Genomic DNA, 57,671 nt, shown 5'->3' on the forward strand with positions numbered 1-57,671 from the left:
GTCGAAGGTCAGAAACTGAAGATCGGGAAACGGCGTGCGTTTGACCAGGGTATTGCATCGACAGGCAGGGCTGGAACGGGCCGTCGTCGAGGGCGTGCGCCTCGATGACGACACCGACGGTGAGGTCTTGGTGATCTCTGCCCGGCCGCGCAAGGGCGCGGCGCGTCGCTGCGGGCGCTGCCGGGCTCGCGCGCCGTGGTACGACCGCGGCTGGGGCAGGCGGCGGTGGCGGCACCTGGACTTCGGCACGCTGCGGGTGGTCATCGAGGCCGCCGTGCCTCGGGTCGACTGTGCCGAGCACGGGCCGACGGTGATCGCGGTGCCGTGGGCGCGTCACGGTGCCCGGTTCACCACGGCGTTCGAGGACACCGCGGCGTGGCTGGCCGCGCGCACGTCCGCGTCGGCGGTGACCGGGCTGCTGCGCATCGCCTGGCGCAGCGTGGTCGCTATCGTCGGCCGGGTCGTCGACGCTGCCGCCGCCGGCGCCGATCGACTGGCCGGACTCAAACGGATCGGTATCGACGAGGTCGCCTACCGCAAGGGCCAGCGCTACCTGACCCTGGTCGTCGATCACGACACCGGCCGCCTGGTGTGGGCCGCCGACGGGCGGGACAAGGCCACCGTCGCCGCGTTCTTCGACGAGCTGGGCGCGCAGCGGGCCGCGGCGCTGACCCACGTGTCGGCCGACGCCGCCGCCTGGATCGGTGACGTGGTGGCCGAGCGGGCGCCGCAGGCGGTCCGCTGCCTTGACCCCTATCACCTGGTCGCCTGGGTCACCGACGCCCTCGACGAGGTACGCCGGGCGGTGTGGAACACCGCCCGTGGCGGCAAAGGCGGCCGCACCGAGGCGTCCAAGACCCTCAAAGACGCCCGGTGGGCGCTGTGGAAGAACCCGCCGAACCTGACCGACAAGCAGAAGGCGACCCTGGCCACGATCCAGGCCACCAACCGGCCGCTGTACCGGGCGTACCTGCTCAAGGAACAGTTCCGGGAGATCATCGCGGTCAAGGGCGCCGACGGCAGGCTCCTGCTGCAGGCGTGGCTACGCTGGGCGAGCCGGTCGAAGCTGGCCCCGTTCGTCAAGCTGGCCAAGACGATTCGCCGTCACCTGCCCGCGATCCACAACATGCTCGACAGCGGACTGTCCAACGCCCGCATCGAGGCCAACAACGTCCACCTGCGCGTGCTGACCCGCCAGGCCTACGGCTACCACAGCGCCAAAGCGTTGATCACCATGGCCAACCTCCGCCGCGGCGGCCTCTGCCCACCACTACCCGGACGATTGTCCTGACCCAACACAACTGATCAGTGGGCACGCTTGTGACCAGCGAGATGTCAACTTCACTGGACCCGCCGGGAGCTACGGAGACCCACTCGAACTGATACGTACGGAAGAAGCCGAGGACCGTAGGACCCGGCTCCGGCGGTTGCAGCCTTGGGCAACTCCGACACGCAGAGCAGCTTCAGTGGGTCGGCTGGCCTGACTGCCGGGCCAGCAGGTCAACTTGACTGGAACATGTCACCTTCGCCGGGTCAGGACAACGATCATGAACCCGACCCACGAGAACGGCAGTAGACCCGTTTTTGAACGGGTTTTCTGTACGGGTCTGACCGCCCGCAGTGCCCGTGTTTGATCTTGTGCGGGAATCTATCGCTTCTTGGACAAGATCGGATATGGGATCTCAACTTTGCTTGCGGCCGACGCAATCTATTGCGATCATCGCAATTGGTTGCGCAGAATGTAGGACATGACTCGACGAGACATCTTCACCGACGTGGCCGCGATCCTGTACCCGATCCCGCAGCCCGACCCCGGCGAGGAACATGACGACGGCTTCCTCGCCGCACGGGACGAAGCCGCTGAAGACCAAGAACGTGCCACCGAGGACCTGCGGGCCGCGTGGGACGGAGGCGACCAGGATCCGCTCATCGGCGCGCTGGCCGGTGCCCGTCGCGCGAAGGAGGAAGCCGAGCAGCGGATCCGTGAGCTGATCGCCTACGGGCGCGAGTTCGTCCAACCCCGCCCCTACACGCTGGGCGACCTCGCCGCAGCCGCAGGCATGTCCATCTCCGGCACCCGCACCGCCTACAGCCACCGCGACGTCGCCCAAGTCGCCGATGCCACCGGCGCCAAGCCCCGAGAGTGGCGAGCCCCCGATCCCGAGGACGGGCGGGCAACGGCATGAGCACGCCGGCCTGCCTCTGCCCGATCCGCTGGCGGCACCTCTACGCCATGATCGACGGCATCCGCTACGAGGTGGGACCAAGTCCCGTCGACACCGCGACCAGTCTGCTGTTCCGGGCCTGGTGCGCCGGCTGCGGTACCGAGTACACCCATCCGTTTCGCCTCAGCGCCACGCGTCACCGGGCGGCCTGACCATGTGACGTGGGCCAGCTACACAAGCGCGGACCTAAGCGTTGTTTTTGGTCCGGAGACTACGGGCAGCCCGTCGGCGAACGAGACGCCGGCGGCCGACGCGGCCGCCGCCAGGACGGTCGTGGCGAGCGACGCGACGACGGCCGCGGCGACGCCGCGCTTCGCGAGCGGCTGCCGCTCGGCGCCGGGCGCGCCGGCGCTGCGGGCCTCCCGGGTGGTGTCCTGGACGGTCGGGTTCGAGACGGTGGCGGCCTGGACGGTGGCAGACATGGTGGGCTCCTCTGCTCGGCGGGGCGCCCGGTGCGCCCCGCTCCTGTCCCCACCACGAACGGCGGCCCCGGATCCGACAGAACACACGTCGGGAAAATAGATCCTGCGGCGGTGTCGTATCGACGCGGCGCCGTTCGTGGTGGGGTGGAAGACGGTCGTCGGACCGCCCGGAACGAGGAGACCCGTGATGACGCACTACCTGCTGGCCGTGCACGGCCCCGCCGAGATGGGCGAGTTCGGCAACTACGGCTCCAAGGAGGCCATGGAGGAGGCGTTCGCCGCCACCGACGCCTTCAACGACCGGCTGCGCGCCGCCGGCCACTGGGTCTTCGCCGGCGGCCTGGCGCCGGCCTCGACGGCGACCGTCGTCGACGGCCAGGGCGAGACCCCGGTGCTGACCGACGGCCCCTACCTGGAGACCAAGGAGGTGCTCGGCGGCTTCTGGGTCATCGACGCCCCCGATCTCGACGTGGCGCTCCAGCTCGCGGCCGAGGGGTCAAAGGCGTGCCGGGGCCGGGTCGAGGTCCGCCCGTTCGACGGCCTCGGCTGAGCCGGCCCGCCGCGAGGCATCGATGAAGGACGCGACGGCGGCCGTCGAGCGGGTCTTCCGCGAGGAGTACGGCCGCCTGATCGCCGCGCTGACCCGCCGCTTCGGCGACCTCGACATCGCCGAGGAGGCGGCAGCCGAGGCGCTCGTGACCGCGCTGGAGAAGTGGCCACAGTCCGGTGTGCCGGCCAACCCCGGCGGCTGGCTCACCACGACGGCGGGCAACCGCGCGATCGACCGGATCCGCCGGGAAAAGCAGCGCGACGCCAAACATCAGGCGGCCCTCATGAACGCCGACCACACACCCCACGAGCCGACCGGACCGGTCGAGGACGATCGGCTACGACTGCTGTTCACCTGCTGCCACCCCGCCCTCGCGCCGGAGGCGCGGGTCGCCCTAACGCTGCGGCTGCTCGGCGGGCTCACCATGCCCGAGATCGCCCAGGCGTTCCTGGTACCCGAAACCACGATGGCGCAGCGGATCACCCGGGCCAAGAAGAAGATCGCCGCGGCCAACGTGCCCTACCGGGTACCCACGGCCGCGGATCTGCCCGAGCGGCTCGGCGGGGTCCTCACCGTGCTGTTCCTCGTCTTCAACGAGGGCTACCTCGCCACCGGCGACGGCGACCCGGTCCGGGCCGAACTCACCGCAGAGGCGATCCGACTGACCCGGATCCTACGCCGGTTGCTGTCCGGCGAACCGGAGGTGACCGGCCTGCTCGCGCTGCTGCTCCTCACCGAGGCCCGGCGCGAGGCCCGGGTACGGCACGGCCAGCTGGTCCCGCTCGACGAGCAGGACCGCGCCGGCTGGAACCGCGCCCTGATCGACGAGGGTCACGACCTGGTACGCGAGTGCCTGGCGATCAACCAGCCCGGCCGCTACCAGATACTCGCCGCGATCAACGCCGTGCACACCGACGCGCGGACGGCCGCGGACACGGACTGGTCGCAGGTCGTGGCCCTGTACGACCAGCTGACCCGGCTCGACCCGTCGCCGATCGTCGCCCTCAACCGTGCCGTCGCGGTCGCGGAACTGGACGGCCCCGAGGTCGCCCTCGCCCTGGTCGACCGGCTGCCGCTGACCGGCTACCACGCATGGCACGCCACCCGCGCGGAGCTGCTCCGCCGGCTCGGCCGCAGCGGCGAGGCGAAACATGCCTACGACGCGGCGATCACCGCCACGCAGAACACCGCCGAGCGCGCCTACCTGACCAGGAAACGCGGCGAGCTGGTCTGAACACCGACGACCACCGATCAGCGGCCGTTCGACGATCGCGTGCCAGTGAGCTGGTCGGCAGGTTCACCACGGCCTGGACGGCGTGACGCGCCTAAACGCTCAGTGATCCGGCCGAACCCTCGACCACGACCGCACCAGCCAGCTCGAACGACTCGCCTACACCCTGCCCGCGTAACCAGGCCGGCTACAGGACCCAAGTCACCACCAACGCCGGACCTCAACGAGGCCGGATCTACTCGCCGACGCCGTCGATGACGGTGGCTCTCCCCCCGGTGGTGCCGGCACGGTCGTGCCGGCATGCGATGAACCGGTGGCCTGCCCCAGCCCCGGGTCCGTAACACGAACGGCTCTGGCTCACATCCGGTGGTAGCTGGGAGTAGGCGGCAAGCTCCCTGCTCGGCGGCGCCGGCTGGCTCCTCACCGGCGTTCGACGAGCCGCGGGCCCTGGCCGGCGGCCTTGGTCACGCGGTCGCCTTCGGTGACGGCGTTCCATAGGTCCCGGCCGACCCGGACTGTGATGGTGCTGCCGTCGGCCAGTCTGATCTTCAGGCGCCGGTACAGGGATGAGCCGTCCAGTAGGCCTCGTGACTTCTTGAGCACGATGCCGTCCCAGGCGTCTGTCGTCATCGCGCCTCCTCGGCCTGGAGGCGGGCTGGCTGGGCGGGGCCGTCAGATCCGTCGCGCGAAGTTCGCAGGATCGCGTCGCCCAGAACCGCGGTCCAGAGCATGAAGACGGCTCCGATGCTGGCGGTGCTCCCCCAGCCGTTGGCGGCGTAGAAGTTCGCGGGGTTCATGCCGTTGAACAGCGAAGGAACGAAGGCCACGTTCACTACCGCCAGCACGAGCGAGCCGATACGGACCCACCTCGGCAGCGCACCGGTTCGGCGGGCGCCGACGGCCAGGGCGGTCAGGAAGGTGGCGATGAGCAGACGGGCGATCGGGCCGTGCAGCAGGGCCATGCCGTGGGCCAACGGTCCGTCGACCGTCGGGTCCAGGGATCCGTCCGGATGCTCCAGCGCGACGCCGGTCTCCAGCGAGGCGGCGACCAGCGTCATCGCGGCGTACACGACACCGGAGACCGCGGCGATGTCGCCGGCCAGGCGGGCGGATGGTCCGAGCATCCGCCGCGTGCCGGTGACGAAGAGCAGGAACAGGGTGAAGATCACCACGGTGAGCAGGTTCCGGGTCAGGACGTTGCCGGCCGGGGGCGGTCCCGAATAGATGAAGTACAAGGGAATCATCACCAGTGACAGTGCGCTGGCGAGCAGGGCACAGGCGCCGGTCAGGCGCCGGTCCGCTCGAGTGAACATGCCTTCCTCCTTCGTCATGCGTCGATGAGTTGGGCGTTCGTCCGGCCGGGCGGCCGGCGCAGGACGGCGGCGCCGAACAGCGCCGTCAGGCCGGCGACGCCGCCCAGGAACAGTCGGTCGGTGAGGGTCTGCGCGTTGCCGACGAGGCCGAACAGCGTGTGCCCGAGCAGGGCGCCGATGGCCGCCGCGGCGAGGTCGCGGGTTGTCCAGGCGACGGTCCAGGCCGCGTACAGCAGACCCGCGACGATCAGCGCCCCTGCCGCCATGGGCAGCAGGGACCAGGTTCCGTGGGTGAACAGCGGCTGCTCGGCGCCGCCGAATGGCCAGATCAACGCGAGGAAGCCGAAGGCGGCGACGGCCGCGGCGACGGCGATGAGCGGGATCGGGGGCGCGGCCCGGCGGCGGGCCGGGTGCAGCGGTACGCGCAGGGCCAGCAGGGTCACCGCGGCCGCGAGCAGGGCGATGACCACGCCTGCGGTGAGCGGCATCGTGTAACCGGGGTCCTCGGACGGTGGCACGCTCATCCGCAGCAGGAGCGCACCGAGGACAGCGATCACTCCGGCCGCGATCACGCCGCCGCGCCTCAGGTAGGGGGCCGTGCCGTGCCGGGAGAACAGGTACTCCACCACGATCACCGGGACGGCGACGCTGAACACGGCGTGGTAAACGAGGTTCAGTTCGGTGTAGGCGGTGTTCACCCCGAGCAGCCTCGGCGACCAGCCGGCCGCCCCGTACAGGTGCGGGCTGGTCAGGCTCTGCAGCACCAGCCCCTCCTCGACCAGCCCGTAGGCCACGCCGAGCAGCAGCAGGTTCCCGTACCCGCCGCCGGTCCGCCGCAGAATCTCGCGCAGCGCCAGCGTCCCGGCGGCGTAGATCGGCGCGAAGATCAGCCACGCCCAGGCCATCCGCAGGGGAACGGTGCCGAGGCTCACCTCGGCGCAGAGCGGGGCCAGTACGGCGAGCGCGAGCGCGGCTCGCCGATTGTGCGGCCGCTCGTCCGGTACGGCGGGAAAGGCAGCCCGGACGATCGGCCGGTTGACCGCGACGATCAAGGCGGCCAGCACCGCGAGCTGGACGGCCTCGACCGTACGCAGCCAGGCGGGATGCCCGCCGAGGACGAGCTGCCCGGCCGCCGCGACGAAGCCGGCCACCGAGACGATCCGCACCCGGCGGTACGCGGTGGCCGAGCCGTTCCGCAGCCGCCGGATCACCCACCCGTAGCCGATCGCCACGAGCAGGATCAGGATCTGGTTCGCACGGAGCGGGACGGCGTGCCCGGCCAGCCCGGCGACGGTGGCGAGGACGCTGAGGGCGATGCTCACGACGAGCAACACGACGACCAGGCGCACCGCCGTGCGCTGCTCCGGAGAAGTCATGTCCCGACGGTAAGAATCCGCGGGGTCCGAGCACCTCCGGCAAGAGACGGGTTCCGGCTCTCCTCCTTCAGGACGAGGGTCTCGGCCGGACCAGTCCGAGGTCGTACGCCAGCACGACGGCCTGCACCCGGTCGCGCACCTGCAGCTTGCGCAGGATGGCCGAGACGTGCGTCTTGGCCGTGGCCTCGGTGACCGTGAGACGGTCCGCGATCTCGGCGTTGGAGGCGCCCCGCGCCAGCAACGTCAACACCTCCCGCTCCCGGTCGGTGAGCCGGTCCAGGGTGTCCGAGGGCGCGGCCGGAGTGAGATCGGTCGCCCGGAACCGGTCCAGCAGCCGCCGGGTCGCGGTCGGGGCGAGCAGGGCGTCGCCGCCGGCCACCACCCGGATCGCCTCGACCAGGTCGGCCGGCCGCACATCCTTGAGCAGGAAACCACTGGCACCGGCACGCAGCGCGGCGTAGAGCGGCTCCTCCAGGTCGTACGTGGTCAGAATGATCACCTTGAGGGCATCCGTCGCCGCGGTGAGCCGGGCCGTGGCGCAGACCCCGTCAAGCCCCGGCATCCGTACGTCCATCAGCACCACGTCGGGCCGGGTCTGCCCGGCCAGCCGGATCGCCTGCTCGCCGTCGCCGGCTTCGCCGACCACCTCGATGTCGTCGCGGGACTCGAGGATCATCCGGAAACCGGCACGCACGAGCGCCTGGTCGTCGGCGATCAGCACCTTGATGGTCACGACGTCTCCCGTACGGGAAGCCGGGCCTGCACCTCGAAGCCGGCGCAGCCCGGCCGTGGCCCGGCCTGCAGCGTGCCACCCAGCAGCGAGGCCCGTTCCCGCATGCCGACCAGTCCGTGGCCGCTGCCGCAACCCCCGGCCGGCCCCCGGCCGTCGTCGGTGATCCGCACCCGCACCTCCGACTCGTCGACCCGCACCAGCACCTCCGCCGCCGACGCGCCCGCGTGCCGCAAGGTGTTGGTCAGCGCCTCCTGCACGATCCGGTACGCGCCCACCTGTACTCCCAACGGCACCTCGCCGTCACCGTCGCACATCAGGGCCACCCGCAGGCCGGTCGCGCCCATCATCTCGATCAGCCGAGGCAGGTCGGCCAGCGTCGGTTGCGGAGCCCCGCGGTCCGGGCCCTCGTCCGCCTCGTCGTCCGCCCGGACCGTGCGCAGGAAGCCGCGCAGCTCGGTCAGCGCCTGCCGCCCGGCCTCCTCGGTGCGCCGCAGCGCCTCGCGCGCCCGTTGCGGATCCGACTCGAAGACGTCGTCGGCCGCGGCCGCCTGCACCACCATCACCGACACCGTGTGGGCGAGCACGTCGTGCAGGTCCCGGGCGATGCGGGCGCGCTCCTCCAACACCACCTGCCGCCGCTCGGCCACCCGACGCTCGCCGCGGGCCCGCGCCAGCGCGCCCCAACTCCAGGCCAGCAGCACCGCGCCCACCCACAACGCCGCCGTCGTCCAGCCCCCGTGCAGCACCGCCGGACCACCGACGCAGACCACCGCGAACCCGAGAATCCACAAAGTCTCGGCGGCCGGTCGCAGCCACGCGTGGGTGCACAGCACCACGAAGGCGATGTTCGGGCCAAACAACGGGAACATCAGCTGCAACCCCGCACTGGCCAGCAGCACCACCGCGGTGCCCCGGCGGGGATGGCGGTCGAGCCACCACAGGGCCGCCGCCTGCGCCACCGTCAAGACCAGGGCGGCCGTCAGCGTGAGAGGGCTCGCGGGGCATGCCAGCACCGGCACGGTCGCCGCTACGGACGCGAGCACCAGAAGCGTGCGCCACCGCCGGGGCAGCCTCCCGGTCGTCATGGCGCTGCTTCAGATACGTCCACGCGTCGAGCGTAGCTTCGCACAAGCAGTTCACCGTCGCCACCGGGGTGCCCGTCTACTTCTGCGACCCGCACTCGCCCTGGCAGCGCGGATCGAACGAGAACACCAACGGCCTGCCCGGCGCACTCGCCTCCGCCGGGTGCTTTGGTGATACAGCCGTCCACGGCGATGTCGTTCAGTACCAGGCCGACAAGCCGGTCGTAGGCGTCCACCGCGATCTGCTTGAGCTGGGTGAAGACCCCGAGGCGGATCCACTCGTCACGACGGCCCCGGATCGTGGCGGCCGAGCAGGTGGCATCGGCGATCGCCTCGTAGGAGCACCCGAACCGCAGCACCTGAATCAGCTTGTCGAACACGATCCGGTCATCGACCCGCCTGCGGTGACAGCCCAACGGATGCGTCGGGGCGTACGTCGGCCGGTCAGGTAGCAGCGCGGTGAACTGGACCCACAGTGGCTCGATCAGCCATGCTGGGATAGCAGGCACAGGATCTCCCGGTGATCACGAGGCGTAAGCACCTTCATGATCATGGATCCTGTGCCTGCACTCGTTCAGACACGCCTGCCCCACCTCGCCATTCTGCGCGGCCTCTAAGAGACCGTCGGGTAACCGGGTGACTACGTGGCGAGAAGTCGCTCGACGTTGATGCGTTGGGCGGCTTCGCGCTCGGTGGCGTTGGCCCAGCGGATCGTTTGACCGGCCAGGCGTATCGTCATGAGTCGAATCATCGCTACCTTGATCATGGCCTCTGTACGGCAGCCGCCATTGGTGGTCTGACCTCGCGGGACGCGGTGGGGGCGTGCAACGTGGACGCAGCCGCCTGTCGATCATGTGTTTGTGAGGACTACAAGATCGAAGGCGGCTGCGGTTGCCAGGGTAGCGGCTGGGCGCGCGGTGCGGGAACGGGCCGGGCTGTTGCAGCGGCTGCGGTCGTGCTTCGCCCGAACGCAGACGTGGCAGCACGCGGGAAGATACATATCGGCGCTGGTCAGCCAGGTGCCGAAGCGCAACGGGTGGACCATCGCCGAGCAGGTCGGGGACGCCACGCCGGACCGCACGCAGCGGCTGCTGAACCGGGCGGTGTGGGACACGACGGCCGCGATGAGCCAGGTCCGGCGGTTCGCCGCTGCGGGTCTGGACGAGGCGGCGCGCCGTCGGCGGCGGCGTGGCCTGGTCGTCGGCGCGTTGGACGAGACGGGCCAGCCCAAGCAGGGCAAGGCGACGTGCGGGGTGAAGCGGCAGTACATGGGGTGCGCGGGCCGGGTCGCGAACGGGATCAACACGGTGCACCTGTCCTACGTTCGGGAGAAGACGGGGCACGCGTTGATCGGGGCGCGTCAGTGGATCCCGGCCGAGCACATCACCGACCCCCGGGCCTCGGCCGGTATGGGACTGCCGCCGGAGGTGGAGTTCCGCACCAAGGGCCAGCTGGCCATCGATATCTGTGCTGATGCGTTCGCCGACGGCCTGGTATTCGACTTCGCCTGCGGCGACGAGGTGTACGGCAACTGCACACAACTACGGGAGTTCTTCGAGCAGCACGGGCAGGCGTACGTGCTGCGGGTCGCTGCCACCTTCATGATCGACCTGCCCTCCGAAGCGAAACTGACCTGCGCACAGGCCGTCACGCTGCTGGTCAAGGACAAGCGTCGGTGGGAGGTCCGCTCGGCCGGTACCGGGTCGAAGGGACAGCGCTGGTATGCCTGGGCGTGGATCGCCACCGCCTCGCCCCGCCATCATCTGCTCATCCGCCGTCACCTGCGCAGCGGTGAACTGGCCTTCCACTACTGCCATGTGCCCGAGGGGCAGATCCTGACCAAGACGAGGCTGATCCGCGCTGCCGGGCTGCGCTGGCCGGTCGAGGAAGATTTCGAGTTCAGCAAGGACCACTTCGGCCTGGATCAGTGCCAAGCGAGGCTCTACACCGCGATCCAGCGGCACACCGTGCTGGTCATGGCCGCCCTCGCGGTCTGCGCGGTCACCGCCGCCCACCTCGCCGACCGCACCGACACCCAGGCACCGCCGCCAAGCACACCGGACCAGCCGCCGCCACCCGAGCCCGGAATGATCCCGCTGACCGTCCCCGAGGTCAAACGACTACTCGCCAACGCCCTCCAGCATCCGAAACCACCCGGCCACGCCACGCACTGGCTCAACTGGCGACGCCGTCACCAGGCCCGCGCCCGCTGGTTCCACCAACGCACACGGCTGAACCGGGACTACACCCTGGTCAGCTAGCAACTGGCGGCTGCCGTACTCTGAGTTGACGGTCAGCCGTTCGTAGTCCCGGGCCAGGCGTCGGTTACGGACCAGCCAACCCAGCGTCCTCTCTACCACCCACCGGCGCGGTAGGACCTTGAAGCCCTTGACGTCGTCGTTGCGCTTGACGATCTCCACCAGGATGCCGAGCTGCTCTTTCGCCCAGGTCAGCAGAGTGGAGTCGATGCTGTTGGCGTAGCCGCCGTCGGCCCACACGAGGGCGATGGTGGTGAACGCCTCGGCCAGCCGCGCCAGGATCCGCCGGCCACCGGGACGGTCGTTGACCGAGGCGGAGGTGACCATCACGACCAGGATCAGCCCCATCGTGTCCACGACCAGGTGCCGCTTGCGGCCGGTGGTCTTCTTGCCCATGTCGAACCCACGGCATTCGCCGCCCTCACTGGATTTGATGGACTGGGCGTCCAGCACCGCCGCTGTCGGCTCCGGCTCACGACCGGCCGCTACCCGCACCTGCCGGCGAAGCTCGTCGTGGATCGCGTCCCACGTTCCGTTCTTCCGCCACGTCGTGAACCAGCGATGTGCCGCGTCCGGTGGCGCCAGATCCCGCGGCATCATCCGCCACGGACAGCCCGACCGCAGCACATAGAAGATCGAATCCAGGATCAGCCGATCTCCCCACTTGCGCGGCCGGCCGCCTTTACGCAGGTCGCGTACCGGCATCAAGGGCGCGAGGATCGCCCACATCGCATCGGTCAAGCTCGACGGATAGCATGAACGGGCGTCATCCCCGCCACAGTTGCAGTTGCGCACACAACGCGATCATGGCGGGGATGATCTATTTGTCGAGCACCTGGCATCGACGTGTCTCCCCGTAACAGAACGCTCGGAGCTGGTTACCCGACGGTCTCTAAGCCATCAGGTGTTGCGAGGACCCCCAGAAACCGCCCCCTCTGGGGCCGCCGCCCGGACGGCGGGTGCCGGATCCGGAAGCCGTCGAACGCGACTCCGCCCCGGCGGTTGGGTCCGCGCAACGTCCACGCGCAACGGCCCGCAGCTGCTGTGGCTGGGCATTGACCTTCCCCGCCGCTTCTTCTGGTTCGCCGGCTCCGCCGCGGCCTCGACAGCCGGGCTGGTCACGTTCGGGCTGATCTCGTATCACGCCAGCCAGACCGGATTGATCGCCGTCGCGGCGGTGCCGATCCTGTACGCCGGGGCGATGGCCGCCGCCGCGGTCACCGCGTTGGCCAGTGGGCACCTGTATGACCGCTGGGGCGCGGGAGTGCTGTACGCGCTGCCCGCCCTCGCAGCAGCGGTGCCCGCGCTGGCCCTGTCCCACAGCGGCATCAGCATCATCGCCGGGACGGTGCTCTGGGGCGCGGCTGTCGGTGTGCAGGACTCCACCGTCAAGGCCCTGGTTGCCGACCTGGTCCCACCGAACCGACGCGCCACCGCGTACGGCGTGTTCGCCGCCGTGCAAGGCGTGGCCGCACTGGCCGGCGGCGGATTCGCTGGAGCCCTCTACAGCCAATCCCTGCCACTACTCGTCACCGTCCTGGGCGCCGCTCAGATTCTCGCCGTGGTGCTGCTGACCGCGACCCTTGCCCCAAGGCCGGGTAGTTAGGGGCTGCAGATCATCAACACGCGGCTTTGGGCTCTGGCGGGGTGGTGATGCCTTCTGTGGTGGCGAGGGTGTAGAGGTCGTTTAGGGTGGCGAGTCGCTGTGGGCCGGGTTGGATGCTGTGTCCCGCCTGTTGCAGGAGTTGCCGGGTCTCGCGTATCCGCCTGTTGATTGTTTCGGGTCGGACGCTGAACAGGGCGGCGACGGCGACCTGGGACAGGGCGAGTCGGTGGTGCAGGATGGCGGCGATGAGCCGGTCGGCGAGGGTGAGGACGGGGCGGCGGCCGGTGCCGGGCGCGGTCAGTCGGGGACGGTGACCGCGTCGCTTGTTCAGGCGTGTTTCCCGCTGCTGGTCGTGCAGTGTCATCAGGGTGGTGATCAGTGCGTCCCACTCGTCGGGGGGTAGTCCGGTCAGGGCCGGATGCGCTAGCCAGGCCAGGTCGGGGCTGGGCTGGTCGAACGGGTCGGGGGCGTTGTTGACCTGTTCGTATTCCTCGGGGTGCAGGGTGTAGTTCCACTCACCGTGCCAGTCGTGGCGGCTCAGCGGTAGCGCGTCGTGTTGTCGGTCGCTGAGGCGTACGCCGGTGTCGTAGGTGTTGGTGTCGAGGGCGGCGTGTACGCGTAGGCCGGTGCGGGTCGTGGTGGCGGCGATGCTCTGCACGATCACGTCATGGCTGGTCAGCGGCCGGCCCCGCCAGTTCATGGTGATGTGGGAGAACAGCCGGTGTTCGACCTTGTTCCACTTTGAGGTGCCGGGTGGGAAGTGGCACACGGTGATGTCCAGCCCTGTCTGCACGGCGAGGGCGGCCAGTTCCGCTTTCCAGGCGCGGGTGCGGTAGCCGTTGGAGCCACCCGCGTCCGCGGTGATCAGCAGCCGCCTGGCGTGCGGATAGTCGCTGGAGCCGATGCTGTTCCACCAACGGCGGATCGACTCCACGGCGAACGCGGCGGTGTCGTGGTCGGTGCCGACGTTGACCCAGCCGGTGTTGGCGGCCAGGTCGTAGATGCCGTAAGGCACCGCCTTGCCCAGCTCGCTGTCGGGGAAGTCGTGAGTGCGGGTAGCGACCGGTTCACCGGCCGGCCGCCACTGGCGGCCGGCGTTGGCGAACGGGCCGACCAGTTCCTTCTTCTTGGTGTCCACGCTGACGACCGGGTCACCGGTGTCCTGATGGTCTCTGACCTGGTCGTTGATGTAGCGGAACTGCGCGTCGCGGTCCGGATGCTGCTTACCCTCGATGGTCTTGGCGTTGGCCTGCAGGCTGAACCCGTCGGACCGCAGCAGGTCGGCCACGGTGTCGGCGCCCACCGGGTGGCCCTGACGGGTCAACTCCGCGGCGAGGGTGCGGGTCGACTTGGTCGTCCACCGCAGAGGCGACATCGGATCGCCCCGCTCGTCCGGCTCGACCAGAGCCAGCAACGCCGGGCGCAACCCCGGATCCGTCTCGGACAGGCTTCTGCGGCCTCCGCCCAGGCGGCGTGCCCTACCCAAAGGGGGATCGCCCGCGTCCAAGTCGGACACGCCGCGAGAGACCGTGTTCTCGGCGACCCCGGCAGCCCGGGCCACCGCCCGGATCCCGCCGTGCCCCAACGCCCGCGCCTCAGCGCCCATCAGCAGGCGACGCTGCCGCTCATCCAGATGCGGAAAGATCGCTTCGAACTTCGCCGCCAGCATTTGTTCGGTTTCCACCGTCACGGCCATACCACATCCAACACGGCCCGGACAGGAAAACCTCTACTTATTTCTCGGCAGACCCTTAGGCGGCGGGCGTGGCTGTCAAGCCGATGGGCCCGGGGGCGGTAAAAGCAACGGAACTCCGGTAGAACTGGCGGTCGACCAAGATCCACCGTTTCTGCCCGGGAGTTCCGTTGCCGGATCATTCTGCCCTGTCCCGCACTGTGGCCGCCATCACCCGCACTGTCCGGGTCGCGGCGGGAGTGTTCGCCCCGGGCCATCTCGGGGAACTCACCTCGATCGTGCCCTTTGAACTCGTCGATGCGGTGCTGGCCGAGACCGGTACGGTGCAGGCAAGACTACGGAACCTGCCGTCCCGGGTCGGGGTGTACTTCGTGCTGGCGATGTGCCTGTTCCCGGAGGTCGGCTACCGGCGGGTCTGGGCCAAGATGATCGCCGGGCTGGTGGGGCTGGTCGTGGTCGTCCCATCGGGTAAAGGGCTACGTGACCTGCGCCGCCGCGTCGGTCCCGCTCCGGTGAAGGCCCTCTTCGAGGTCCTCGCCGGGCCTCTCGCGCAGCCACACACTCCCGGGGTGCGGTTCGGCCGCTATCGCACGGTGTCCTTCGACGGTTGTACCTCCCAACGCACCGCCGACACCGCCCGCAACCGTGCCTGGCTCGGCAAACGCACCGGAAACGGCTACCCGGCGGTGGAGTTGATGACGCTGGTCGAGACCGGCACCCGCGGCATGCTCGGTGCGGTGTTCGGACCGACCGCCGAGGGCGAGACCAGCTACGCCAGCAAACTGCTGCATCTGCTGGATGCCGGCATGCTCGTGCTGTGGGACAAGGGCTTCGACTCCAACATGTTCCTGACCGCGGTCGCCGGCACCGGCGCCCAATTCCTGGGCCGGCTGCGCGGCAACCGCCGCCTGCCGGTCCTGGCCCGCCTCGACGACGGCTCATACCTGAGCGTCCTCAACCACGTCCCCGTCCGGGTCATCGACGCCACCGTCACCGTCACCTGCGCCGACGCCACCACCTACACCGGCGTCTACCGCCTCGTCACCTCCCTGCGCGACCCCCGCCGGCACCCGGCACACCGCCTGGTCGAGCTCTATCACCAGCGCTGGGAACACGAATCGGCGTACTACGCCCTGCGCCACACCATCCTGCACGGACGAATCCTGCGCTCCGGCGACCCGACCGGCATCCAGCAGGAACTGTGGGCACTGCTGACCGTCTACCAGGCGCTGCGCACCGCGATGGTCCACGCCACCGAAACCCGGCCCGGGACCGACCCCGACCGGGCCAGCTTCACCATCGCCCTGCACACCGCCCGGGAACAACTCACCAACGCCGCCGACGTCCTGCCCGAGAACACCGACCTCACCGGCGCTATCGGCCGCGCCGTCCTCGCTGAACTCCTCCCACCACGCCGAGCACGCACCAGCACCCGCCGCGTCAAATCACCACTGTCCCGCTACGCCAAACACCCACCCGGCAGACCCACCACCAACCAGAAGATCACCAACCTCGCCATCACCATCCACGACGACACCACCGAACCACTCCCACCACCCACACCATCCCCACCCCGCAAACCCCGCAAACCCCGCTTGACAGCAGCCGCAACGCCCTAACTACCCGGCCTTGACCCTTGCCCGCCCATCGCCAGCGACGTAACAACAGCAGGCGTCGAACAACATTCGGTGCAGTGGCACCAGTTGGGCTTGCGGGCTTGCACCGGCTTGTCGGATGGCAGCGGCACGCCCCCCAATCCGTGACGAGATTCGCGATCGGGTCCAGCGACTCCGCGGTCTCGTACTCGAGGGGCTTGGGGATCTGGTACGTGATGTCGATGCCGACCTCGCGCATGGCTTCGACCGCGGCTGGCTTGACCTGGTCGGCGGGGCAGAGCCGCCGAACAGCCCTACCAGGGTCGGCGACGAGGACGTCTGGCCAGTTGGCTCTGCCGCACTGCGGTGATGACGCCGATACTGGCCATGGCGGCGGCGACGAGGACACCGGGGCGTCGGGCTGCGGACAGAACTGTTGCGGTCACATCGCGGATCTCCCGGAGTGCTTCACACTGTCACCGCTCTCTCGCATCATGTATAGATGGCGGGTGCTCCGTGCTGATCAGGCGGCCAACCGAGCGGCGCGGAGCACCCTGACCGACCAGGCAGTCAGCGTTGATCGGCATGGATGACTCTTCCCGGCATCCCTTGCGTCGGGAAAGAGGGTCCAGACAGACTCCCGACAACATCGACCGTTGTCTGGCTCGCCCCTCGTGCCTCAAGGACGATCGCATGAGTACCGGGCACCGCCCCGTGAGCCGCAACAGCCGCCCCTACGCGGTGGACGAGTCCACGATCCGCCGCCGGTGCGCCAACCCCGACGCGGCCGAGTACACCCTCTACGTCCGCAGCCTCATCGACGACTATCTGGGCCTGAACGGCCAGCCCCAGATCCTGCGCAACGCCCGCATGCGCGGCCTGCACTTTCCCGGCCTGAGCCGGCAGAAGCTGTCCGAACAGCTCAGCCGCTACCGCCTCGGACCTACGTGGGAAATGGTCGAGCTGATCATCGCCTGCCTCCCGGACAGCTGCGACACCTCGAGCATCCGTGTCCTGGCCGCCGGCTGGTACCAGTGCGCCCGCGGCCAGCTGCCCGACGGCTACACCGGCCCGGTCAGCAGGCCAGCGGGCAAGCCCGCGCTACGCAACGTGCCCGACAGCGGCCCGACCATCCCCAGCCTGCAACGCAGGATCGCCCGCCTGCAGGACCGCCTCCGGGAAGACACCGACCGGTACCTGGACAACCTGCGCCGGGTGGAGAACGGCCGGCAGAACGAGATGCGCCGCGCCAACCAGCTGGAGCAGCAGTTCCACCAGACACGCGAGGAACTGCTCAAGGTCCGCACGGTCGCCGCGGAGGTCGCCACGATCCGGGAGGAATACGCCCGCCAGTGCGTGACGCTCGAACTCATCGCCGCCCCGGGCCTGCGGGCGAAGCCCGTCATAGACCTTCCGGAGCTGCCGACCGCGCGACGGAGGATCCGCTTCGGGCACCTGGTCGCCACCATCGACCCGCAGGCGCCGCCCGCCCGGCGGGCCCTGGCCCGATACCTGTGCGTCTACGCCGAGTTCGCCGGGGTCTCTCCCACCGAACTCGCCGCCCGCGCCAACATCGACACCACGGTGATGATGGACGCCCTCGCCGGCCGAACCCTTCTGGCCGATCTGCATATCGCCAGCCTGACCCGCGTACTCGACTGCGATCCGGACACCCTGCGCCACCTCACCACCGCCGCCGGCCGCGACACCAGCCTCGACGTTTCTGGGAGATCGCCGCCACCGTCGGCGCCCCACCGCCTCCGGGCGGCTGGATCACCCCCACCGAGGTTGTCGGGGTGAATCCCGACAACCGTGCAACGCATCCCCACGCCACCCCGACAACCGAACCCGCCTCCACGATCACCGACCGGCTCCGACAGCTCGCCGACCTCCACCGGCAGGGGCTGATCACCGACGCCGAGCACGCCCAACAGCGCGCCCGCATCCTCGGCGAGCTGTAGACCGTCCCAGCCGCGCCGGCCAGGCAGGTTGACCTCCATGCCACCCCGGAAACGTGGGTCCAGATCAGCCAGATGTTGCCCACCGCCGCCTGCGACAGGTGGCGGGCGACAGGATCAGCACAGGCTCGTCCGCCCCGATCCGGCCGCCGTCACGAGGCCCGAGGCGTTGTAGGCGCTGGGGCCGGAGTCGTAGTTGCCGTTCGGGGTGTACTGACCAGCTCAGCAGCGTCCGGCGAGCCACCGAACGTGAGCCACAGCCGTGACTCACATGTGACTCACACAACGACAGGCAAGATAGCCAATCAGCTATCTTCCCTCGTCAGATAAAAGCGCGCCCCCGAAGGGACTCGAACCCCTAACCCGATGATCTTCACCCGAACGGAACGCCGGGGCCCTGTTCAGGTCGGCGGGGCGTGGTGTCGGGTTCTCGTTTGATGGGTGGGAAATTCTTCTCCGGGTCTTTCCCCTTGAAATAGAGAGGGCCGTAGTCGGGGATGACGATGCGATAGGGGTTGATGTCACGGTCGAACAGGTTGTCCATAGCGAACAATATTTTGATCGGTTGTCGGCGGATGTTGTTGTTGCTGTCGGGGATCCTGATGGTGTATTGCAGGAACACCGCGTTGGTGCGGTAGGTGTCGGGTTCCAGGGTGCCGGGTTTGAGTGCGGTGTTGGCGAAAGCAATGGAGTTTGCGAAGCCTTCGGCGCTCATGAAAATGTCGCGCTTGCGATGTCGTGGAGGCACAAGTCGCCGACCGCGAGACCGACGGCTATTGGCGAGAGGGCGGGAGGTTTCGACGTTCATCGTATAGGCTGGGTACAGCCGGTAGGTTTGTTTCCAGACTGCTTCTCGTTGCTGATCTTCGAATACGGCGCCGAGGTACGGGCCGAGCATTTCCATGAGGAACCGCCGCACGAAGGCGTCGTCCAGGACCAATCCCAACCTGCCTTCGAGTCTGTCGTGTCCGCGTTCGTGATCCTTCAGGTGGTCTTTGGTCATGGGGAGGACTTTGACTCGCGGGTTTTCCAATGATTCGCCGAGGACCAGTCGGCGCACCTCCGCTGCGACCATCTGATCGAGCAGGGGCCACAGGCGCTCCCACTCCTCGTCCGGTACGCGGGGTAGCCGGGGGTCTTCCGGGTTGTTGGCGATGTTCTTCAAGGTCTGTTTGCCCGAGTCCATGCTGGCGGTGATGCGGTCGGCGTTGGCGCGGACGACGGGGTGCACCTGGCCGTTCTCGTCGGCGAAGGGCGCATAGACCCGTCCGCGCGGGTCGTCATCGTCACGCCAGGGAAAAGCGTCGTCCATTCCCGGGACTGGTTGGACGCTGTCTGTGATCTCTCGCATCAGCACAACGTCTTGTTCGGCTGACACTTCCTCGGGCGTGGCCCAGATAATCTCGGTCCGTACCTTATCGAGGTGACGCCGCTCCAGCGGTGTGCGTGGTTCCGGGTTTTCTGGTTGGTCGGGGTGGGGCCGCGACCTGATGGTGGCCGTCAGTCGGGCAGGCGACGAGGTCCGCGCTGCCGGCGGCCCCTGACCGACCTGCACCTGCCGCGGCTGGGGGTCGACCGGCGCGGACGTCGCAGGGGAAACCCCGGCGCCCTGTCGACCGTCATGGACCGCGGCCGCGTTGTAGTGGTTGACGACGGTCGGATTGTTCGGGTCGGCCGCGACGTGGTACAGGTCGACCGGCCGGCCGGCGGCCGGACCGTACTCGGCGCTCACCATCGGTGGCGCCCCCCACCCGGATTCCCGCCAGATGGTGACCCGGCGGCCGGTCGCGTGGGCCAGCAGAGGGCCGAAAAACTCCCCGACCGGGGCGCCCCACTGCTGTTTCCAGTTGTCCACCGCCGCTCGGACCACCGCCAGCTCGTCGGGGTCGAGCTGACGGTCGGACTCGCTCAACACGACGACCAAGAAGTCACGGGCCGTGCCCGGTTCCAGGACGTCCACCGGGAAGCCCTGGCCGTGCCGGTTGAGGAAGTCCAGTTGCCGCTGCGGCGCGTCCGTCGCCTCGCCGAGGCCCAGCGGCCCGCCGGACAGCATCGCCTCGGCACGCACCGCCTGGTACCGGTGCGCGATCACGGCCGCAGGCAGCATGCTCGCTTCGGTGACGTAAGGGCTGTCAAGATAACGCAACCAATCCAGCACCTGCTGGTGGTCGTGCAGGGCCGCCACCTGCCGCACACGCTCTTCCCGGAAGTTGATCCGCTGCCTGGTCACATCCGCGGGCAACCGCCCGGCGTTACTGTCCAGGTACCCCCGGACGTGGCCCTGCAACAACGCGCTCACCCGCGCCAGCGCAGACTCCCGGGGCACCTCCGACCCGACCAGCCCCACCACACTGGCACGCACCCGACCGGGATCGGACAAAAACCGGGCCAAGTCCACCGACAGACGCGGATGCAACACATCACGCACCCCGATCGGATCCGTCGCGATGAAGGCGTACAGCATGCAGTACCCGTCAGCCGGCACCGGCAACATCAGATCCGGACCGGCCACCGACGCGACGGCCGGCCGCTGCACAGACACCAACGACGACCTGTCCACCACAACATCCCAGAACGCGCCGACTGATCTCTGCGTAACGCCAGCCTCCCCGGCCGCCTCCGGCCCACGCTCCAGCGGCTGCGGCTGCGGCTGCTGCGGCGGCGGCTGCGGCTGCGGCGGCGGCTGCGGCTGCGGCTGCGGCTGCTGCGGCGCGGGGGCGGCCGTCGGAGTCCGCACTGCCGGTTGCCCCCGGTCGACCTGCACGCTCGCCACCCCCGGCCGCTGCTGGCCCTGCGCCGGAATCCCGACCACCGGACGGGCCCACGACCCGGCGACCGGTGGGATCGGATCGTCTGTGTTGGGTCCGGGGACATCTACCGCGTCGTCCCGCGCCGCCCGGTATGCCACGCCCACGGATCCGGTTGACGCGGGTGCCACCGCCGCGGCATTGTCGCTGGACCCACCGGTCAGCAGCGGCGGGTCCCCCGCCGTCCCCCCGCCCGCATTCACGGGCTGGTACTCGTAGGTCCGCAGCCTGTCCAGGTCGCCCTCGGTGGGGGCCGGGTCCAGCCACCGCCAGAACGGGCCACCCTTCCGGTCGTTCAGGCTCTCGACCTCGATCCACGCAGCCGGCTCACCCTCAGGCAACCCGTCCGTGCGACCGAACCAGACCGTCGCCTCCCGGTCCGCAGCGACCACACCGATAATCGGCGCCTTGCCGCCCAACTTGATCGTCAGCCGCCCTCGCCCGTCGAGCGGAACCTTTTTGGTGTACCCGCCGGTCAGCTGCCGCGGGTTCCCTTCCGTCCACCCGTCCGCATGTACGGTCTGGGGCTTGTAGTTCTTCAGCCTCTTCAGGTCGTTCTCGGTGGGGGCCGGGTCCAGCCACCGCCAGAACGGGCTGCCGTCCCGGTCGTTCAGTCTCTCGACCTTGATCCACGCGGCCGGCTCACCCTCAGGCAACCCGTCCGTGCGACCGAACCAGACCGTCGCCATCTGGCCCGCAGCGGCCACACCAGCAACCGGCTTCTTGCCGCTTAGCCTGATCGTCAGCTGCCCTCGCTCGTTGAGCCGAAGCTCTTTGGTGTACCCGCCGGTCAGCTGCGGCGGGTCCCCCGCCGTCCACTCGGCCGCATGCACGGTCTGGGGCTTGTAGGTCTTCAGCCTCTTCAGGTCGTTCTCGGTGGGGGCCGGGTCCAGCCACCGCCAGAACGGGCCGCCGTCCCGGTCGTCCAGGCTCTCGACCTTGATCCACGCGGCCGGCTCACCCGCAGGCGACCCGTCCGTGCGGCGGCGGCCGAACCAGACCGTCGCCATCTGGTCCGCAGCGGCCACACCAGCAACCGGCGTCTTGCCGCTCACCGTGATCGTCAGCCGCCCTCGCCCCTCGACCTGGATTTCTTTGGTGTACCCGCCGGTCAGCTGCCGCGGGCTCCCTTCCGTCCACCCGTCCGCATACACGGTCTGGGGCTTGTAGGTCTTCAGCCTCTTCAGGTCGTCCTCGGTGGGGGCCGGGTCCAGCCACCGCCAGAACGGGCTGCCGTCCCGGTCCTTCAGGCTCTCGACCTTGATCCACGCGGCCGGCTCACCCTCAGGCGACCCGTCCGTGCGGCGGCGGCCGAACCAGACCGTCGCCATCTGGCCCGCAGCGGCCACACCAGCAACCGACTTCTTGCCGCCCACCGTGATCGTCAGCCGCCCATCCCCGTTGAGCCGAACCTCTTTGGTGTACCCGCCGGTCAGCTGCGGCGGGTCCCCCGCCGTCCACCCGGCTGCCACATCAGCTGGAAGTCCCGCCCGAGCGCCTGCATCCTGGACCATCGACTCGGAGCCGAACTCACCGGAGTCGGGCCGCCGTGCGCTGCCGCCGGTCCCCGGCCCGCAGACCGACGCAGGCGCCCCTGACCGGTGCCGGCACCAGCAGGGCCAGCACCCTGATCGTGCCTGACGGTCTCGCTGCCGGACACCGCGAAATTGATCCCGAACGCCTCCAGGACCAGATGCGGCAAAACCTGCGTCAGGCCGGGCACAGACCTCCCCCTGGAATCCAACGCCTGCCGCAACACCTCCAAGGAAGGACTGGACAACTGCAGACGCTGCCGGAGATCCGTACGCTGAACGATCCGGTCAAGCTCGATGGCCAGATAGTGGCGGACATCATCAACCTCCACCGTCGCCAGACCGAGCGTCTCCGCCACCTGGCCCCCCGCCCTGTCCAGCACCCGCTGGAAGAAGCCATCCCACGCCCGGGATGCCACGATCTCGGGCGGGGCCAGGGCCGTCGTCGCCGACGGTGGCACCGGCGTCCGCGGTTCGGCGTCCACCTCCATCACAACAACCCGCCCGGCGCCGGTCGGTGGCTCACCACCGCCGGGATTCAACGGCGCGTCAGAAACCCCCGACTCGTAACCGGGGAATCCTGGTGGCACGGCGTAACCATCGCCGTCCGACAGCTGCCCGCCTGCGTCAGAGCCAGCGTCCGCCGGGGGGTGCCACTCCATCGCCGCCGGCCGGCCCGGCAACGAATCAGAGACCGGGTCCGACGGGGAGGTGGTGTCCGCCTGCATGGCTTGGGACGGGCCGCGGGGTGGGGTGGTGGAGGCGAGCAGGATGGCGCTGGGGTCGATGCTGGTCGTGGTGGTCGGCTGCGGGTGTGCGGTGGTGCGGTCGGGAAGGAGGTTGGTGATGGTGGTGGGTCGTCCGGTGTTGTCGAACGCGGCGAGTCGGGTGCTCGACGCGAACAGGTGCCGCAACCACGGGTCGCGTACCGGATCGGATGGTTCGGGTCGGTCCTCGGCGCCGGGCACCAGGCCGTCGCGCACCTTGATGGTCGGTGGTCCGGATGGTTGTGGTTGGCTGTGGAGGGCGAACACGTGTTGTGGTTCGTTGGGTGGCGCGGCTTTGACCACGACCATCGAGCCCGGTGCCGCCCTGAGCGCGGCGAGTACGTCTTCTGGTGTGACTCCGTCGGGGTGGGTGACGCGTTCGGGTGTGGCGTCGAGGATGTCCAGGAGTTGCGGCCAGCTCGTGGTGGGGGCGAGTCGGCCGTCGGGTCCGAGGATCCGGTCGTCGGATACCGCCCGGTTGCTGGGCCGTCCGTAGGCGGTGGTGTAGGCGTCGAGGGTGGCCTGGACGCACCACCACCACGGGTCGCGGCTGTCGGGGGCCACCGGTGTCTGATCGATCCAGTCGGCGACCCGCCGCGCGGACTCGGCCGCCGCGGCGGCCTGCCCGGTCGCCGCGACCGCCGGCTCCGGTGCCGTGCTGGCCGGCTCGCCGCGTCCGGCCGGGTCACCACCGGCCGAGTCGCCCAACGAGGACACGTCACTGAACGGATCCCTGTCCCCGCTGTCGCGCTTGACCGGGGTCCCATTGATCAACCCGTCTCGCGAAGAGGCGTCACCGAACGAGTTCGTGGCCCAGAAATCGCGCCTGACCGGGTCACCATCGACCGAGTCGGCCGACGAGGACACGTCACTGAACGGATCCCTGTCCCCGCTGTCGGGCTTGGCCGGGTCGCGGCTGATCGGCTCGTCCATTGAGGAGAGGTCACTGACCGTAAAGGTGTCGTCGGGCCTGCCATCGCGGCTGAACATGTCGTCACCGGAGACGGACATGTCACTGACCGTGAAGGTGTCGTCGGGCCTGTTATCGCGGCTGAAGATGCTGTCGTCGCCGGAGGCGGACGTGTCACTGACCGACGTCCTGTCGCTGGTGTGGTCGTGGTTCGGCGTGCCTTCGGTGCGGGGGGCAACACCACCCGGCACCGTACTGGAGGCGCCGGCCGCATCCGGCGTGCCCGGCGCGCTGGGGGTGGCGGGCGTGGCGTTGCCGGTGGCCTGGGCGAGTACCTGGTGGTATCCGTTGACCCAGTCCCGTTGGAAGGCTCCGGCGAGGGTGTCATGGTTGGCCGGGGCGACGCCGTACTTGCGGGCCAGGGCGGTGAACTGATCTTCTGCCTGCCTGGTCGCTGCTGCGGTGTGCTGCTCGGGAGTCACCGGCGCCGGCGGCAGGTCGGTAGGCCGGTGTGCCGGGGTGTCCGTGCCGGATGGGGTGGTGTGCGGTGCGGTGGTGTCGGGGATGGCCGCGGCCGTGACCCGGGCGGGCAGGTCGGTGAACGCCTGCCGGACCACGTCCGCCACGGCGTTGACCTGCGCGGCGTCGGGCCTGACCACCGCAGCCGACGGCACGGCGGGCGGCACGGCCAGTGGTGCGGCGGGTAGTGGGGTGGCGGGTAGGGGGGTGGCGCCGAGGATCGCGTCGAGGCTGCGGTCCACGTGGGCCCGCACCTGCCGCTCGACCGCGGCGCGCACGACCTCCGACGGTGGTGTCGCCGCCCCGGAACCCCCCGGCACGCCAGCAGCCCCCGGCACGCCAGCGCCCCCCGGCGGGATGACGCCGCCTGGCGGGACGACGCCGCCTGGCAGGGGGACGGTCGCCGGTGTGCCCGTGGTGAAGTACTGGTCGAGGTGGTGCCCGACGGCCAGGTGCGCGATCGAGCGCAACGCCTGCCGGTCGAACTCCCCGGGCAGCGCCGCGACGACCTGCTCGGGGCGTACCGCCGCGGGGATCTGCCCGCCCGCCGGGACCTGCCCCGCGAGGGTTTCGGTGACCTGGGCGACCGCCCGGTCCCGGACACCGAACAGGAACTGGTCGGTCAGGGCGGTGGCGGGCAGACCGACCTGAGACAGGAAAACGGGCACGGCCGGGTCGTTCTGCCGGGCGTCGGCCCACTCGGTGAACACCCGCTCGACCGGCACCGGAAGCGCGGCCAGGAACTGCCGCGCCGGCCCCGTCCCGGCCAACAACCCACCGTAGCGGTCCGCCAGATCCTGCTGGAACCGCTGCCACTGCTCCACCACCGGCCCACCCGCTGCCGCGACCCACGCCGGCACCGGCGCAGCCGGCATCGACCACGACGGCACCGACCACGACGGCACCGACAGGTCCAGGTGCGGCGCGGGCAGGTCCAGCTTCGGCGTGGGCAGGTTCGCTGCCGGCAGCAGCGGCGGCGGGGGCGGCGGGGTCTGCCAGCCGGTCACCGCAGGCTTCGGGTCGTCGACCCCAGCCTCGTACCCGGTGGACGTGTCCCCACCCACCGGTGTCGGCCCCACCGGCAGGACCGGCTTACCGTCCGGCGTGAACGCGAGGTGAGGCACCTGCACCCGAGGCTGCATCACGGCGCGACTCACGACCAGCCCGAGCCCGCTCGCGGCCGCCCCGCCCGCCCCCGAAATCGCCCCGGACAGAAGATCCGCACCAAGATTATTGGGGTCCCAGTACCCCTCGACCATCAAGCTGGCACCGATACCGAACAGCCCCTCCCCGAGGGTCTCCGTCACCGGCCGCGACAGCACATCGGTCAGCAGATGCTTGGTGGCATCCGACACGCCCAGCTTGCCGACCGCGCCCGCGACAACACCAGCGGCCCTGCCCAACGCCGGCCCGCCCACCGTGCCGAGGAACGCCACCGCCCCCGCGAACGCCGCCTGCTTACCGACCGTCGACCAGTTCACCCCCGGCTGCAGACCATCGGTCATCATCGACACCTCGGCCAGCAACGCAGAACCCGGCATGAACAACATCTGCATCGCCGTGCCACTCGCCGCCGACCGCACCAACGCCGACCGCAGAATCGCCTGAATGATCGTCCGCGTCTGCGCGACGTGCGCCGCCGCCCCCACCGGATTCCAGAACCACATCGCCGCGGCGACAGCGAACTCGGCAATCATGAAGTTGAACATGGCCAACGCCGTACGCTTGCCGACCTCCGTCTCCACGAAGAACTTCTTCTCCGCATCGACCACGGCGAGCATCAGGTCGGCCGTCTCGGCCATCTTCCTCACAAACGGAGCGGTCTGCGCCACGAACCGGTCGAAGGCCTCACCCTCCCCCGCCTGCCGGACCGCCCTGATCGTCTGCTCCAGCAACGGACCCAGCACCGTACGCACCCGAAGCGCCAGCGTTCCCAGCGTGCCGATGTCATCCCGCAACAACGGCAGCTCCGCCCGGGACACCCTCATCCCGGTGAACGCTTCCAAAGCCCGCAACCAGCTCTCGTCGAGCTCAATGGTCGGACCGGCGGCGGCCAACGCGCAACGCTCCTTCCCCGCCCCGGATCAGCCGCGCCGACCGCCGCTCATATCCGGAACCACATCAGCGCCGGCCCCCTCCGTGGCGACCCCGACGATGACGGAGGCCCTGCTCACCGCCCACAGGACGACCGGCGAGATCGCCCACAAGGACGTCAAAAGCCCCGGCCCAGGCCACCCGGCGGCGGCACACCGAGCGCACGAACGCCCGACACAACGCCCTCAACCCGCTACAACGCTGCCACGAACGCAAAGAAGACGTGGCCAACGCTCACTTCAACCTCGCCGATGCCATCGTCACCATCCGTAGCCTCATCCGCCAGGCATGGTTCTTGTACCGGTGGAACACCCGCCCCACCCGCCGACCATGAAGGCCACCCACCTGCGCGACCGCTCAGCCAGTTGACCGAAAATGCCGAACACGATGCCGCCCCAGCAACTCCACCCGCTGCGCCAGCCTCGTTGAAGGGCACCTCTTCACTCATGACGCCGCCCGCATCTCGGCCCGCAGTCCCTCGTCGCCCGACACGCTCACCCTTACCTCCTCTGCAATCTCACGGCCGGGCCGTAGCAGCGGGTTCACTCGGCGCAACAACGTTCAACGACCCCGGTACCGGCGGCGTCCGTCCGCCCCCATCGTCGCCTGCCAGATCGGCACCGCCCTCGCCGCCCGCACCGAACGGGCCTCGCTCGTCGGCGAGCCGGCCCGGCAGCGCCGCGACCGTCGCGGCCCGACGCTCCAGCTCGGCGTCCGTCACGGTCCGCAGGCCGGCGCGGTACCGGTCCAGCACCGCGGTCACGTCCAGCGGTCGGGGTCGTCATCCCGTCACCCCCAGCACCCGCACCAAGGCCCGTGCCGTGCCACAACTCGTCGCACATGCTGTGAGGGGGCTGTCTCGCCAACGGCCCTGTCTCACATTCGGTGGTGACGGAGGGTGCTGCTATCCGAGGAGGATGCGGTGGCGAAGCAGGGTGAAGCCCGCTCGTCCGTGCATTTGGCGTGCGATCCGCTTGGTCTTGGTGTTGACGCCTTCGGTGGGACCGTTGCTGTAGGGAAGCGTGAGCGCGGCGTTCACGGCGTCGCGGTCCCGTTCCAGACCCCTGGTGAAGGCGTGCAGGTGAGGTAGATCGACCGCGCGGACTTGGCCGATCCAGAGCGAGAGCCGGTCGGCGTTTCCTGGCTGAGGCGTCAGGAGTTCAGCGAAGCCCCCGACAACGGTGGCCAGCCTGGTCATTTCTGGGCAGGCTGCGGTGAGCCGTGCGAGAAGGTCTCGATGCTCGGGCTTGAGGTTGTCGGGCCTGGTGAGGATCATCCGGGCGAGCCGGCGCGGGGAGATGTGGCTGCGGTCGGCGTCCGCGCGGCCTGTTCGGAAAACAAACGGTGACCACGTCGGGTGAGGGCCGCGCGGCATCGACCCGGGACCCTGTCATCGGTCCGGGCTGTGGGCGTTGGTCCTTGAGGTCAGGCGGCGGGTTGCAGGCTGACGGTGTGGCCGAGGATTTCGAGTTGGTGGACCAGGCTTCGGATTTTGCGGTCGGTGTTGACGCGGCGGGTGTGGAAGTCCGGGCCCAGGTCACGGAACCGGATGGTGGGGTCGGCCAGCAGGTGCCAGACGATGACCAGGATGGATCTGGCGACGGCGACCAGGGCTTTGAGTTTTCCTCGGCGTTTGACCAGGCGCCGGTACCGCTCACCGAGGAACGTGTCGGTTTTCGCGGCCGCGGCGGCGGCCTCCCCGAGGATTCCTTTGAGATACGGGTTGCCCTTGCCGGTCTTCCCGCCGCGCTGTCTGGCCCCGGACTGGATCGTGCGCGGGGACAGTTTTGCCCAGGACACCAGGTGCCCCGCGGTGGGGAACTGGGCCATGTCCAGGCCGAGTTCGGCGATGATGACCTGGGCGGTGTGCTTGGCGATGCCGGGTACCTCGTCCAGCCGCGCGATCACCGGCAGGGTGGTGGTGGGCTGCTGCTCGGATCCGCCACCGCCGGTGTCGGTGGGTGCCTGGTCGCTTGCTGCGGCGGTGGGCATCGCCGCGATCAGTTCATCGATGGTGGTGGTCAGCCGCTGGATCTGGGTGTCGAGCCTGTCGACCTGGTCGAGCAGGATCCGGGCCAGGTCGGCGTGGTGGGCGTCGAAGCGGCCGTCCAAGGCCTGGACCAGAGCTGCGTGTTTGACCCGCATCCGGCCCCGGGCCAGCGCGGCCAACTGCTTCGGGTCGTTGTTCCCGGCGATCAACGCCTCGATCATGTCCCGGCCCGGCTTGCCGAAGATGTCGGTGGCCACCGTCGACAGTTTGATCAGCGCGTCCTCCAGGAGTTTTTCCATGCGCTGCTTGTTGCGGGTCCGGTCGCGGGTCAGGTCCAGCCGCAGCCGGGTGTAGTCCCGCAGCCGACGGATGTCCGCCGGGGGCACGAACGAGGGGCGCAGCATGCCCCGCTCGTTGAGCTTCGCCAGCCACACCGCGTCCAGCTTGTCCGTTTCCGGCCGGCCGGAGACCTGCTTGACGTCGCTGGCGTTGACCAGCCACACGCACAGCCCGGCGGCCTCCAACAGGTAGAAGAACGGCCGCCAATAATCCGACGTCGACTCCAGGACGACCCGCTCGATGCACTGCTCGACCAGGTGCGCGGCCAACTCGCAGATCGCGTTGGTAGTGGCCGCCACATCCCACACCAGGGTGACCCGGCTGCCGGCCTTCGACTCATGCGGCACGCGGGTGCACACCTTCCCGGATGCCTTGGCCACATCGATCGCGGCGACCCGTTCCAGTCGCTGCTCATGCTCCTCGTCCTCGATCTGCTCGGGGACTCCCATCACCGGCACACGCGCTCCTTCACTGAACTTGCCGATAGGGTGGGTGGGCTGCCCGGGGGCCTCGGTAGGGGAGCCGAAATTCTGTTCGGCGTGCTCGAAGCAACAGTGTGTGACCCTTCTGGTCAAAGCCCCGGCGCCAGACTGAGACACGGCCTCAACGACCAAGGATGCGTCGGCGTCGACGGGCAACCCGGCCCCATTTTTCACGCCATCGTGGCGTCCCCAGGGGGTCAGGGTGACTGAGATGGTTGCGCAAGATCCGCCCCCGTAGGCTGGTCGCCCGTCCGAGGTACAGCAGCCGTAACGACGGGACGTTCTCATTCGGCAGCCCTGGGAGGTCGGGAAAGACCGAGGGAGCAGCCCACCAGGCGTAGACACCGCTGCCACGGCTGAGCCGCTTGACAGCGACGTTGAGCTCGACAGGCACGCCGGAGAGTAGCCACAGGGCGTCGTCGACGCGGGCTTCGTCGGTCGGGACGTCGTCGGGTCGTCGTTCGGAAATGGTCATCAAGCCCCATCGTAGGTCCCAGGTGGATCGTGGCCGGGACCGGAAGGCCGGATGCCCCCGAAACGGCACCTGTACCAGCCCGGCGGGACGCTGCCTAACGCGCCTCGCGGCAGATCCGCGCAGCCGAGTTGCGACATTCCGATCTTGTGCGGCGGCGGGTGGGAATGGCCGAATGTACGACGGCTCTGGCGCCGGCGTGAACTTGTGGCTGAGGGGCCGGGACGGTCGCTCGGCCAGGCTTTGGGAATGTCATGGAACGGTTTGAGAGACGTCGGCACAATTGACGGCGGCCGGCCCCGGCCCGCCGCGCCTCAGGCGCGGAAGCGCGTCGTCGCGCTCGATGTGCTTCGGGGCTTCGCCCTGTGCGGGATCCTGCTGGCGAACGTGAAGCCGATCGCCCACCGCGGCGGCGAACTCGGCACCGAGCAGGTACCGGAGACGACTGCGGCGTGGGTGCTGCATCTGCTGGTCGACCAGCGATTCTTTCCGATCTTCTCGTTGCTGTTCGGCGTCGGCTTCTCGCTGTTGCTGGAGTCGGCGCAGGCGCGGGCCCGGCAACCGCGAGTGGTGCTGCTGCGCCGGCTGCTGGCACTGCTGGCCGTGGGCCTTGTCCACTTCCTGGTGCTGTGGAAGGGCGACATCCTCGCCGTGTATGCGACGCTCGGCCTGCTGGTCCTGCTGCCCTCCACATGGCTGCCGCGGCGCGTGGTGGCGATCGCCGCCGGGGTGCTCATCGTGCTGTCGGTGGGTCTGCTCGGCGGCTGGTACTCGGTGGTTCCCGGTCTGTTCCTGCTCGGTTCGGCACTGGCCCGGTACGGCGTGCTCAAAAGGATCGACTCGGGCCCACGTACCACTGCGGTGTTGGGGTTGATCTTTGCCCTTGCCGCCGTGCCCACGACGGTGATCCAGTTGCGCGCCGGCTCGCCCGCCGCTGCGTTCAGGATCGCCTATCCGGCGGCCGGTTTGCTGACCGCCGGTGCCTACGTGTGCGGGATGTTGCTGCTGCTCAGGACACGGCTGGCCGGGCCGTTGACCGCCGTATTCCGGCCGCTGGGACGAATGGCGCTGACGAACTATCTGACCGCGACGATGCTGGTGCTGGCGATCTCCGGCGTGGTCGGCGACTCGGACCGCTGGCCGGTCGGCGGGGTGGTCGCGGTCGCCGCGGCGGTCCTCCTGGTGCAGTGGATGTGGTCGGTAGTCTGGCTGCGCCGGTGCCACCAGGGGCCGGTCGAGTGGCTGTGGCGTTGGGTGACGTGGTGGCAGCGGCCGCCGCTGCGGCGCCCGCGATGATTGGGCGCTGCTCCGGACCGAGCATGAGAGGCATCATGATTCTCGCCGGAAGGCGTACCGGCCTGCGTCGGGCCGGCGTGCCGAGCGTGCTGGCCGAGGCCGCGTTCGGAGTGCTGCTCGCCGCCGGTCTCGCCCTTGAGGTGGCGGTGGTGCTGAACCGCCGCCCGGCCTGGCCGGTGGGCGCGGCGCTGGTGCTGATCACGGCAGCGGTGTGCGGGGCGGCGCTGCTGCGACGACGGTTCCCCGCTCGGGCGGCGGCCGCGGCGATCGTCTTGTGCGCGGCCGCCGAGCTGATCGACTGGCAGCCCGACCAGCAGGGCCAACCCGCCCCGGTCGCCTTCCTGGCGCTACTGGTGGTGGTCGCCTCCGCAGTGCGGCTCGTGCCCGGTGCGGCCGGTGCCGTCGCGGTCGCCGCGTCGTGCGGGTCTCCTTCGTCACGCCCCCGGCGGGTGGGACTGAAGCGTCGACCCGGCGAAGGGCGGTGGCACGGTTCGAGCCGGGTCATCGTGTGCGCGCGAGCCGCCCCGCCAGGGCCGGAACCACGATCGCCGCGGCGATGGTGTGCAGCGTGATCAGGGTTGCTGCGGAGCCGGCGTCGAACCCGAAGGTGAGGTCCGGGACGAAGGACAGCGCGGTCAGCGCGATCGCCGTGCGCACGAAGGTGCGCCGCGGCCGGCGTACCTTGCGCGCCATGACGGCGGCGATGCCGACGCCGACGAGCGAGAAGACCAGCGTCAGCTGTGCGAACCCGGCGATCGGAATGCTCGCGCCGGTGCTGTCGGCGAACGAGATCCCGGCGGCCGACGCGACCGCCGCGAGGACGGTCGTGGCGACCGAGGCGACGACGGCCGCGGCGACGCCGTGCTTCCAGACCGGCTGTCGCTCGACGGTCAGGTTCGACGCGCCGGGGGTCTTGCTGGTGGGGACCTGGACGTTGGTGGACATGTCGGGCTCCGTTTCCTCGGCGGGCCGCCCGGTGCGACCCGCTCATACCCTCTCCACGAACGGGCGGGTCCGGATCCGACAGCTCGCGAAGAAAAAGTTCTACGGGTGGGTGCGTGTGCGTGGTGACGCAGCGTCGGGACGGGTCGGGTGCGGGTTCCGGCCCTGACTGATGCTGGCGCGGCCAGTCCCCGTCGGGCACGCCCTGCACAAAGACGCGGCTGAGGACCCGAACGTCCTGTGCTGTGCGCGGGCGTCGACCGCGCGGTTCGCCGTGAAGAAGCCGGTCGCAAGATTTTCTGTGGCAGGTTGTCGTATCGGCGGGATGCCGTTCGTGGTGGGGTGGAAGGCGGTCATCGGGACCGCCCGGAACTGAGGAGAAGTGGGATGACGCACTACCTGCTGGCCGTGCACGGCCCGGCCGAGATGGACGAGTTCGGCAACTACGGCTCAAAGGGAGAGATGGAGGAGGCGTTCGCCGCGACCGGTGCCTTCAATGACAAGCTGCGCGCTGAGGGCTACTGGGTCTTCGCGGGTGGTCTTGCGCCGGCCTCGACGGCGACCGTCGTCGACGGCCGGGCTGAGACGCCGGTTGTGACCGACGGCCCCTACCTTGAGACCAAGGAGGTCCTCGGGGGTTTCTGGGTCATCGACGCGCCCGACCTTGACGTGGCGCTCAAGCTCGCGGCCGAGGGGTCAAAGGCGTGCCGGGGCAAGGTCGAGGTCCGTCCGTTCGACGGTCTCGCCTGAGCAGGTTCAACCGGCGACTGATCGATGAACGACGCAACGGCGGCCGTCGAGCGGGTCTTCCGCGAGGAATACGGCCGCCTGATCGCTTCGCTTGTCCGCCGATTCGGTGACATCGATATCGCAGAGGAGGCGGCAGGCGAGGCGCTCGTGGCCGCGCTGGAGAGGTGGCCGGAGTCCGGCGTACCTCCCAACCCTGGCGGCTGGCTCACCACCGTCGCGGGCAACCGCGCGATCGACCGGATCCGCCGGGAGAACCAGCGGGACGCCAAGCATCAGGCGGCCTTCATGTCCCACGACGACACGCCCCACGAGCCCACCGGACCGGTAGAGGACGACCGACTGCGGCTGCTCTTCACCTGCTGCCACCCGTCGCTCGCACCGGAGGCGCGGATCGCGTTGACCCTCCGGCTCCTGGGTGGGCTGACCGTGCCGGAGATCGCGCAGGCGTTTCTCGTGCCCGAGACCACAATGGCGCAGCGGATCACCCGGGCGAAGAAGAAGATCGCGTCGGCGAAAGTGCCGTACCGGGTGCCCGAGACCGCCGACCTCCCCGAACGGCTCGGCGGAATACTGGCGGTGCTGTTCCTCGTCTTCAACGAGGGCTACCTCTCCTCGTCTTCAACGAGGGCTACCTCGCCACCGGCGATGGCGACCCGGTTCGAGCCGAGCTCACCGGCGAGGCAATCCGGCTGACGCGGATCCTCCGTCAGCTGCTTCCCGAGGAGCCGGAGGTGGCCGGTCTCCTCGGCCTGCTGGTGCTCACCGACGCCCGGCGTGAGGCACGCGTGCGGAATGGGCAACTGGTCCCGCTCGATGAACAGGACCGCGCCGGCTGGAACCGCGCGCTGATCGACGAGGGCCACAACCTGGTCCGCGAGTGCCTCACGATCAACCGACCCGGCCGCTACCAGATACTCGCCGCGATCAACGCCGTTCACACCGACGCCCCCACGGCGTCGGACACGGACTGGTCACAGGTCATCGCGCTATACGACCAGCTGACCCGGCTCGACCCGTCGCCGATCGTCGCACTAAACCGCGCGGTCGCGGTCGCCGAGCTGGACGGCCCGGAACTCGCCCTCGCTCTGGTCGACCGGCTGCCGCTCACGGGCTACCACGCCTGGCACGCCACCCGCGCCGACCTGCTCCGCAGACTTGGCCGCAGCGCCGCGGCGAAGCAGGCGTACGACGCCGCGATCGCCGCCACCCAGAACTCCGCCGAACGCGCCTACCTGAGCAGAAAGCGCGGCCATTTGGTGTGACTGGTCCCACCATTCGGCACGGGGCCGACAACGGCAGGCGCTGTCAAGCTGGTGACACTGCCCGGCGTCGGAGGCCGCACGAATCGTCTCCACGGGGTCTCTCGAGCCCCCCACCTGCCTGACCGCTCATCGGCACGAGCGTGCACGTCTGCACGGTTTGGCACGCCCGCTGATCACCACGGAGTGTGGCGACTTTGAGTCGGCCGCCGCGCGAGACCTGCGGCATGACACCACACCTGATGTCGGTGCCACAGCACGGATGATTGGTCGGCTGGGTCGGTTGGTCGGGTCACTCGCCCGCTGTTCGAACCGCCGGGTGATGACGCCGTCGCGCGGGTGTTGGAGTCGGACAGCGGCGTCACGGTGCCGATCGACATGCGGACCTGTACGCGGTGCACGGCGGTTCTACGCGCTGTTGCTGCCGTACGGGCGATGGTGACCTGCTGGCGCTCCTTGGGCCGGGTCCGTGGCGGAATTGCAGGGCGGGCCGCCGCAGCTCTCCGATGGCGCCACGTACTGCGACTGACCGGCGATCCGGTCGTGGCAACCGGTGGCGCAGGACGACGACAGCTCGGTCGTGCCGGACTTCCATCCTTGGCCACGGGGAACGGCCGGCCAGGGCTTGTTTCCCCTCGTTCCTCGCTCACTGCGGTGCGTCGGTAGCGTCGGCGCGAAAGACTGGGCGTGGAGAACTGCGAGACCATTCTTCGGCTGACACATGCCCGGCGTTTGATGAGTCAAGGAGCGAGTGAAGATGGCCAGAGTTGTCGTGCAGGCTGTGGTTTCGGTGGACGGCTTCATCGCCTATCCCGATGACACGGTCGGGCCACTGTTCGACTGGTACGGCAACGGGGATGTCACGGTCCAAGCCAACGAACAGTGGGCGTTCCACGTCAGCCGCGCCTCCGCCGATTACGTGAAGCCCTTCTGGGACGCCGTCAAGGTCACCGTGATCGGCCGCCACCTGTTCGACACCACCGACGGCTGGGCGGGCGTACCCGCCGCCGGGGACGAACTCGTCGTCGTTACCCACCGGCCGCTGCCCGACGAATGGCTCGCCAGGTTCCCCGACGCGCCTTTCCACACAGCCGACTCGGTCGAGGCCGGCATCGCACTCGCCAAGGAAATCGCCGGTGACGGTCTGATCTGCGTGACCGCAGGCGACGTCGGCGGACAGGCGTTCTCGGCGGGCCTCGTCGACGAGGTAGCGATGGACGTCGTCCCGGTGGTCATGGGCGAAGGGGTACGGTTCTTCGGCAGCCACACCGGCACCGTCCTGCTCGACGACCCGGACATGATGGTCCAGGGCGACCGCGTGCTGCACCTGCACTACACCGTCCGCCGCCGCTCGGCATAGTGGAAGGCGGCGAGCGTCAGGCACAGGAACAGCGACTCGGTCAGCGCCGCCTGGAACAGGAACGCGGCCGGCAGCAACACGAGATACCGGACGAATCGGCGGGCCGCGACGTCGTCGCCGAGCAGCCGCTCCCCGAGCCGATGAGCGTAGTAGAGCATCAGCAGAAGTGCGACGTTGGCCACTACCAGCAGCGCCATTGCGGTGTGCCCGCCCAGCAGTGGCGCCAGTGCCCGGCCCAGGAACGGGTAAAGCAGCGGGAAGCCGAACTCCTGCCACGGCCGGTCCAGCGGCAGCCGGGACAGATGATCGTAGAGGAACGAATCCCAGGCGAACCAGAACGATAGCCAGCGGTGCGGGGAGATCGCCTGCTGTTGGTGGCGCATGACCCACTCGTCGGCAGGCGGTGTCCAGGACATCCGGTCGAAGGCAATCAGCGCGAGCATTCCGGCCAGCGTGAGCACGGCCTTTGCACCGAGGAACACGGTGACGGCGAAGCGCCAGGAAGCAGGAACCCGGTCGACTCCGAGCGTGCCTCGACGCCCGGCCCAGCCGCCCCGCCGTCTGTTCCCCACAGCCTCTCCCGATCGCGCTGAACGAGCCGGGCGTCCCGGCCAGGACGGGCACGTCCCCCTTTGGTCGCCTTTGATACCTGAGCGAGCACGGAGACGGCCGGCGGACCGGGCGGCACCCGCGGTGAAAGCGCCTGCCGGCGCGGCGACGTGAGTGGCAGCCGGCGATGAGATCGGGCTGTTGCTGATCTTCCCCGTGGGTCGAACTGGCGCGTCTTCTGGGCCGCCGCAAGGAGTTGGGGCTGGGCGATCTCGGCGTGGGTCCAGCCGAGGCGCCGCACGGCTCGAGGGAAGAGGTGTTCGGCCGGCCGGGTTGCCCCTAGGGTCTTGTGCCCTTCGGAAACCCGGATTGGACAAAGCTCTCTTGGTCGACGTTACGGCTCGTCGTAGCCGATACCGCCGCATCGCGATGATCGTGGCGCTCGTCGTCGTCATCGCGGCGATGGTTGGCGGCGTGCTTCGGTCGTATGCCCCCGCGGTGGGATCCGTCGACCCGCGGAGCTTCGTCAACCCCGTCTACGCCGGGGACAGCCCGGATCCGCAGGCCATTCGGGTCGGCGCGACCTGGTACCTGGTGCACACCAACAGCGGCGGGCAAAACGTGCCGGTGCTGACCTCGCCGGATCTGGTGGCGTGGACGCCGGCCGGCGACGCGCTGCCAACCCTGCCGGGTTGGGCCAACCCCGGACGGACCTGGGCGCCGGAGATCATCGGCAGCACGTCGGGGGGCTACCTGCTGTTCTACAGCGCCGCCGACCACGGGTCAGGGAAGCAGTGCGTCGGCCGGGCGGCCGCCGACTCACCCGCCGGACCGTACCGGGACGACTCCACCAGTCCCCTGGTCTGCTCGCCGGATCAGGGCGGCGCAATCGACCCCAGTCCGTTCCGGGACAGCGATGGCAGCCTTTGGCTGGTCTGGAAGAACGACGGCAACGCCATCGGCGTGGATACCTGGCTGTGGTCGCAACGCCTCTCCGGCGACGGGTTGCAGCTGGTCGGCGAGCCGACGCGGCTGTTGAAGCAGACCAGCGCGTGGGAGGAAGCAGTGGTCGAGGCCCCGTTCTTCTGGCGCCACGACGGCCGTCTGTTCCTCTTCTACTCGGGCAACGGCTACGCCTCCAAGGCGTACGCCGAGGGGTACGCGACCTGCGACACGCCCGCCGGCGCCTGCGAGAAGGCGCCGGAGAACCCGATCCTGCGCAGCGACTCCGCAGCGTCCGGCCCCGGGCACGCCGGCATGGTCGAGTACGACGGACGCACCTGGCTGCTGTATCACGCCTGGCAACCGGGTGCCGTCGGAGCGAACTCGCCCGGCCGGCAGCTCTGGCTCGACGAGGTCACCTGGGAGGGGGATCGGCCCCACGTCCACGGTCCGACCGGCGCGCCCCAGCCGCGCCCGCTACCACGCGTGGACGCGGGTATAGCCGCCCCGACGGCGGGAACGAACGCCGCGCTGCCAGGGCCGGCAACGGCCCCGGGGGCCACCGGGCGGCGCCGCGTCGGAGGACGCCACCCCACCAGGTGACCGGAAGACCCTGCCCGCTTCATCCCGTTACCCCGGCTTGACGGACAGGGTGTGTCCGACGCGACCCTGCCAACTCGGCGGCTCGCTGCGGTTCGGTGCGCCCCAATCGGGGAAGGCACCGCCGTCGGTGACCAACAGCCTGGAGGCAGTGGGATGACGCACGGCTCGGGCCCCACCCCCGCGACGCGCCCGGGTAGATCAGACGGGGGCGACGCGGGGCGGACCGTGGTGATCGGCGCCGGGCCGGCCGGGCTGACCGCCGCGCTGATGCTGTCGCGCGCAGGGCAGCGGCCGCTGGTGCTGGAGGCCGACGGCGAGGTCGGCGGGATCAGTCGCACGGTGGAACGCGATGGTTGGCGCTTCGACCTGGGCGGACACCGGTTCTTCACCAAGATCGACGAGGTTCGCGACCTGTGGCACGAGATCCTGCCGGCGGAGGACTTCCTGAATCGCCCCCGGATGAGCCGCATCCTGTACCAGGGCCGGCTTTACGACTACCCGCTCAAGCCGACGAACGCGCTGCGCAACCTCGGCCCGCTGGAGGCCGCCCGCTGCGTCGGCTCGTACGTCTGGGCGCGGGTTCGGCCGCCTGAGGATCAGAGCCATTTCGAGGGCTGGGTCACGGCGCGCTTCGGCCGCCGGCTCTACGGCATCTTCTTCAAGACGTACACGGAGAAGGTCTGGGGAGTTCCCGGTACCGAGATTCAGGCGGACTGGGCCGCGCAACGGATCAAGAACCTGTCGCTGGGCAACGCGGTCCGCGAGGCACTGCGCCCCAGCAGACCCCAGCGCGACCAGGAGCAGATCACCACACTGATCAACGAGTTCAAGTACCCGCGCCTGGGCCCGGGGATGATGTGGCAGCGGGCCCGGGAACTGGTGGAGGCCGGCGGGGGCGAGGTGCGGCTGCATCGCCCGGTGACCCGCGTGCACCGCGACGGCGGCCGGGTCACCGGGGTAACCGTCGCCGGAGACGGGCAGTCCGAGCGGATCGACTGCGACTGGTTGATCTCCTCGATGCCATTGACCCAACTGGTGCTGGCGATGGACCCGCCAGAGGAGGTCGCGCGCGCCGCCCGGGCCTTGACCTACCGGGACTTCCTGACCGTCGCCCTGGCGCTGCCGGTTCGCGACGTCTTCCCCGACAACTGGATCTACGTGCACACCCCGGGCGTCCGGGTCGGTCGGGTACAGAACTTCGGCTCCTGGTCGCCGCACCTGGTCAAGGACGGCTACACCTGCCTGGGCCTGGAGTACTTCGTGAACGAGGGCGACGACCTGTGGAACATGCCAGACGACGAACTGATCGCGCTGGCCACCAGGGAGCTGACCGAACTGGGCCTGGTCCACGGTGAGGTGGAGGCGGGCTACGTGGTACGGGTCCCCAAGGCGTACCCGGTCTACGACGCCGGATACGCCGAACACGTCGACGTGTTGCGGGACTGGTTGGCGCAGGTGGCGCCGAACCTCTTTCCGGTGGGACGCAACGGGATGCACAAGTACAACAACCAGGACCACTCGATGCTGACCGCGATGCGGGCGGTGGAGAACATCGGCGGCGCCGCGCACGACCTCTGGTCGGTCAACGTGGAAGAGGACTACCACGAGGGCAAGTCGGAGCTGGGCAGCGGCGGTGGCCGGGCCGCCCCGACCAGACCAAGGGCGGATCAGGGCCACCGATGAGCGCCGCGGGCCAGGGTGCGCCCGCGGTCGGGCCGCCCGGGTTCTCAGGCAGGAAAGCGCTGGCCGCGCTCGTCGCGCTGGTCCTCGCCGCCGGTGTTGTGCTGCGCTTCTGCGCCACCTCGCCGCTGTGGTTGGACGAGGCGCAGAGCGTGGCGATCGCCCGCCTGCCGCTGCCCGAGTTGTTCGCCGCGCTGCGCGGCGACGGCGCTCCGCCGCTGTACTACCTGCTCCTGCACGGCTGGATGGGGATGGTGGGCACCGGGGACTGGGCGGTGCGCAGCCTGTCCGGGTTGTTCGCCACCGCTGCCCTGCCGCTCTGGTACGTCGCGGCCCGACGCTCGAACGCGGGTCTCGTCACACTCGTTCTCGCGGCCGGCAACCCGTGGCTGGTGCGCTACGCGACCGAGGCCCGCCCGTACACCCTGGTGATCCTGCTCGTGCTGCTCGGCGTGCTCGCTCTGGAGGGGGTCCGTCGGCGCCCCGGTCCGGTGCGGGCGCTCGGCCTGGCTATCGTCGCCGGCCTGCTGCTGCTCACCCACTACTGGGCGCTCTTCCTGTACGCCGTGGTCGGGGTCGGCCTGCTGGTGTCGCTGCTGCGAGAGCGCTCCCGCGCAGCTTGGTGGAGCCTCGTCGGACTGGCCGCCGGGGCCGTGCCGTTCCTTCCCTGGCTCCCGACATTCCTGTACCAGAACCGGCACACCGGTACGCCCTGGACGGGACGCAGCGGAATCCAGGTCCTGCTCTCCGTCGTGACCGAGTGGTCGGCCGCCAGCGTGCCACCCGCCACCGCGCTGGCACTGGTCACCTGGCCGCTCATGACGTACGGGGCAGTCGCGGACGGCCGCCGGGCCCGCCTGATCGGCGGCACCGGCGCCGCCACCCTCCTTCTCGCCGTCGCCGTCGCCTGGCTCACCGGATCGGCGGTGGTCACCCGGTACGCCGCAGTCGTGTTACCCCTGGCCGTGCTGGTGCTCGGTGTCGGCGCGGCACTGCTACCGAGACTCTGGACGGCCCTGGTGGTCGCCGGTCTGACGATCTCCTGGCTGGCGGTGGACGCCGTGCTGGTGACTCGCCCCCGCACCGACGCCGCTGTCCTCGCCGATCTTCTCAACCGGCAGGTCACCGACGCCGACACGGTGGTCTTCTGCCCGGACCAGCTCGGGCCCGACGTCATCCGGCGGCTGCGCCATCGGCCGCGACTGCTCAGCTTTCCCGAGCAGAAGTGGCCGGGCCGACTGGACTGGACCGACTACCGGCAGCGGATCGAGGCTCAGGACCCGGCCGGACTGGCCCGGCAGGTGGCAGCCGGGCGCGACAGCGGAGCAGTCTGGCTGATTCCCCGCTACGGCTTCCGCCCCTTCGGGGACCGCTGCCAGCAACTCGGTACCGCATTGGCCAAGGCACTCGGGCCGCCACAGCAGCAACAGATGCAGAGCCACGGCGGATCGGAGACGGTGTGGCGCTGGGCGCCGCTATAGGCCAAGTCCCGGCCAGCGCTGCCCGCCAGCGGTCAGTGCTCGAACGACGGGCACGCTGCGTTTGCGGGCGCGCAGATCAGAGCCGACGGGCTTGCCGGTGCGGCGCGGGTCGCCCCAGATGGCGAGCAGATCGTCGATTAGCTGGAAGGCCATGCCGAGATGGTGGCCGAACCGGGACAGCCCGTCGACCAGCTCCGGGGGGCCGCCGCCCAGCAGCGCGCCCAGTGCACACGAGCCGGCCAGCAGCGTGGCTGTCTTGTTACCGGCCATCGTCAAGCACTCATCGAGACTGCGCCACGGATAACATAGCTGGAGCCAACGGCAACGGCCGTTCCGTCCGGCTTGCCAAGAATGGGGGGGCACGGCCAGGGCATCGAGCTACTCGCGGGCGCGTCGATGCCCGTCAATCAGCCGTAACACAGCGCGAGGCAGGACATGTGCGCCGACCGCCAGCAAGCGCACGTCATCGTCGAGCAAAGTCTGCCGGCCGACGTCCGAGCCCTACACGTCCGGCACCTGAGGCACGGCGGCGCGCTGCCCGGTTCGGCACGTTCGTTGAGCAGGTTGGCCTGCCGATACACCCGCTGCAGCCCGCTGCTTCGTAAGAAGACGCCCAGGTGGCTGATCGCCTCGGCCTGGCGACCAGCCGAAGTAGCAGCATCCTAGCTAGAGCGCTGATCCGAACTCCGCCGGATCCACCGGTCAGAGCGCCACCGCCCGGGTGTAGACGATTTCGCGTTCCGCCGAGGCCACCGGTATCCGACGAAGATGGCCTACATCGATAACCGGCGGCAGGTCGACGTCCTTTCCCACCGCGAAGCAGCCACCCAGGCCGCCTGGCCGCAGGTCCACCACGCTGCGCCGTCCGGCATCCCGGTACGGGCCTGAGCACGCCAGTCACCTGCAACCTTGCGGACCGCCGCCACGAACGAGCCCGACCGCGGCTACCGAAAAGTCCACGGCTCATGGCCTGGCTGCTACGCCACCCCCGCCGACCGCATCGGCCTCGCCGAGATCCGCGTCGTGTCCCGTCAGCTGAACGCACTCCGCCGGCCATGTCAAACTTCGGGGAAATCTTCACCAGCCGCCACAGGCACCGCCTCAACACCTGAATCATCACCGTGGCCGCCGACGATCAACCTGACCTGCACTCATTCGTCGCCGGTCTACCATGACGCCGTCCTCAGCGGGCCTGCCCCCTGCCTCGCAGCTCCGGCAGCGTCGAAAGCCACGTCAACCGAATCAAATGACCAAACCACGGATGCACTGCCCGGCAACCCTCGACCTGCTCCATAAGCGCGTCCTGCTGAGCTGACAGTGCCACTCCGGTTCCCGGAAGGTGGGCCAGATCCAGGGTTCAGTGGCAGTTGACGCCAATTCCGCGTCACATTCCCAATGTAGCCACCCGTCACCAGTGAATAACCGCGCCCGGTCAGCAGTGGGTACGCCTGTGCACCAGCGCATGCGCGCGGCGAAGCCGCGACAACGAAGCGTTTACCTTTCGTACATTTGAAGACCATTCCCCATCGCGAAGAAGGTAGGAGCCCATTCGCCGACAAAAATCCCCCACCGATCCGCACGTTCGATGCCGGCGTGCTCGAATCGCTTGGAAAGCAGCCAGCTTGTGAACGCCAGCGCAACACTCGCCATGCCGGCCATGTAGCAGTGTTCCGCCCTCAGCCCCGCATCGTGCAACTTCTTCAACATCGAACCTAACTCCTCATCTTGCGTTTAGAGGTGACAACCTCATGGGTTTCGCGGGGGTTACCCCGCAAACTGCGATCTACACGCTCATCCCAAACAACGTCGCTCGCGACGCATCCAGCACCGAGCGCCCATGACCGCTGCGGCTGGCAAAGCTTCTCGCGGTGGGGGTGCCGACTTGGCGTGTCTGGAGGCAGTAGGTTCGTCCGGCTCGACGGACGGCATGCCGACGATCAGCGACTTGGACCGGGCTGACCGCCGCCCGCGACGAGACGGCTCGTATCGGGAGGAATCCACTTGTCGTCGCGCTGCTCCGGGCGCTCGCTGCCGCGGGCAGCACGGACGGCACGCCCAGAAGGCTCGACGACGCTGGGCACTCGGCTGCATAGGACGAGCAATCCCCTGCCAGTGCAGTGGTGAACGTACGCTGTCATCGACGCGTAAACTGGTTCTACTCATCAATTCCTCGGTCGGCACCCACAACCCGAAGATGCCGACGAGGCTGGCAAAGTCGTCGCCGAGGTCGATGACGCCGTCGAGGCCCGGCCTTCGGTGCGCAGGGCAACCACAGCGACGCTGCGGGCATCGCCCGGGTCGGTCTTGCGGCCCTGGCCGGTGGCGAACACCCGGGACCGGGCGGACAGCTTCGCGGGAACGTCCACCACGGTTCCGCCGTCAGCGACCAGCCGTTGAGCGATGTGCCGCCCGATGCCGTCGCAGCCCTTGACCGCCCAAAGGCGGTCTCGTTCCAGGGAATGGCGTGGTCGGCTGCCGTCATCCCTGGCCTGGCTCGGGCAAGGCCTGTCCGTCTTGTCCTCTGGCCAGCGGGTGGGGCTGGCCCGTCATGGCGGCGAGCGCGGCGGCGACGGCGTGTAGGTCGGCTTTGATGTAGGTGGTGGTGGCGGGTCCGCGGCGGTCGGTGTGGCCGGCGTAGGCGCGGGCCATGGCGGGGACAGCAGGGCGACCATGTCTCGGGCCTCGTCGATCCCGACGGCCGGGCGCCACCGGTGGCCGGTGGCGCATATACCGCTCCGGGTGGCACCTCTCAGCCCAAACGCCCCGCCAGGCCCCGGTGGTCTACCCCTGACCTGGCCGTTCGGCGAAAGGGCGCGATGGCCTCGGGTCAACCTGGGCCTACTACTCGGCGGGGTTGAGGGAGATGGTAGTCCTCCTCTTCCTGTGCCAGGTGCAGGCGGAGCAGGGCGTCCAGGCCGTACAGGGCGGCGAGCAGGTCGGGTATCTCGTCGTGGCGCAGCCGGCCGTCCGGGTGCTGGACCAGGTGGCCGCCGATCCGGTCCACCAGCCGGCTGATCTCCACGTGCCCCCGGCTCATCGTCGAGGTCGCCTCGTCGCTGCCGAGCGGGCCGGCCAGGGCCGGGTAGAGGTGCCGTTCCTCGGCTGCCTCGTGCGGCAGCACCTCGTCGACCAGCCGCCGGTGCACGTCCCGCAGGGCCGGTACGCACTCCGCCGCGTCGGGGCGGGTGGCCACCAGGTCGGCGCTGTCGCGCAGCCGGTCCAGCACGTCCCGTACCCCGCCGTGCTCACCGGCATAACGGTCGAGCATCGCCCGGGTCTCCGGCGAGACGTCGCGGGGGCGCAGGCCGCCGCGCAGGGCGCGGAGCGCGTTGACGATCACCAGCACGTCGATGCCCTCCTGGAGGAACGCGCCGGCGACCGGGGGCAGCCCGCCCGCGGCGGCCGCCACCATCGCCACGACGGCCAGGCCCATCCCGACGGTGGCGCTCTGCACCGCGATGCGGCGGGCATACCGGGCGATCTCGACGGCGTCGGCGAGCCGGTCCAGCCGGTCCACGGTAAGCACCGCGTCGGCCACGTCGGCCGAGGCGGTCGCCCCGGTGGCGCCCATCGCCATCCCGACGTGCGCCTCGGCCAGCGCCGGCGCGTCGTTGACGCCGTCGCCGACCATCACGGTCACCGCCCGGCCGGACTCCTCCTTCACCCGGTCGACCTTCGCCTGCGGCGAGCACTGGGCGATCACGTCGTCCACCCCGACGATCCGGGCGACCTGCTCGGCCGTGCGCGGCCGGTCACCGGTAACCATCACCAGACGGTTCAGCCCGGCCTGCCGGAGCCGCCGCACGGTACGTCGGGCGTCGGGGCGTACCGGGTCCTCCAGCAGGATCACGCCGAGCGGGCCGTGGTCGTCGCTGACCCAGACGGTGGACCGGCCGGCCAGCTCGGCGCGCTCGCGGGCCCGCTGCGCCCACTCGGGCGGTTCGCCGGCGAGCTGGCCGACGCGGACCAGGCGGCCGTCCACCCGGCCGGTCACCCCGCGGCCCGGCTCCTCCGTGACGTCCGCCGGCTCGGCCAAGGGCAGCCGCTGCTCGTGGGCCTGCCGAACCAGGGCGGCGGCCAAAACGTGTGGGGAGAGCTGTTCGACGGAGGCGGCCAGCCGCAGCACCTCGTCCCGGTCGCCGCCGGGCGCGACCACCGTCTCGGCGGCGCGCGGCCGGCCCGCGGTGAGCGTCCCGGTCTTGTCCATCAGCAGGGTGCGGGCCCGGCCCAGCATTTCCAGCGACCCGCCGTCGCGGACCAGTACGCCGCGGCGGGCCACCCGGGACAGCCCGGAGACGATGGCGATCGGGGTGGCCAGCAGCAGCGGGCAGGGGGTCGCCACCACCAGGACCGCCACCGCGCGGATGAACTGCCCGCTGAGCAGCCAGGCCGCGCCGGCCAGCAGCAGGGTGAACGGCACGAACGCGGCCGCGTAGCGGTCGGCGAGGCGGACCATCGGGGCCTTGTGCGCGGTGGCCTCCTCGGCGAGCCGGACGATCCCGGCGTACGTGCTCTCCGCCGCGTTCTTCCGGGCCCGCAGACCGAAGCCCGCGCCGGCGTTGACCACGCCGCTGGCCACCTGCTCGCCGGCGGCTCGGGTGACCAGCTGCGACTCGCCAGTGACCACCGACTCGTCCAGTGTCGCGGGCTCCTCGACCGTCCCGTCCACCGGCACCACGTCACCGGGCCCGACCACCAACCGGTCCCCCACCGTCACCCGCTCCAGCGGCACCACCTCGATCCCGCCGTCCGGGGTACGCCGCCGGGCCTGCCGAGGCGCGCGTTCTAGCAGTGCCCGCAGGTCCCGGCTGGCCCGCCGCTCGGCGTAGTTCTCCAGCGCCTGCCCGGTGGCGACCATCACGGCGATCACCGCGCCGGCCAGGTACTCGCGGACCAGCAGCGTGCCGACCAGCGCCAGCACGGCGATCACGTCCACCCCGAACTGCCGGCGCCATAGCTGCCGCAGCGTCGTCCAGGTGGCCGGCAGCAGCGCTGCCACGGTCACCGCCGCCCAGACCAGCTGGGCCGCGCCCCGCATCCCGGCGAGCCACAACCCGGCGCCCACCAGCACGGCCACCGTGAGCAGGGTCAGTGGTGCCCACTGCCGCCAATCCACCCGGTGCCCCGGCACCGGGCGCTCCGGTACGCACTCACGCGGTTCCGCTCCCACCTGCGGATCGTCTCAGCGGCACGGGTCGCCGGACCGCGTAAAAGGAGTAATCCGACGCGGATCGAAACCCGAGGCAGGGATCCTGCACACCGGGTGAACCGGCCTTTGTACCCCGGAGGATGGAGCGACAACACCGCCCGGGACGCGGCCAGCGTGCGGCACGATGAGAAAACCGGGGTGGGGCACGATGGGGGAAAATGGAAAGGTCGTGACGATGAGCCACGAGACGCCGGCTACCGATCGTCCGCTGACCACCGCGCTCACCGAGGCCGCCGCGACGTCCGGTCGCGCCCCCTCGGTGCATAACACCCAGCCGTGGCGCTGGAAGGTCCTCCCGGACGCGCTGGAACTGCGGATGGTGCGGGACCCGCAGCTCGCCGCGACCGACCCGGATGCCCGGCTGACGGTGCTGAGCTGCGGCGCCGGGCTGCACCACGCGCGCGTGGCGCTGGCCGCCGAGGGCTGGACGGCGCTGGTGGAGCGGCTGCCCGACCCGAAACAGCCGGAACTGCTCGCCCGACTCACCGGATTCCGGCACACCGGGGCGGACCCCGACGCCATGCGTCTCGTGCAGTGCATGCAGGTCCGGCACACCGACCGCCGGCCGGTCAGCGACGAGCCCGTGCCCGCCCCGGCGCTCGACGAGATCGCCAAGGCGACCGACGCCGAGGGCGGGCGACTCCAGGTGCTCAGGTCCGACCAGGTAATGGAGCTGGCCGCCGCGGCGGCTCAGGCCGCGGTGGTCGCGGCGGCGGAGCCGGAGCTCCGCGAGGAGCTGGCGTACTGGACCAGCCGGGCCGGCCCCGGCACCGGACTGCCGCCCGAGGTGCTGCCCGAGCAGGCCGCGCGGACCACAGTGCCGGGCCGGGACTTCGGCCGGCCCGGCACCCTGCCGGTCGGCCCCGGGCACGACCGGGCAGCCGTCTACGCAATCCTCTGGAACACCGACGACGAGCCGGACAACTGGCTACGGGCTGGCGAGGCGCTCTCCGCCGCCTGGCTGGCCGCCACCCGGCTCGGGCTCTCCGTGGTGCCGCTCAGCGGTGTGGTGGAGGTGGAAGGCACCCGGCAGACGCTGCGCGGGCTGCTGGCCGGCCTCGGCTTCCCGTACCTCGCGCTGCGGCTCGGGATCGCGGACCTGACGCACGCGGGCCCCCCGCACACCCCGCGCCTGCCCACCGGGCAGGTCGTCGACACCTCCGCGCTACGTGGCGAGGCCGCCTGACGGGGAAGCCGGCACCCTCGACCTTGCCGGCGGTCAGTCGCGGACGGCGCCTTGGGCGGCGCGGCGGCTGATCCGGCCGCCGCCGGGGCCGCGCAACAGTTCTGCCACGCCGACCGCCGGCGGCACCGCGAGCAGCGGTCCGAGCAGGTACGCCCACCGGGCCCGGGGCTGCCCGGGCATCAGGGCCGGGCCGAAGGGGCGGAAGACGTTCATCGACGCTCCGGTCAGCGGTGAGGCCCAAAGCCCGGCGAGGGCCAGGTATCCGCCGACGGCGAGGGCCGCCAGCGGTCCGACGTTCTGCGCGCCGGAGACGGTGCCGAGGATGGTGCTGATCAGCCCGACGGTGAGGATCAGTTTCCAGACCAGGGCAAGCGGGCCGCGAAGCGGGAGTTGGTGGACACTGGCGATGATCCATTGGTAGGTGTTTTACAGGCTTATGCTCCTTACCTTCGAGCGCCGGGATCGGCCGCGATGAGCCAGCCCCAGCCACAGCCGGTCAACACGCTGCGCGACTTCGGCGGAGCTTGCTGACCTTGCCGGCCTACCGACTGGCAGGAGCTTGCATTCATGTAGCGCGAGTTCGCCCGCCGTCTAGCCCTGTGATTACGAAACCGGGCTCAGAGACACCGCGGTGATCTTGTATTCGGGGCAGCCGGTTTCGGTGTCGGTGGCGTCGGAGGTGAGGGCGTTGGTGGGGGTGTCGGGGAAGTTGAAGGCGGTGAATAGCTGGCCGGGGGCGATCGTGTCGGTCAGGTGGACGGGGAAGGTGACGGTTGCCCGTCGGCTGGTCACTTCGACGAGGTCACCGTCGGCTAGTTCGAGCCGTGCGGCGTCGTCGGGGTGCAGGTCGAGGACCTCGTGTGGGTGGAGTTGCTGGTTGGGGGTGCGGCGGCTCATCGAGCCGCTGTTGTAGTGCACCAGCCGGCGCCCGGTGATCAGGACGTACGGGAAGCTGGTGTCTGGTTGCTCGCCCGGCGGCAGGTACGGCCGGACGGCGAGCGCGGCGCGGCCGTCGGGGGTGGCGAACGAGTCGAGGTAGAGGCGTCCCTCGCCGGGTTGGTCCGGACCACGGCAGGGCCAGTGCAGTGGCCCGTCGCGGTCGAGTCGGGTGTGTGAGATACCGGCGAAGGTGGGGGTCAGTGCGGCGCATTCCGCCATCGCGTCGGCGGGGGTGGGGCAGCCGAGGTCGGCGCCCATCGCGCAGGCGAGCAGGTGCAGGATATCGAAGTCGCTGCGGGCCTGTCCGGGTGGGTCCAGCGCCGGGCGGACCCGCTGGATGCGGCGGTCGAAGTTGACGAAGGTGCCGTCCTTTTCGAGGAAGGGCACTGCCGGGAACACGATGTCGGCGTGTTCGGCGGTGGTGGAGAGGAACAGGTCGTGGTTGATGACGAGGTCGCAGGCGGCCAGTGCCCGACGTACGTTGCCGCTGTCGGGGTCGGTCTGTGCGATGTCCTCGCCGATGACGTACATCGCCCGCACTCGTCCGGCGATGGCTGAGGCGAACATGTCCAGGATGCGCAGCCCGGGCCGGGCGGGCACCTCGGCCTGCCAGGCTCGGTTGAATCGGGCGCGGACGCCGGGGTCGGCAACGTGCTGGTAGCCGGGGAGCATGTCTGGCAGGGCGCCCATGTCGGAGGCGCCTTGGACGTTGTTCTGCCCGCGCATGGACAGGATGCCGCAGCAGTCGGGGGTGCCGACGGCGCCTTTGAGGATGGCGAGGTTGGACAGGGTGCGTACGCCGTCGGTGCCGTGGGCGTGTTCGGTGATGCCGAGGCCGTAGACGATCGCCGGGCGGCGTGCGGCCCCGTAGAGGCGGGCCGCCGCGACCAGCGCCTCGGGCGCGACGCCGGCGAGCCGTGCCGCGTGGTCGGGCGGGTAGTCGCCCAGCAACGCGGTGAGCTCGTCGAGGCCGCTGGCCCGGGTGCGGAGGAAGTCCTCGTCGGCGTATCCCTCGTCGAGTAGCACCCGGGCGATGCCGTTGAAGACGGCGACGTTGGACCCGGGTCTGGCTTGGACGTGCACGTCGGCCATTTCGGCGAGGTCGATGCGGCGGGGGTCGATGACGATAAGCCGTGCGCCGCGTAGCACCAGCTGTTTGATCCGGGCCCCGACGACCGGGTGGGCCTCGGTGGGGTTCGCGCCGGCGATCAGGATGCAGTCGGTTTGGTCGAGGTCATCGACGGAGTTGGTGCCACCGGCGTAGCCGAACGCGGCGGCGAGGCCGACCGCGGACGGGGCGTGGCACAGCCGGGAGCAGTTGTCGATGTTGTTGGTGCCAAGCACGGTGCGGGCGAACTTCTGGGCGAGGTAGTTCTCCTCGTTGGTTGCCCGGGCGGAGGAGATCATGCCGATGGCGTCGGGCCCATGGTGGTCGCGGATGGCGGCCAGCCGGGTCGCGGCGACGGTGAGGGCCTCCTGCCAGGATGCGGGTCGTAGCGGCGAGTCCCGGCCGCCGTCGCGGATCAGTGGGGTGGTCAGCCGCTCCCGGGACCGGGTGAACGCGTGCGCGAACCGGCCTTTGACGCAGGCGTGGCCGCGGTTGACCGGGGCGCCGTGCACGGGGGTGATCGCGGCGACGGCTGCGTCGCGGACGTGCACCCGCAGGGTGCAGCCCACGCCGCAGTACCCGCAGGTGGTGGTGGTCGTCCGGCTGATCGGGTTGGGGTCGGCCAGCCCTGGTTCGGACAGTGCACCGCTCGGGCAGGTGTCGACGCAGCCGCCGCAGGCCACGCAGGGGGACGACACCCAGGGCCCGCCGGTGCCGGCCACGACGACGGTGTCGAACCCGCGCCCGGCGAGGGAGAGCGCGAAGGTGCCCTGTACCTCGGCGCACATGCGTACGCAGCGGTTGCAGGCGATGCACAGGTCCCGGTCGAGTTTCACGTACGGGTGCGAGTGATCGACGCCCGCGTTCCGGGTCGCGCCGTCGAACCGGGTTGCGGGCAGGCCGAAGTGCTGGCAGGCGCGGACCAGTTCGCTGCGTTCGGCGGGGATGTCGAGCGCCCGTGCGGGCAGTTGGGACACGAGGAGCTCCAGGGCGAGCCGTGCGGACCTACAGGCAGCTGGGTCGTCGGTGTGTATCTCCATCCCGTCGACGGCGGGGGTGGTGCACGCGGGCATCGCCCGTCCCCGCACGCCGACGAGGCAGACCCGGCATGATCCCTGCGGGGTGAGCCGCTCGTCGTAGCACAGGGTCGGCACCACCGCCCCGGCCACCCGTACGGCGTCCAGCACGGTGGCACCCTCGGTCACCTCGACGCCGATGTTGTCGACGGATAACTGCATCTCTAGGCGCCCCTGTTGCTGGTGAAGGCTGTGGCCTGGTGCAGCTCGCTCGCGTACACCCGCAGCAGGCTGCGGACCGCGCAGGCCACCCCGCGCCCGAACGCGCACAGGCTCGCCACGTTCAGCACCTCGAGCAGCGGTTCGTGGTCGGCGAGTACCTCCGCCGCCTGGGCGGGTCCCCCGAGCCGCTCGACCAGTTCTATGCCGCGGCGGGTGCCCACCCGGCAGGGGGTGCAGGCTCCGCAGCTCTCCGCCGCCCCGAACGCCCAGGCATGCCGAAGGATCGCCGCGGCCGGCACGGTCGAGTCGACCGCGACGAGGCTGGCGTGCCCCAACGCGGCCCCGGCCTCCGTAAGCGGCCGGGTCAACAGTGGCAGGTCGAGCTGGTCGGGGGTGAGAAAGCCGCCGAGCGGGCCGCCGACCTGCACCGCGCGCAACTGGTACGGCTCCCGAAGCCCGCCGCCGAGATCCTCCACGAGGTGCCGCAGCGGCACACCGAACTCCACCTCGTACACCCCCGGCCGGCGGAAACGCTGACTCAGGCAGACCAGCTTGGTGCCGGGTTCGTCCGGGTGGCCCAGCCGGGCATAGGCCGCCCCACCATGCCGCACGATCCACGGCACCGCCGCCAGCGTCTCCACGTTGTTGACCGCGGTCGGCCGCCCGAGGAAGCCGTGGCTGGTCGGGTACGGAGGACGCGCCCGCACCGCCGCCCGCAACCCGGCCAGGGCGTGCAGCAACGCCGTCTCCTCCCCCGCGACATACGAGCCGGCCCCCACGACAATCTCCACGTCGAAGTCGACCGGCGAGTCGTGCACCCCCTTTCCCAGGTGACCGGCCTGGCGCGCCTGCGCCACCGCGGCACGCAGCCGCTCGGCCGCCGTCGGGTACTCCGAGCGCACGAGGATCAGGCCGTGCCGCGCGCCCACCGCGAACCCGGCCAGTGCCAGGCCCTCCAGGATCCGGTGCGGGTCGTGCTCCATCAGCAGTCGATCGCCGTACGAGCCGGGGTCACCCTCGTCGCCGTTGCCCACCACGTACCGGGGCGCGGGTTCGCCGGCGGTCATCGACCACTTCTTCGCCACCGGGAAACCGGCCCCGCCCCGCCCGCGCAAACCAGAGGCGGCGATCTCGGACATGACCTTCTCGCGGGAACCGGCCGCCACGACGCTGGGCCACACCGCCCACGGCTCCTCGCCACCGACCAGCCCGGCCAGCACCACCGGCCGTTCGACCGCGCTCGCGTACGGGATCTGCGCCGCCTGCATCTTCAACGGCTCGACCCAACCGGGCCTCGTCCGCCGCTGCGCGGCCAGCGGGTCACCGAACAGCCCACCCAGAGTCTCCCCGCTGGCTGGTAGCTCCCCGTCGAGCACGGCGGGCGAGTCGTAGCAGTACCCAAGGCACCGCACGCCCTGCAGCGACACCGACCCGTCCGCCGCGCACTCGCCCAGGCGCACGCCCAGCGCCCGCTCCAGCCGTGCGATGTGCTGGCCCTGGCTGCTCACCAAGCACGAGGTCCCTTCGCACACCCGGACGTGACGTCGGCCCCGCCGGCCCTCGGCGAAGTCCGCGTAGTAGGTCGCCGAACCGGTCACGGCCGCCACCGGCCAGCCGAACTCGCCAGCGGCCTGCGCCAAGTCGTCGGCGTCGACCCGCCCGTCCTCATCCTGCGCCTGCCGAAGCCGATCCAGCATCCGCGTACCCGGCCGGCCCAGGCGCTCCTGCAACTCGACGAACGCCTCCCGCGGCTCCATCGCACCATCCCCCGCGCGCCGCTGCCCTTGCACCCAAACTATGTCCGCTTCAAAGGAGATCGGGGTGAAATAGGCATGTTGCCTTGCTCTGACCGTCGGGTGGCTAGGGCGTGCTAGCCGGCGAGGACGAGGTGCTGCGGCTGATGGAGCAGCACCAGATCCGACGGCTGCCGGTGATAGACGACCATCGCCTGGTCGGGATGATCAGCGAGGCGGACCTCGCCCACCCGCCTGGGGGAACACAGGGCAGCCCAATCCACGGACCGGATCTACTCGACACCGCCGGACTTGTAGCCAGCCGCCGGCTGTCCGTCGCACTCCCCGTAACGGGGGAAACGGGCGATCGGTAGGCCGGAACAGCGGGTGGCCGGTCGGCGGCGGAAGGTACCGATCACCAGGTAGCCGTCCGGCCTCAGCGCATACCGTTAGCGGGTCCCGGTCGGCGGGGTCGGTGAGGACAGGGAGCAGTGCACGACTCGCGCTGTTGCCCGGCCGGCCAGCAGCGCCTCGGACAGCGTCTTGAACCAGCGCTCCAACGGCGACTTGTCTGTAGGGGCTCTGCGTACGCCGCTCATTGGTGCACCCTTGTCTCACTCGAGCTGATGTTGGTTCGAGTGCACCGGTGACCGTCGGGCCATCGCCCAGCTCGCTCGACCTTCGAGGTCCAGCGTGAGTTCTGCGAGGCCCGGCGGCCCGGGACACCCCGACTGGCAACAGGGCTATGCGCCATCGAGCGCCGCTCAATGAGCGACCGGCAGTGGTGTCCCGGAACCGCCAGGTGCTTCCCCACTGGTAGCGCAGCGGAGAGGCAACTATGAGTGTGACCGACACCGCCGCGTCGGCGCGAGGGAACTCGGCCGGGGTGGACTGGGCCAAGGACGACTACGCGGTCTGCGTGGTCGACGCCGACGGTGAGCCGTTGGAGCGGCTGACGCTGAAATACACCAGGACCGGCCTGAGACGGCTGATCGACCTGCTCGACCGGCATCGGGTGGACGCGGTCGGCATCGAACGCCCGGACGGGCCGATCGTAGATGCGTTGCTGGCCGCCGAGGCGACCGTGTACGTCAGCCGGCAGTTCCTGACCCTGTTCACCACCCAGGACGCCCTGGACTGGCTGTCGCCCAAGCGCCTGGCCGCCTGGCTGAAGAGCGTGAGCTACTGCGGCCGCACCGACCCAGCCGTGCTCACCGTCCGCGCCGCCCGGCTGCTCGCCGAGATCGGCGACGCCCGCGGCCGGTTCCCCACCCCAGCGTCCCTGGCCTGCCTCGCCGGCGTCGCACCCTCGACCCGCGAATCCGGCAAAGTCCGCATCGTGACCTTCCGCTGGGCCGTGGACAAACAACTGCGCGACGCCGTCTGCGACTTCGCCGGCGACAGCCGCCACGCCAACCCCTGGGCCGCCGACCTCTACCAACGAACCCGAGCCCGCGGCCACGACCATCCCCACGCGGTCCGTATCCTGGCCCGCGCCTGGCTGGACATCATCTGGAAATGCTGGACCACCAACACCCCCTACGACCCGGACCGCCACCGAGCCCTCCAACACCTGCTCAAACAAGATCATCAAGTGGCGGCTTGACACAGGGCAACTCACGCCCGTTCCACGAGGCTGCCACCGTCGCCGCCCACCTGGCAGCGCTCACCCGCAATGCCTAGGTGGTCGGGTGGGAACCGGCGTTTGGTGAGTTCGTTGACGACGATGTACACGACGCCGAACGCGGCGAGGGTGGCGAGCACCGGCAGCGGCGGCGGGGCGAACCCGAGCGGCCGGGCCAGCGGGCTGTACGGCAGGGCCACCGTGATCGCGGCGAGCAGCGCGCCGGTGCCGAGCAGGATGGTGGACGGGCGGCTGCGTAGGAAGGCGCGGTTGGTGCGCAGCACCATCAGCACGATGATCTCGGTGACGGTGAACTGGATGAACCAGGCGGCCCGGAAGACGTCGGTCGGCGTGTGCCACCACCAGCGCAGCACGGCGAGTGCGGCGAGGTCGAAGGCAATGCTGATCGTGCCGTAGACCAGCATGAAGCGGCGGATCGCCCGGACGTCGACGGTCCGGGGTTGCTGCAACTGCTCCGCGTCGGCGTGATCGGTGGAGATGGTGGTGTACGGGATGTCGGAAAGGAAGTTCAGCAGCAGTACCTGACGCGGCAGCAGCGGAAGGAACGGCAGGATCAGCGTCGCGACGCTCATGCTGACCACGTTGCCGAACGAGGCGCTGGTGTTGACCCGGATGTACTTGAGGGTGTTGGTGAAGGTTCGCCGGCCCAGCCGGACACCGTCGGCCACCACGTCCAGGCTCTTCTCGAGCAGGACGATCGCGGCGGCCTGTTTGGCCACGTCGACAGCGGTGTCCACGGAGATGCCGACGTCGGCGGCGTGCAGGGCGGGCGAGTCGTTGATGCCGTCACCGATGAAACCGACCACGGCGCCACGGGACCGCAGCGCGGCCAGCACGCGTTCCTTCTGCGTCGGATCGACCTCGGCGAACACGGCGGTGTCCCCGACCCGGGCGGCCAGGTCGGCGTCCGGGCAGGCGGCGATATCGGCGCCGAGCATCGGCTCGCCGGTGAGGCCGACCTCACGGGCGATGTGGGTGGCGGCGTGCCGGTTGTCGCCGGTGATCAACCGGACGCCGATACCCATCCGGGCCAGCCGGCCGATGGCCTGCGCCGCGTCGGACTTCGGGGGGTCCTGGAAGGTGAGCAGCCCGACGAGGGTCATCCCGGTCTCGTCGGCCGGGGTGGCGGTGGTCGCGTTCGGGAGGGGTCGGACAGCGATGCCCAGTACCCGGTGCCCCTGTGCGCTGAGTTCCTCAAAGCGCCGCTGCACCCCGTCGCGGACCTCGTCGACGGTACGACCCCGCGGTCCGTCCGGGCCGTGGCGCAGACGTCGAGCACGGACGACAGCGCCCCTTTGGTGATCAACGTGGGGATGCCGTGGTCTTGGATCAGCACGGAGAGTCGCTTGCGAGTGAAGTCGTAGGGAACCTCGGCGATTCCGAGGTGCTCGTCCGGGGGCGGCTGGCCGTGCATGATCGCGGTGTCCATCGGGTTGTGGAAGCCGCGTTGCAGGCCCGCGTTGAGCCGGGCGAGGCGGCTCACTTCGTCGTCCGGCCGCCCGGACACGTCGAGGCTGGCGGTGAGGGTCACCGTCCCGGTGGTGAGGGTGCCGGTCTTGTCGGTCAGCAGCATCGTCATGGCACCGAAGTCCTCGATGGCCTCGAGCCGTTTGACGATGACCCGCTCGGCAGCCATCATCCGCGCTCCGGCGGACAGGCTCACCGCGACAATCGCCGGGAGCATCTGCGGGGTCAGGCCGACTGCCAGCGCCAGGGAGAACAGCAGGGAGTCGATGATCGGGCGGCCCAGCACCAGGTTCGCCGCGAAAATCGCCACGAGGAGCACCACCATGATGCGGACCAGCAGCAGCCCGAAGCGGGTCAGGCCGCGCTGGAAGCCGGTGGCGGCCGGGCGGGCGGCTACCCGCCCGGCCACGCTGGCGAAGGCGGTGCCCCGGCCGGTGCACATCACCACGGCCCGGCCGGTCCCGCTGACCACGTGTGTGCCCATCCACACGGCGTTGGTCCGCCGGGCCAGATCCGCCTCCGCCGGGGCCTCCCCCGGCGTCTTCTCCACCGGGAACGCCTCACCCGTCAGCGCCGACTGGTCCACCTGCAACCGTTGGGCGTCGACCAACCGGCAGTCCGCCGGCACCACGTCCCCAGCGCGCAGCACCACCAGGTCACCGACCACGACCTCGGGCACCGGCACCGCCGCCTCCCGGCCGTCGCGGATCACCTCCGCGCACACCCGGACCCGCGCCTGCAGGGCGTCGACGGCCCGTCCGGCGGCGCGTTCCTGCCAGAAGCCCAGCCCGCCGCTGGCCACGATGATGGCCAGGATGATCACCCCGTCAAGGAGATCACCGAGGGCCATCGACAGCACCGTCGCGGCGACCAGGATCAAGATGATCGGGCTGGTGAACTGGGTCAGCAGCAGCCGCCACCCCCGCCGGCGGCCCACCTCGACCTGATTCGGGCCGTGCTCGCGCCGCAGCCGGGCGGCCTCCGCGTCCGAGCGTCCCCGGTCGGTGGCCCGGATCGCCCGCAGCGCCTCGGGCAGCGGCCCGACCCAGAACGCCCCGCTCCGCTCCCGCGGGCCGACCCCCGACTCCACCCACCCCTCCGGACCGCCCTGGCAGGCACCGCCCCGCCCGTGAACTGACGCTATACAGCGACTGCCGGGCCACGCGGCTAAGAGACCGTCGGGTAACCGGGTGACTACGTGGCGAGAAGTCGCTCGACGTTGATGCGTTGGGCGGCTTCGCGCTCGGTGGCGTTGGCCCAGCGGATCGTTTGACCGGCCAGGCGTATCGTCATGAGTCGAATCATCGCTACCTTGATCATGGCCTCTGAGTTGACGGTCAGCCGTTCGTAGTCCCGGGCCAGGCGTCGGTTACGGACCAGCCAACCCAGCGTCCTCTCTACCACCCACCGGCGCGGTAGGACCTTGAAGCCCTTGACGTCGTCGTTGCGCTTGACGATCTCCACCAGGATGCCGAGCTGCTCTTTCGCCCAGGTCAGCAGAGTGGAGTCGATGCTGTTGGCGTAGCCGCCGTCGGCCCACACGAGGGCGATGGTGGTGAACGCCTCGGCCAGCCGCGCCAGGATCCGCCGGCCACCGGGACGGTCGTTGACCGAGGCGGAGGTGACCATCACGACCAGGATCAGCCCCATCGTGTCCACGACCAGGTGCCGCTTGCGGCCGGTGGTCTTCTTGCCCATGTCGAACCCACGGCATTCGCCGCCCTCACTGGATTTGATGGACTGGGCGTCCAGCACCGCCGCTGTCGGCTCCGGCTCACGACCGGCCGCGACCCGCACCTGCCGGCGAAGCTCGTCGTGGATCGCGTCCCACGTTCCGTTCTTCCGCCACGTCGTGAACCAGCGATGTGCCGCGTCCGGTGGCGCCAGATCCCGCGGCATCATCCGCCACGGACAGCCCGACCGCAGCACATAGAAGATCGAATCCAGGATCAGCCGATCTCCCCACTTGCGCGGCCGGCCGCCTTTACGCAGGTCGCGTACCGGCATCAAGGGCGCGAGGATCGCCCACATCGCATCGGTCAAGCTCGACGGATAGCATGAACGGGCGTCATCCCCGCCACAGTTGCAGTTGCGCACACAACGCGATCATGGCGGGGATGATCTATTTGTCGAGCACCTGGCATCGACGTGTCTCCCCGTAACAGAACGCTCGGAGCTGGTTACCCGACGGTCTCTAAACCGGCCAACCTCCGGAGGGGGTACCGGCGCCCGGATCTTCGGCTGGCCTGCGGAGGCCCGCCCCACCACCCCGTGTTGGGGAGCCGCTCACGCTGGTCATTGGCGAAGCCTGGACGGGGACTATCCGCCTA

At 70.0% G+C, this 57,671-nt stretch carries 42 protein-coding genes and 5 pseudogenes; 21 read left to right on the forward strand and 26 right to left on the reverse strand.

Annotation, left to right across the window (positions count from 1 at the left end; genetic code table 11):
• Window positions 1-34 precede the first annotated feature (34 nt).
• The 3 genes from JD77_RS29915 to JD77_RS29925 all read left to right on the forward strand — a co-directional run bounded on the left by JD77_RS29915 (window position 35) and on the right by JD77_RS29925 (window position 2,377).
• Window positions 35-1,291 carry an ISL3 family transposase gene (locus JD77_RS29915; protein WP_145777162.1) on the forward strand — a complete coding sequence of 419 codons (1,257 nt, stop codon included), beginning with the start codon at window positions 35-37 and terminating at the stop codon, window positions 1,289-1,291.
• 457 nt (window positions 1,292-1,748) lie between these two features.
• A complete protein-coding gene (locus JD77_RS29920; RefSeq protein WP_145777163.1) occupies window positions 1,749-2,186 on the forward strand; it encodes a hypothetical protein in 438 nt (145 codons plus the stop codon).
• Window positions 2,183-2,377 (forward strand): hypothetical protein, encoded by a 195-nt coding sequence (locus JD77_RS29925; protein ID WP_145777164.1) that lies wholly within the window; start codon window positions 2,183-2,185, stop codon window positions 2,375-2,377. Before JD77_RS29920 ends, JD77_RS29925 begins: the two co-directional genes overlap by 4 nt.
• An 18-nt stretch (window positions 2,378-2,395) precedes the next feature.
• On the opposite strand, the gene JD77_RS32610 is transcribed toward JD77_RS29925, so the two are convergent.
• Window positions 2,396-2,647, reverse strand: coding sequence for a hypothetical protein (locus tag JD77_RS32610; protein ID WP_170286606.1), 252 nt, complete (start codon window positions 2,645-2,647; stop codon window positions 2,396-2,398).
• 187 nt (window positions 2,648-2,834) lie between these two features.
• On the opposite strand from JD77_RS32610, the gene JD77_RS29935 reads away from it, so the two are divergent.
• Window positions 2,835-3,197, forward strand: coding sequence for a YciI family protein (locus tag JD77_RS29935; protein WP_145777165.1), 363 nt, complete (start codon window positions 2,835-2,837; stop codon window positions 3,195-3,197).
• A gap of 22 nt (window positions 3,198-3,219) precedes the next feature.
• Window positions 3,220-4,431: an RNA polymerase sigma factor gene (locus JD77_RS29940; protein WP_145777166.1), complete on the forward strand. Its 1,212-nt coding sequence runs from the start codon at window positions 3,220-3,222 to the stop codon at window positions 4,429-4,431.
• A 417-nt stretch (window positions 4,432-4,848) separates the two neighbouring features.
• On the opposite strand, the gene JD77_RS29945 is transcribed toward JD77_RS29940, so the two are convergent.
• The 6 genes and pseudogenes from JD77_RS29945 to JD77_RS29975 form a co-directional block, all read right to left on the reverse strand.
• Window positions 4,849-5,058, reverse strand: coding sequence for a DUF7489 domain-containing protein (locus JD77_RS29945; protein WP_145777167.1), 210 nt, complete (start codon window positions 5,056-5,058; stop codon window positions 4,849-4,851).
• The gene (locus JD77_RS29950; RefSeq protein WP_211372744.1) at window positions 5,055-5,741 is read right to left on the reverse strand and encodes a hypothetical protein; all 687 of its coding nucleotides are present in this window, start codon (window positions 5,739-5,741) and stop codon (window positions 5,055-5,057) included. Before JD77_RS29950 ends, JD77_RS29945 begins: the two co-directional genes overlap by 4 nt.
• A 14-nt stretch (window positions 5,742-5,755) precedes the next feature.
• A complete protein-coding gene (locus JD77_RS29955) occupies window positions 5,756-7,117 on the reverse strand; it encodes a hypothetical protein (protein ID WP_145777169.1) in 1,362 nt (453 codons plus the stop codon).
• Between the two features lie 67 nt (window positions 7,118-7,184).
• A complete protein-coding gene (locus JD77_RS29960) occupies window positions 7,185-7,850 on the reverse strand; it encodes a response regulator (protein WP_145777170.1) in 666 nt (221 codons plus the stop codon).
• Window positions 7,847-8,935 (reverse strand): sensor histidine kinase, encoded by a 1,089-nt coding sequence (locus JD77_RS29965; RefSeq protein WP_145777171.1) that lies wholly within the window; start codon window positions 8,933-8,935, stop codon window positions 7,847-7,849. Before JD77_RS29965 ends, JD77_RS29960 begins: the two co-directional genes overlap by 4 nt.
• 131 nt (window positions 8,936-9,066) lie before the next feature.
• A pseudogene (locus tag JD77_RS29975) lies at window positions 9,067-9,441 on the reverse strand (transposase); the annotation flags it as partial.
• Window positions 9,442-9,849: 408 nt separating this feature from the next.
• Here JD77_RS29975 and JD77_RS29980 point away from each other — a divergent pair.
• Entirely contained in the window at window positions 9,850-11,193 is a 1,344-nt protein-coding gene (locus tag JD77_RS29980) for an IS701 family transposase (RefSeq protein ID WP_246140610.1), read from the forward strand.
• A 33-nt stretch (window positions 11,194-11,226) separates the two neighbouring features.
• Here the strand turns inward: JD77_RS29980 and JD77_RS34495 are convergent.
• A pseudogene (locus JD77_RS34495) lies at window positions 11,227-11,985 on the reverse strand (IS5 family transposase); the annotation flags it as partial.
• Between the two features lie 109 nt (window positions 11,986-12,094).
• On the opposite strand from JD77_RS34495, the gene JD77_RS29990 reads away from it, so the two are divergent.
• Window positions 12,095-12,796: an MFS transporter gene (locus tag JD77_RS29990; protein WP_425463582.1), complete on the forward strand. Its 702-nt coding sequence runs from the start codon at window positions 12,095-12,097 to the stop codon at window positions 12,794-12,796.
• 13 nt (window positions 12,797-12,809) lie between these two features.
• On the opposite strand, the gene JD77_RS29995 is transcribed toward JD77_RS29990, so the two are convergent.
• Window positions 12,810-14,492: an ISAzo13 family transposase gene (locus JD77_RS29995; protein WP_145777173.1), complete on the reverse strand. Its 1,683-nt coding sequence runs from the start codon at window positions 14,490-14,492 to the stop codon at window positions 12,810-12,812.
• Window positions 14,493-14,659: 167 nt separating this feature from the next.
• On the opposite strand from JD77_RS29995, the gene JD77_RS30000 reads away from it, so the two are divergent.
• From JD77_RS30000 to JD77_RS34505, 3 genes are all read left to right on the forward strand, one after another.
• The gene (locus tag JD77_RS30000) at window positions 14,660-16,108 is read left to right on the forward strand and encodes an IS4 family transposase (protein WP_170286341.1); all 1,449 of its coding nucleotides are present in this window, start codon (window positions 14,660-14,662) and stop codon (window positions 16,106-16,108) included.
• Window positions 16,109-16,777: 669 nt separating this feature from the next.
• Window positions 16,778-17,884 carry a hypothetical protein gene (locus JD77_RS30010; RefSeq protein WP_246141123.1) on the forward strand — a complete coding sequence of 369 codons (1,107 nt, stop codon included), beginning with the start codon at window positions 16,778-16,780 and terminating at the stop codon, window positions 17,882-17,884.
• Window positions 17,881-18,045: an SHOCT domain-containing protein gene (locus JD77_RS34505; protein WP_246141125.1), complete on the forward strand. Its 165-nt coding sequence runs from the start codon at window positions 17,881-17,883 to the stop codon at window positions 18,043-18,045. Before JD77_RS30010 ends, JD77_RS34505 begins: the two co-directional genes overlap by 4 nt.
• Window positions 18,046-18,415: 370 nt before the next feature.
• Here JD77_RS34505 and JD77_RS30015 read toward each other — a convergent pair whose 3' ends face one another.
• From JD77_RS30015 to JD77_RS30035, 5 genes and pseudogenes are all read right to left on the reverse strand, one after another.
• On the reverse strand, window positions 18,416-21,682 hold the full coding sequence (locus tag JD77_RS30015) for a hypothetical protein (protein ID WP_145777174.1): 3,267 nt from the start codon (window positions 21,680-21,682) through the stop codon (window positions 18,416-18,418).
• A gap of 599 nt (window positions 21,683-22,281) precedes the next feature.
• On the reverse strand, window positions 22,282-26,634 hold the full coding sequence (locus JD77_RS34930) for a hypothetical protein (RefSeq protein WP_145777175.1): 4,353 nt from the start codon (window positions 26,632-26,634) through the stop codon (window positions 22,282-22,284).
• Between the two features lie 941 nt (window positions 26,635-27,575).
• A pseudogene (locus tag JD77_RS30025) lies at window positions 27,576-27,998 on the reverse strand (transposase); the annotation flags it as partial.
• Between the two features lie 98 nt (window positions 27,999-28,096).
• Window positions 28,097-29,449 carry an IS110 family RNA-guided transposase gene (locus tag JD77_RS30030; protein WP_145777848.1) on the reverse strand — a complete coding sequence of 451 codons (1,353 nt, stop codon included), beginning with the start codon at window positions 29,447-29,449 and terminating at the stop codon, window positions 28,097-28,099.
• A gap of 154 nt (window positions 29,450-29,603) precedes the next feature.
• Window positions 29,604-29,957, reverse strand: coding sequence for a hypothetical protein (locus JD77_RS30035; RefSeq protein ID WP_246141127.1), 354 nt, complete (start codon window positions 29,955-29,957; stop codon window positions 29,604-29,606).
• 204 nt (window positions 29,958-30,161) lie between these two features.
• Between JD77_RS30035 and JD77_RS30040 the strand changes: the two genes are divergently transcribed.
• Both JD77_RS30040 and JD77_RS30045 read left to right on the forward strand, forming a co-directional pair.
• A complete protein-coding gene (locus JD77_RS30040) occupies window positions 30,162-31,250 on the forward strand; it encodes a DUF418 domain-containing protein (protein ID WP_211372745.1) in 1,089 nt (362 codons plus the stop codon).
• A gap of 23 nt (window positions 31,251-31,273) precedes the next feature.
• Entirely contained in the window at window positions 31,274-31,822 is a 549-nt protein-coding gene (locus tag JD77_RS30045) for a hypothetical protein (protein ID WP_145777176.1), read from the forward strand.
• Here the strand turns inward: JD77_RS30045 and JD77_RS30050 are convergent.
• Window positions 31,752-32,195 carry a DUF6069 family protein gene (locus JD77_RS30050; RefSeq protein ID WP_211372746.1) on the reverse strand — a complete coding sequence of 148 codons (444 nt, stop codon included), beginning with the start codon at window positions 32,193-32,195 and terminating at the stop codon, window positions 31,752-31,754. The genes JD77_RS30045 and JD77_RS30050 overlap by 71 nt on opposite strands.
• A gap of 384 nt (window positions 32,196-32,579) precedes the next feature.
• Between JD77_RS30050 and JD77_RS30055 the strand changes: the two genes are divergently transcribed.
• The 3 genes and pseudogenes from JD77_RS30055 to JD77_RS30065 all read left to right on the forward strand — a co-directional run bounded on the left by JD77_RS30055 (window position 32,580) and on the right by JD77_RS30065 (window position 35,561).
• On the forward strand, window positions 32,580-32,942 hold the full coding sequence (locus JD77_RS30055) for a YciI family protein (protein ID WP_145777177.1): 363 nt from the start codon (window positions 32,580-32,582) through the stop codon (window positions 32,940-32,942).
• Between the two features lie 24 nt (window positions 32,943-32,966).
• Window positions 32,967-34,204: pseudogene (locus JD77_RS30060) on the forward strand (RNA polymerase sigma factor).
• 754 nt (window positions 34,205-34,958) lie between these two features.
• Window positions 34,959-35,561 (forward strand): dihydrofolate reductase family protein, encoded by a 603-nt coding sequence (locus JD77_RS30065; RefSeq protein ID WP_145777851.1) that lies wholly within the window; start codon window positions 34,959-34,961, stop codon window positions 35,559-35,561.
• Here JD77_RS30065 and JD77_RS30070 read toward each other — a convergent pair.
• On the reverse strand, window positions 35,534-36,133 hold the full coding sequence (locus tag JD77_RS30070; protein WP_246141128.1) for a hypothetical protein: 600 nt from the start codon (window positions 36,131-36,133) through the stop codon (window positions 35,534-35,536). The genes JD77_RS30065 and JD77_RS30070 overlap by 28 nt on opposite strands.
• 406 nt (window positions 36,134-36,539) lie before the next feature.
• Between JD77_RS30070 and JD77_RS30075 the strand changes: the two genes are divergently transcribed.
• The 3 genes from JD77_RS30075 (at window position 36,540) to JD77_RS30085 (ending at window position 40,816) form a co-directional block, all read left to right on the forward strand.
• Complete coding sequence (locus tag JD77_RS30075) at window positions 36,540-37,655, forward strand: glycoside hydrolase family 43 protein (RefSeq protein ID WP_145777178.1); 1,116 nt, start codon at window positions 36,540-36,542, stop codon at window positions 37,653-37,655.
• Between the two features lie 225 nt (window positions 37,656-37,880).
• Complete coding sequence (locus tag JD77_RS30080; protein ID WP_246141130.1) at window positions 37,881-39,338, forward strand: NAD(P)/FAD-dependent oxidoreductase; 1,458 nt, start codon at window positions 37,881-37,883, stop codon at window positions 39,336-39,338.
• Entirely contained in the window at window positions 39,335-40,816 is a 1,482-nt protein-coding gene (locus tag JD77_RS30085; RefSeq protein ID WP_145777180.1) for a glycosyltransferase family 39 protein, read from the forward strand. The genes JD77_RS30080 and JD77_RS30085 overlap by 4 nt, the downstream gene beginning before the upstream one ends.
• Here JD77_RS30085 and JD77_RS30090 read toward each other — a convergent pair.
• From JD77_RS30090 to JD77_RS30110, 4 genes are all read right to left on the reverse strand, one after another.
• The gene (locus tag JD77_RS30090; RefSeq protein WP_281292153.1) at window positions 40,811-41,179 is read right to left on the reverse strand and encodes a polyprenyl synthetase family protein; all 369 of its coding nucleotides are present in this window, start codon (window positions 41,177-41,179) and stop codon (window positions 40,811-40,813) included. The two genes, JD77_RS30085 and JD77_RS30090, sit on opposite strands and share 6 nt — an antisense overlap.
• A 339-nt stretch (window positions 41,180-41,518) precedes the next feature.
• A complete protein-coding gene (locus JD77_RS34520) occupies window positions 41,519-41,671 on the reverse strand; it encodes a hypothetical protein (protein ID WP_246141132.1) in 153 nt (50 codons plus the stop codon).
• Between the two features lie 639 nt (window positions 41,672-42,310).
• Window positions 42,311-42,523, reverse strand: coding sequence for a hypothetical protein (locus tag JD77_RS30100; protein ID WP_145777181.1), 213 nt, complete (start codon window positions 42,521-42,523; stop codon window positions 42,311-42,313).
• A 1,120-nt stretch (window positions 42,524-43,643) separates the two neighbouring features.
• Window positions 43,644-45,986, reverse strand: coding sequence for a heavy metal translocating P-type ATPase (locus JD77_RS30110; RefSeq protein WP_145777182.1), 2,343 nt, complete (start codon window positions 45,984-45,986; stop codon window positions 43,644-43,646).
• A 214-nt stretch (window positions 45,987-46,200) separates the two neighbouring features.
• Between JD77_RS30110 and JD77_RS30115 the strand changes: the two genes are divergently transcribed.
• The gene (locus tag JD77_RS30115; RefSeq protein WP_145777183.1) at window positions 46,201-47,211 is read left to right on the forward strand and encodes an Acg family FMN-binding oxidoreductase; all 1,011 of its coding nucleotides are present in this window, start codon (window positions 46,201-46,203) and stop codon (window positions 47,209-47,211) included.
• Window positions 47,212-47,244: 33 nt separating this feature from the next.
• Here the strand turns inward: JD77_RS30115 and JD77_RS30120 are convergent, their stop codons facing one another.
• From JD77_RS30120 to JD77_RS30130, 3 genes are all read right to left on the reverse strand, one after another.
• A complete protein-coding gene (locus JD77_RS30120; protein ID WP_145777184.1) occupies window positions 47,245-47,622 on the reverse strand; it encodes an aquaporin in 378 nt (125 codons plus the stop codon).
• A gap of 192 nt (window positions 47,623-47,814) precedes the next feature.
• On the reverse strand, window positions 47,815-50,496 hold the full coding sequence (gene fdhF, locus JD77_RS30125) for a formate dehydrogenase subunit alpha (RefSeq protein WP_145777185.1): 2,682 nt from the start codon (window positions 50,494-50,496) through the stop codon (window positions 47,815-47,817).
• Window positions 50,497-50,498: 2 nt separating this feature from the next.
• A complete protein-coding gene (locus JD77_RS30130; protein ID WP_145777186.1) occupies window positions 50,499-52,253 on the reverse strand; it encodes an NAD(P)H-dependent oxidoreductase subunit E in 1,755 nt (584 codons plus the stop codon).
• Between the two features lie 173 nt (window positions 52,254-52,426).
• Between JD77_RS30130 and JD77_RS30135 the strand changes: the two genes are divergently transcribed.
• Window positions 52,427-52,603 (forward strand): hypothetical protein, encoded by a 177-nt coding sequence (locus JD77_RS30135; protein ID WP_281292197.1) that lies wholly within the window; start codon window positions 52,427-52,429, stop codon window positions 52,601-52,603.
• 464 nt (window positions 52,604-53,067) lie between these two features.
• Window positions 53,068-53,835 carry a transposase gene (locus JD77_RS30140; protein WP_145777187.1) on the forward strand — a complete coding sequence of 256 codons (768 nt, stop codon included), beginning with the start codon at window positions 53,068-53,070 and terminating at the stop codon, window positions 53,833-53,835.
• 11 nt (window positions 53,836-53,846) lie between these two features.
• Here the strand turns inward: JD77_RS30140 and JD77_RS30145 are convergent, their stop codons facing one another.
• The 3 genes and pseudogenes from JD77_RS30145 to JD77_RS30155 form a co-directional block, all read right to left on the reverse strand.
• Window positions 53,847-55,085 (reverse strand): HAD-IC family P-type ATPase, encoded by a 1,239-nt coding sequence (locus tag JD77_RS30145; RefSeq protein ID WP_484213895.1) that lies wholly within the window; start codon window positions 55,083-55,085, stop codon window positions 53,847-53,849.
• Window positions 54,974-56,431 (reverse strand): HAD-IC family P-type ATPase, encoded by a 1,458-nt coding sequence (locus JD77_RS30150; RefSeq protein WP_145777189.1) that lies wholly within the window; start codon window positions 56,429-56,431, stop codon window positions 54,974-54,976. Before JD77_RS30150 ends, JD77_RS30145 begins: the two co-directional genes overlap by 112 nt.
• A 185-nt stretch (window positions 56,432-56,616) precedes the next feature.
• A pseudogene (locus tag JD77_RS30155) lies at window positions 56,617-57,438 on the reverse strand (IS5 family transposase); the annotation flags it as partial.
• Window positions 57,439-57,671: the final 233 nt, after the last annotated feature.

Origin of the sequence: Micromonospora olivasterospora (assembly GCF_007830265.1) — a bacterium.
GTDB classification, from domain to species: Bacteria; Actinomycetota; Actinomycetes; order Mycobacteriales; family Micromonosporaceae; genus Micromonospora; species Micromonospora olivasterospora.

Coding starts and splice junctions, on each gene's coding strand:
- JD77_RS29920 (WP_145777163.1), top strand. CDS start 1,749: ATGACTCGACGAGACATCTTCACCGACGTGGCCGCGATCCTGTACCCG.
- JD77_RS29925 (WP_145777164.1), top strand. CDS start 2,183: ATGAGCACGCCGGCCTGCCTCTGCCCGATCCGCTGGCGGCACCTCTAC.
- JD77_RS32610 (WP_170286606.1), bottom strand. CDS start 2,647: ATGTCTGCCACCGTCCAGGCCGCCACCGTCTCGAACCCGACCGTCCAG.
- JD77_RS29935 (WP_145777165.1), top strand. CDS start 2,835: ATGACGCACTACCTGCTGGCCGTGCACGGCCCCGCCGAGATGGGCGAG.
- JD77_RS29940 (WP_145777166.1), top strand. CDS start 3,220: ATGAAGGACGCGACGGCGGCCGTCGAGCGGGTCTTCCGCGAGGAGTAC.
- JD77_RS29945 (WP_145777167.1), bottom strand. CDS start 5,058: ATGACGACAGACGCCTGGGACGGCATCGTGCTCAAGAAGTCACGAGGC.
- JD77_RS29950 (WP_211372744.1), bottom strand. CDS start 5,741: ATGTTCACTCGAGCGGACCGGCGCCTGACCGGCGCCTGTGCCCTGCTC.
- JD77_RS29955 (WP_145777169.1), bottom strand. CDS start 7,117: ATGACTTCTCCGGAGCAGCGCACGGCGGTGCGCCTGGTCGTCGTGTTG.
- JD77_RS29965 (WP_145777171.1), bottom strand. CDS start 8,935: ATGACGACCGGGAGGCTGCCCCGGCGGTGGCGCACGCTTCTGGTGCTC.
- JD77_RS29995 (WP_145777173.1), bottom strand. CDS start 14,492: ATGGCCGTGACGGTGGAAACCGAACAAATGCTGGCGGCGAAGTTCGAA.
- JD77_RS30010 (WP_246141123.1), top strand. CDS start 16,778: ATGAGTACCGGGCACCGCCCCGTGAGCCGCAACAGCCGCCCCTACGCG.
- JD77_RS30030 (WP_145777848.1), bottom strand. CDS start 29,449: ATGGGAGTCCCCGAGCAGATCGAGGACGAGGAGCATGAGCAGCGACTG.
- JD77_RS30035 (WP_246141127.1), bottom strand. CDS start 29,957: ATGACCATTTCCGAACGACGACCCGACGACGTCCCGACCGACGAAGCC.
- JD77_RS30045 (WP_145777176.1), top strand. CDS start 31,274: ATGAGAGGCATCATGATTCTCGCCGGAAGGCGTACCGGCCTGCGTCGG.
- JD77_RS30050 (WP_211372746.1), bottom strand. CDS start 32,195: ATGTCCACCAACGTCCAGGTCCCCACCAGCAAGACCCCCGGCGCGTCG.
- JD77_RS30055 (WP_145777177.1), top strand. CDS start 32,580: ATGACGCACTACCTGCTGGCCGTGCACGGCCCGGCCGAGATGGACGAG.
- JD77_RS30065 (WP_145777851.1), top strand. CDS start 34,959: ATGGCCAGAGTTGTCGTGCAGGCTGTGGTTTCGGTGGACGGCTTCATC.
- JD77_RS30075 (WP_145777178.1), top strand. CDS start 36,540: ATGATCGTGGCGCTCGTCGTCGTCATCGCGGCGATGGTTGGCGGCGTG.
- JD77_RS30085 (WP_145777180.1), top strand. CDS start 39,335: ATGAGCGCCGCGGGCCAGGGTGCGCCCGCGGTCGGGCCGCCCGGGTTC.
- JD77_RS30100 (WP_145777181.1), bottom strand. CDS start 42,523: ATGTTGAAGAAGTTGCACGATGCGGGGCTGAGGGCGGAACACTGCTAC.
- JD77_RS30115 (WP_145777183.1), top strand. CDS start 46,201: ATGAGCCACGAGACGCCGGCTACCGATCGTCCGCTGACCACCGCGCTC.
- fdhF (WP_145777185.1), bottom strand. CDS start 50,496: ATGCAGTTATCCGTCGACAACATCGGCGTCGAGGTGACCGAGGGTGCC.
- JD77_RS30130 (WP_145777186.1), bottom strand. CDS start 52,253: ATGGAGCCGCGGGAGGCGTTCGTCGAGTTGCAGGAGCGCCTGGGCCGG.
- JD77_RS30140 (WP_145777187.1), top strand. CDS start 53,068: ATGAGTGTGACCGACACCGCCGCGTCGGCGCGAGGGAACTCGGCCGGG.